We start from the raw sequence: 56,692 nt of genomic DNA, 5'->3' as shown, positions 1-56,692 counted from the left end.
CGAGGTTCATCGAGCAGGAGCGGGCGGAACGATGCTTGGATCTACTCACGGCACCCTCACCACCGACTTCCGCGCACGTGTCGAGGCCTGCGGGGAGTCCCCCAGAACGGCCGTCCACTCCTCTGCGCCGCCCTCCGCCGAGGACGCGGTCGCCCTGGACGTCAGCGGACGGCCCCTGCACTCCGACGTCCCCGACCTGGACCGGTTCTTCCGGCCCGAGTCGGTCGCCGTCATCGGCGCCTCGGACGCCGAGGGCAGAGCGAACACCGGCATCACCCGCCAGCTCATCGCCTGGGCGCAGCGCGTCGGCGCACGCGTCCACCCGGTGCACCCGACCCGCGAGAGCGTCTTCGGCCTGCCCTGCGTGGCCTCGGTCGCCGCCCTGCCCGAACAGGTGGACCTCGCCGTCCTCCTCGTCGCCGACCCGCTCCCCGTCATCGAGGAACTCGCCGAGACCAAGGTGAAGTTCGCCGTCGCCTTCGCCTCCGGCTTCGCCGAGACCGGGGAGGCGGGAGCCGCCGCCCAGGCCCGCCTGACGGCCGCCGTCGGCCGCTCGGGCCTGCGCCTGCTGGGGCCCAACACGAACCTCAACGCCTTCGAGGAGTTCCGCGAGGACCTCGACGGCCCGGCCATCGCGCTGATCACCCAGTCCGGCCACCAGGGGCGGCCCGTCTACACCCTCCAGGAGCTGGGCATCCGCCTCTCCCACTGGGCGCCGACCGGCAACGAGGCCGACCTGGAAACCTCCGACTTCATCTCCTACTTCGCCGAGCAGCCCGAGGTCGGTGCCATCGCCTGCTACGTGGAGGGCCTCAAGGACGGCCGGTCCTTCCTGCTCGCCGCCGACCGGGCGGCGCGCAACGGGGTACCGGTCGTCGCCGTCAAGGTCGGCCGCACCGAGACCGGCGCCCGGATGGCCGCCTCCCACACCGGGAAGCTGACCGGCGCGGACACCGTCGTGGACGCCGCCATGCGCCAATTCGGCGTCATACGGGTGGACGGGCTGGACGAGCTCCAGGACACCGCCGCCCTGCTCGCCCGGGCCCGCAGGCCCAAGGCCGACGGCGTCGTCGTGTACTCCATCTCCGGTGGCACCGGAGCCCACTTCTCCGACCTGGCGACGGAGGCCGGGCTCAGCCTGCCGGCCCTCTCCCGGGCCAAGCAGGACGAGCTCCACCAGTGGATCCCCGCGTACCTGAACGTCGCCAACCCCGTCGACAACGGCGGCCACCCGGTCGGCGACTGGCGCGGCCGAAAGATCATCGACGCGATCCTCGCCGACCCGTCGGTGGGGGTCCTGATCTGCCCGATCACCGGCCCCTTCCCCCCGATGAGCGACAAACTCGCCCAGGACCTGGTGGACGCGGCCGAGCAGAGCGACAAGCTGATCTGCGTGATCTGGGGCTCCCCGGTCGGCACGGAGGACGCGTACCGGAACGTTCTGCTGGGCTCCTCGCGCGTGGCCACCTTCCGCACCTTCGGCAACTGCATCACCGCCGTCCGCGCCTACCTCGGCCACCACCGCTTCACCACCGGCTACCGCTCCCCCTTCGACGAGGCCCCCCGCACGCCCTCGCCCTCGTACCGCAAGGCGCAGGCCCTGATGCGGCCCGGGCAGCAGCTCAGCGAGCACGCGGCGAAGCAGCTGCTGAGGGCGTACGGGATCCGGGTGCCGCGCGAGCAGCTCGTCACGAGCGCGGCGGCCGCCGTCCGCGCGGCGGGCCTGGTCGGCTATCCGGTGGTCATGAAGGCCTCGGGCCCGCAGCTGGGCCACAAGACGGAACTGGGCCTGGTCAAGATCGGCCTGACCTCGGCCAGCCAGATCCGCGACGCGTACCGCGAGCTCACCGACATAGCCCGCTACGAGAACGTCCCGCTGGACGGCATCCTGGTCTGCCAGATGGTCGAACGCGGCGTGGAAATGGTCGTCGGCGTCACCCAGGACGACCTCTTCGGGCCGACCGTCACGGTGGGGCTGGGCGGGGTCCTGGTGGAGGTCCTGCACGACGCGGCGGTGCGCGTGCCGCCCTTCGGGGAGAACCAGGCCCGCGCGATGCTCACCGAACTGCGGGGGGCCGCGCTGCTGGAGGGCGTACGGGGAGCACCCCCGGCCGACGTCGACGCGCTGGTGGAGGTCATCCTGCGGATCCAGCGGATGGCGCTGGAACTGGGCGACGAGCTGTCCGAGCTGGACATCAACCCCCTGATGGTCCTCCCGCGGGGGCAGGGGGCGGTGGCCCTGGACGCCCTGGCCATCTGCCGCTGACCGGGCGCGCCCCCGTTGTCAGGGCTCCGCCCCCGAACCCCCGCGCCTCAAACGCCGGCGAGGCTTGATTTCACCTGATGCCGCCCACCAGGTACGGCTGGCCACCAGGTACGGCTGGCCACCAGCCCGCCAAGGCACAGCCCAGCCCCGCCGGCGATTGAGGCGCGGGTCCGGGCAGAGCCCGGGAAGCGCGCCCGCACCCGACCATCCGCCCCCACCCCGAACGGGAGTTCGCCCATGACCGAGGCTTCGGACACGATCCTGCACCGCACGGACGGCGGCGTCTGCTGGATCACCCTCAACCGGCCCGAGGCCATGAACGCCGTCACCTGGGACCAGCGCGAACGCGTCATCGCGCTGCTCGAAGCCGCCTCCGCCGACCCGGACGTCCGTGCCGTCGTCATCACGGCCGCCGGCAAGGGCTTCTGCGCGGGCGCAGACCTCCGCGGCGCACCGGCCCGGGCCGACACCGAGCGCGTCGCAGGCGACGTCGCCCGCATGATCCGCCGCGGCGCGCAGCGCCTGGTCACCGCGGTCCTCGACTGCGAGAAGCCGGTCATCGCCGCAGTCAACGGCACCGCCGCCGGCATCGGCGCCCATCTCGCCCTCGCCTGCGACCTGGTGATCGCCGCCGAAGAGGCCCGGTTCATCGAGGTGTTCGTCCGCCGCGGCCTGGTCCCCGACGGCGGGGGCGCGTACCTGCTGCCCCGCCTGATCGGCCCGCAGAAGGCCAAGGAGCTGATCTTCTTCGGCGACGCCGTCCCCGCCGCCGAGGCCGAACGCCTCGGGCTGGTCAACAAGGTGGTCCCGGCCGAGGAGCTGCAGGCCGCCGCCCGCGACTGGGCGGAGCGCCTCGCCCAGGGCCCCACCCGGGCCCTCGCCCTGGCGAAGCAGCTGGTCAACGCCTCCCTGGACGGCGACCGGGCGGCTGCACTGGCCGCCGAGGCCACCGCCCAGGAGATCAACATGGGCACGGCCGACGCGAACGAGGGCGTGGCGAGCTTCGTGGAGCGCCGCACGCCCAAGTACACCGGCCGCTGACCGCCGGCCGGCGGCTACATCTGGGCGCTCGGCTTCAACAGCGCGAACACGGCACCCGCCGGGTCGGAGGCCCACGCGATCCGGCCGACGTCCGGCACGTCCGCCGCCGGCATCATCACCGCACCGCCGTTCCCCTCGACCTTCGAGACGGTGGCGTCCACGTCGGCCACGTGGAAGTACGGAACCCAGCGCGGCACCATGGCCGATCCACCGCCCGCGCCCTCGCCCTGTTCCGCGATCCCGCCGAAGGAGGTCTCCTTCTTGTCGCCGTCGGCGGTGCTCAGCACCCGGTACGTCATCCCGGGCGCCTCCATCTCCTCGTGCCGCCACCCGAACACCCTGTAGTAGAAGGCGACGGCCGCGACCGGGTCGGGTACGTGGAGCTCCACCCACAGCAGGGTGTTCTCGGCGGAGACCAGCCCCAGCCCGCCGGTCTTGCCCGGCTGCCAGGTCGCGAACTCCGCACCCTGCGGGTCGGTGAACTGCGCGAGCCAGCCCTCCCCCATGACGTCCATGGGCTCCATCCGCACCTGCCCGCCCCCGGCCCGGACGGCCTCGGCGGTGGCCTGGACGTCGGCGCTCTTGAAGTGGACCATCCAGGCGGACGTCGCCCCCTCCTCGGTGAGCGGGCCCAGCGCGGCGACGGTCTTCCCGCCGACCTGCCAGAAGCCGTACCCGCCCGCCTCGGGCCCGGCGGAGACGAAGTTCCAGCCGAAGACGGCACCGTAGAACGCGGCGGCCGCGTCGGTGTCGGGACTTCCGAGGTCGATCCAGTTGGGTGATCCGGTACGGAAGTCGGTGCCGAGCATCAAGTGCCTCCTACGGGTCCGGCGGTACGGGTCCGCCGGCCACGATGCCGAGCCCCCGCGCGCCGGCGGGCGTACGGACCCCCGGCGGGCGGGGGTTCCACCCGTACGGAGCAAAGGGGGGCCTGCCGGCCGCCTCAGATTCCGACGCGCTCCAGCGCCGGCAGGAACTGGTCGTAGAAGGCCGCCTTGATCTGGAGGGAGCGCTGCTCCATTTCCCTGAAGGAGTCGGCCGCCCCCTCGCCCCCGTTGCCGAGGAACGCCGACACCCGGGTGGCCAGGCGGTCGGCGTGGGACGTACCGAGCAGGTCCGCGGTCGCGAGCTTCTGGCTCTTCGCGTCGTGGAAGTGGTGCGGGTAGTAGAAGCTGGAGATGTTCTGCCCGTCCTGTGTGAGCAGGGGTTCCATGCGCTCCCACAGCCGCCCGTACTCGACGGAGACCAGGATCTCGCCCCAGAAGCGCAGGATGGCCAGCACCCGCAGGTCGGCGTCCTCGCGGGTGCCAGCGTCCGCGATCATGTCGAAGGTGGCGTCGATGGCCCGCTTCGTCGCCGGGGTCGGCCTCGTGTGGACGAGCGCCTCCCGGGAGACGCCGAGCCGGTACATGTCCGCCGTCATGTCCTCGCGGTGGGACCGCATCCCGTGGCTGTCCGGATACTCCTCGCGCAGGATGACCCGGGCGATCCGCAGCCCCTCCTCGTCGCGCAGGAGGTCGATCGCCAGGTCGTAGGCCGGGGTGAACGCGAGGGAGAGGAAGCGCCGCTGGAGGAGGACCCCGGCGAAGTCCTCGTCCGAGAGCAGCGCGATGTTCGCCAGTACCGGGTGGTGCCTGTACTGCGCGATCAGTTCGTCCTCGAACCGGTCCAGTTCTTGCACGGCGTTACCTCTAATTCATGGTGTCGATTGATCTTTGCCAGTCACGGAGATCGACATCGCGGCCGATGCCCCACAACTTGTCCATCTCCCCTTGGACTTCCCGGCCCATCGCCGTCTCGCACCCGTCGATCTCGAGCTGGGTGGACTGGATGGCGAGCCGGCCGTGCAGGAACGAGCTGACGAGGTACCGATCGTCGGCCTTGTACACGGCGATCGACGGGAGGGAGTTGTACACCCGCACCTGGAGCCTGTGCCGGAGCTCCGCCGGAACGTCGTCGTAGACGGACTTGAGGATGTCCAGGCTCCCCCTCACGTCCACCCCCCGGCCGGGCGCTCCCACCTGCAACGCCCGGTCACGCAGGTCCGCCACCAGGGACGACGGGTGCAGCAGCAGGATGCGCACCTCTGCCCGCCGTTCCGTGATGGCGCTCGTCAACTCGCTCTTCAGCTGCTCGAGGTTGGGTATCCAGGTCTGCAGGATGGACACCTCCCACCGGGCGTTCTGCAGCAGCTCGATGAAGGCCGCCTGGGGAAAGTTCGGGTGCACCCTGGTGACGCCGTCGTAGCGCTCGCGCCGCAACTGGCCCTCTATGCCGTCGATGTCGAGCCTGGAGACCTGCGCGTTCATGGTGTCGAGCACCTTCAGGCGGTCGAACTCCATGAGGAGGAAGAGGGTGACCGTGCTCAGGATGAGCAGCGTGATCTTCGGGAGCGTGCCCCCGGGGGCCATCTTGTCGAGCCATCCGAGGAGGTCGGCGAGCAGGACCCCGACGCCCGCCATCGCCATGGCACCCAGTGCGACCCGCTCGGCCCGGTTGCGAAAACCGTTCGCCATGCCCACTCCAGCCCGCGACGTCCTTGTCGTTGGCGAAGACTGTACACACGCGCCCGCGGACGCATGACGGAGGGTCATGTCTCCTTTGTCACAAGGGCGTTGACCAGCAGAGAAGGACCACGACGCGCCGACGGCCCCCACCGTCACCGGATCCCGGCAGGGCGATCCAGGCGCGTTCGGTCACCCGGGGGCACGTATCTCCCTTCCCATCTGACGAACCGTCAGGTTCAATCGTGCATGTGATGGGACACGCAGGGATGGCGGCCACCGTCGTCCGATACCTCAGGTCAGTCGGCTCCCCCACCTCCGCCGCGCCGGAGCCGGGGCCCGAGCCCGTCGACGCCCTGCCGCGCCCCGATCTGCGGGCCGTCGGCGAGGACGAGCGCGCGCCGGTGTCGCCCGCCGAATTCCGGGCCGTGCTCGGGAACTTCGCCAGCGGGGTCACCGTCGTCACCGCGCCGCCCGGCGAGGACGAGGAGGGCCCGGCCGGCTTCGCCTGCCAGTCCTTCGCCTCGCTGTCCCTCGACCCGCCCCTGGTCACCTTCATGGTGGCCCGTACGTCGACCACCTGGCCGCGGATCGCCCGCGCCGGGGTGTTCTGCGTGAACATCCTCGGGGCCGACCAGGGCGAGCTGTGCCGCTCCTTCGCCGTCAGCGGCGCGGACAAGTTCGCCGGGGTGACCCACACCCCGGCCCCCGTCACCGGGTCCCCGCAGCTCGGCGCCGTCCCCGCCTGGATCGACTGCCGGATCCACGCCGTCCACACCGGCGGCGACCACCTGATCGTGGTCGGGCGGGTCGTGGCCATGGGCGCGGCGGGCGAGGGCGACCCGCTCCTCTTCCACAAGGGCCGCTTCGGCCGCCCGCCCGCGTCCGTCAGAACGTGAGCACCCCGCGCGCCACCCGGCCGTGGTGGGCGTCGTCCGCGGCCTTGGCGAAGTCCTCCACCGGGTAGACCTCCGTCACCAGCTCGTCCAGCAGCAGCCGGCCCTGCCGGTAGAGCTCGGCGTACAGGGCGATGTCGCGCTGCGGACGCGAGGACCCGTACCGGCATCCCATGATCGTCTTGTCCAGGTACATGGACGAGACGAGGAACGAGGCCTCCTCCGCGAAACCGGGCACGCCGAGCAGGACGGCCTGACCGTGCCGGTCGAGGAGGTCGATGGCCTGGCGGATCAGCTTCACGCTGCCCACGCACTCGAAGGCGTGGTCCGCGCCGGCGGGCAGGACCTCCTTCACCGCCGCCGTGGAATCCGGGACCGCCGAGGCGTCGATGAAGTGGGTGGCCCCGAACTGCCGGGCCACCGCCTCCTTCGCCGGGTTCGCGTCGACCGCCACGATCGTCGTGGCCCCCGCGATCCTGGCCCCCTGGAGCACGTTCAGCCCGATCCCCCCGGTGCCGATCACGACCACCGACTCGCCGCGGTCGACCTTCGCCCGGTTCAGCACCGCGCCCACGCCCGTCAGCACCCCGCAGCCGATCAGGGCCGCCGAGGTCAGCGGGATGTCGGCGGGGATCTTCACCGCCTGCACGGCCTTGACGATCGTCCGCTCCGCGAAGGCCGAGTTGGAGGCGAACTGGAACAGAGGCTTCCCGCCCCGCGTGAACGGCTGCCCGGGCATCCCGATCGCCTTCCGGCACATCGTCGGCCGGCCCCGGTCGCAGTCCGCGCACGCCCCGCAGTTGGCGAGCGTGGACAGCGCCACGTGGTCGCCGGGCGCCACGTGCGCGACCCCCGCGCCGACCGCCTCGACCACCCCCGCGCCCTCGTGCCCGAGCACCACCGGCGGCGGGAACGGAATCGTCCCGTCGATCACCGACAGGTCACTGTGGCACAGCCCGGCCGCCCGTATCGCGACCAGTACCTCTCCCGGCCCCGGGTCGCGGATCTCCAGGTCGTCGACCACCTGGGCCTGCTTGCCGTCGAATACGACGCCTCTCACCTGGACTCCTTAGGCAGGCCGAGCACCCGCTCGGCGATGATGTTGCGCTGGATCTCGTCCGAGCCGCCGTAGATCGTGTCGGCGCGGGTGAACAGGAAGAGCCGCTGCGCCTCGTCGAGTCCGAGCTCGTACGGGAGCCCGGGCGCCCAGTCCTCCGGCCCGGCCGCGGCCAGCGCGCCCCGGACCTCCACCGCCAGCTCGCCGAGCCGCCGGTGCCATCCGCCCCACAGCAGCTTGGCCACGCTCGGGGCGCCGGCGTCACCGGCGTCGGCGGAGCCGAGCGTCCGCAGGGCGTTCCACCGCATCGTGCGCAGCTGCGCCCACTGCCGTACGAGGCGCTCCCGCACGACCGGGTCCGCAGCGCCCGACGCCGCGTACGCCGCCAGTACCCGCTCCAGTTCCGCCGCGAAGCCGATCTGCTGGACGAGGGTCGAGACCCCCCGCTCGAGGGCGAGCAGCCCCATGGCCACGGTCCAGCCGTCGCCCTCGGCGCCGACGACCTCGGCGGCCACCGCGCCGTCGAAGAAGACCTCGTTGAACTCCGAGGTCCCCGACATCTGCCGGATCGGCCGCACCTCGATCCGCCCCGGCTGGTCCATCCGTACGAGCAGGAACGACAGCCCCCGGTGGCGCCGGGAGCCCGGACCGGTGCGGGCCAGGACGAAGCACCAGTCGGCGTCCCGGGCCAGCGAGGTCCAGATCTTCTGCCCGGTGACCCGGAACAGCCCGTCGGCAGCGTCCCGTACGGCGGTCGTACGGATCCCCGCGAGGTCGGAGCCGGCGCCCGGCTCGCTGTACCCCTGGCACCACAGCTCCTCGCCGCGGGCGATGCCGGGCAGGAAGCGGTCCCGCTGCTCCCGGGTGCCGTACGCGAGGAGCGTCGGCGCGAGGAGGTTCTCCCCGATGTGGCCGACCCGGCCGGGCGCGCGCAGCGCCGCGTACTCCTCGGCCCACACCACCTGCCCGGTCAGGGAGAGCCGGCGGTTCCCGTACCCCTCGGCCTCCCAGCCCTGCCCGATCCAGCCTCCGCGGCCCAGCTCGCGCTCCCATGCCCGCCGTGCGCCGATCCCCTCGTGCTCGCTGCCCGGCCCGCCGAGTCCCCGGGCCTGCGCGTACGGGCCCACGAGGTGCTCCGCCAGCCACGCGCGGGCACGCCCGCGCAGCTCCTCGTCCTCGGCCCCGAAGTCGAAATCCACGCCGCTCCCCCTGTCCTGTCCCCGTAGGTCCCGGGCCCCGTACGGCTACGCGTTGGGGCGGTCCTTGGCGGCCGCCGCCCTGGCCATGGCCTCCAGCTGCGCGAGCATCGGCATCGGGTCCTTGCCGACCGTCCCGGGCAGGAAGTCGGCGATCTTCTCCGGGGTCCAGGAGCCCTCGGCGTACCCGGCGCGCAGTTCGCGCGGCTGCGCCCAGACGGCGATCTTCGGGCCGGCGATCGTGTAGACCTGCCCGGTGATGTCCTCCGCCTTGGCCCGGTCGCTGAGGAGGTAGGTGACGAGCGCCGCGACGTCCTCGGGCTCGCCGATCTCCTTGAGCTCCATGGGGACGCCCGCCGACATGCGGGTGCGGGCGACGGGCGCGACGGCGTTGGCCGTGACCCCGTACTTGGCCAGGCCGAGCGCGGCGGAGCGGACGAGGGAGATGATCCCGCCCTTGGCGGCGCTGTAGTTGGCCTGCGCGACGGAGCCCTGGTGGTTGCCGCTGGTGAAGCCGATGAGCGTGCCCGAGCCCTGGCGGCGCATGACGGCGGAGGCCGCGCGGAAGACGGTGAAGGTGCCCTTGAGGTGCGTGGCGACCACCGGGTCCCATTCCTCCTCGGACATGTTGAAGAGCATCCGCTCGCGCAGGATGCCCGCCACGCACACGACGCCGTCGACGCGCCCGTACCGGGCGAGCGCGGTGTCGACGATGCGCTGGCCGCCCGCCATGGTGGAGATGTCGTCGGCGACGGCGACGGCCTCGCCGCCGGCGGCGAGGATCTCCTTCACCACGGACTCGGCGATCTCGCTGGTGGGCTCCCCGCCCTCGATGCCCACTCCGTAGTCGTTGACGACGACCTTGGCGCCCTCGGCGGCCGCGGCGAGTGCCACGGCCCGCCCGATGCCCCGGCCGGCACCGGTGACGGCGACGACCTTGCCTGTCAAGAAGTTCCCCACGTCCGGCCCCTTCCCGCGTTTTCTGACGGACCGTTAGATTCTATGGGGAGTCAGACGCACCTGCACAAGCCCTCGTTGCCGTTTCCACACAAGGAGCTGTTGAGGCCCATGTCACTGCCCGCCGAGTTCCACGACATCGCCAAGCGCGTCAACAACTGGGGCCGCTGGGGGGCCGAGGACGAGATCGGCACCCTGAACCTGGTGACCGACGGGGTCGTCCGTGCGGCCGCGGCGGAGATCCGCACGGGCCGCCGCATCCCGCTGGCCCTCCCCCTCAAAGAGGACGGGGTGCAGGCGGGGATGATCCCGGGCCGGATCAACCCGCTGCACACGATGGTGCAGATCAACCAGGAGCTGTTCGGGCCGGGCACGGTGGCGTGCAGCGACGACGCCGTGACCATGGGCCTGCAGGCCGGCACCCACTGGGACGCACTGACGCACGTCTCGCACTCGGGGAAGATCTACAACGGCCGCCCGGCCTCCTCGATCACCGCCCACGCGCGGTCGGAGTTCAGCGGTATCGACAAGGCCGGGCCCATCGTCTCGCGGGGCGTCCTGCTGGACGTGGCGCGCGCCAAGGGCCTGGACCGGCTGCCCGGGGGCCACGCGGTGACCCCGGGGGACCTCGCCGAGGCGGAGGAGTTCGGCGGGGTCGCGGTCCGCTCCGGGGACATCGTCCTGGTCCGCACCGGCCAGATCCAGGTCTACCTGGCGGGCGACAAGCACGGCTACGGCTTCCCGTCCCCGGGGCTGTCCGTGCACACCCCGGAGTGGTTCCACGCGCGGGACGTGGCGGCTGTCGCGAACGACACGCTGACGTTCGAGATCTTCCCGCCGGAGATGGAGAACCTGTGGCTTCCGGTGCACGCCCTCGACCTGGTCGAGATGGGCATGCTCCAGGGCCAGAACTGGAATCTCGAAAAGTTGTCCACAGCCTGTGCGGAAGAGAACCGGTACGCCTTCCTCCTGTCGGCCATGCCGGAACCATTCGTCGGCGGCACGGGCACCCCGGTGGCCCCGGTGGCCGTCCTCTGACGCCGCTGACGCCCGTCCCGCTTCCCGCTACAGCGGGGCCCCGTCCCCCGCCGGGAACGGCCGACCGTGCCCCGGGACGATCACGTCGGCCGCCGCGAGGACCCGTACGCGCGAGCCGCGCAGGACGTCCCGGTCCGGCGCCACCGGGTCTTCGGCCGGGCCGTCCGGACGCCACCACAGGTCGCCGACGAAGGCGACCACGCCGTCAGCGGTGCCGGCGAGCAGGGTGATGTCCTCGGGGCTGTGGCCCGGGGTGCGGATCAGGCGCAGGGAGCCGGTGAGTTCATGGCCCTCGGCGTCCCGGTCGGTCCACTGGTCGTCGCGGTACTCCGCCTTGTGGTCGTGGACCCGCGCCCGGGCGAACAACCCGACGTTCATGGTGTTGTCGGGGTGGTGGTGGCTGAGTACGACGTCGGTGATGTCGTCGGGCCCCAGGCCCAGTTCGGCGAGCGGGCCGAGGATCCGGTCGCGGTGGGCCACCATGCCGGGGTCCACGATCACGTGCCGCTCGCCGTCGGTGACGTACGAGACGGTGGCGGCGACCCCCGGTCCGGTGGAGGTGGTGTAGCCGGTGGTCAGGACGGTGTACACGGCGCTGCGGCCGAGCGGCTGGTCTGTCATGCCCCTACCTTCGCGCCCCGCCCGCCACTGCCACGAGTGGCTCTTGTGCCGGTGATCGCGGGTTTCGTGCCAACTGGTCCTGACGGGGGCGCGAGGCCGGCAGCGGCCGCTGAACGGGCGGCCGCCCCACGGTCAATCGGTCCCCCGCCCCGTGGAACCATGAGGTGTCCATGACGCGTCACCGTTCGCGCGCCATTCCCCGGACCCGCACCCTCACCTCAGGAGGACCCATGGCCAACCCCTACGCGGTCACGCCGCCGCCCCCGCCGCAGCCCCCCAGGCGCCGGTCGAACGGAGGCCTCGCCGGCTTCCTGGCCGTCGCCCTGGTCATCGCCGGCATCTACGGCGCCTCGCAGTGGCTCGGCAAGGACGACGGCAAGCCCAAGGGATCGGCCTCCGCCACGGCATCCCCGTCCGCCAAGCCCTCGGACCCCGGGAACCCCGAGTCCTCCTCCGACACGTCCAGTTCGTGGAAGGTCGGCGACTGCGGCGGCCCCGACCCGGACAACAAGCCCGACGGCTACCGGCCCCAGAAGTGCACCGCCTCCGGCGCCACCTTCAAGGCCATCGACATCAAGGACGCGAGCATCCTCCCCGGCTCGATCCAGTGCCCGCCCGGCACCGACCTGATGATCGAGGTGAGCATCTCCTACGGCAGCGGCAAGAAGAGCGGCATCCCCACCAACACCGTCTGCGGCCGGAACCTGTCCGACGACCACCCCGGCGACCCGGGCGCGGGCGGCGGCCAGCTGGTGAAGGGCGACTGCGTGACCGACCAGGCCCAGGAAGTCGCCTGCGCCACGGGCGGTTCGAGCACCTACAAGGTCCTCGGCCTGGTCAAGACGAAGAGCGAGTGCCCGTCGGGCACCAGCGAGCCCATGGAACTGACCATGGCGGTGGGCCGCCCCTACGACGTGATCTGCGCCGACAACTAGGCGAAGCCGACTGCCCGCACCCCGGGCCGGCAGGAGGCCGGCGGCCGGCGCGCTCGCGGACGACCGCCGGCCACTGGCCACTGGCCACTGGCCTCCCGATCGTCAGTCCCAGGCGTTGAAGTTCTCCGGGTACGAGCGCTCGGCGAAATCCCCGGCCTCGCCGTTCGCCGCGCGGGCCGCGGCGTGCCGGGCGGCACGGCACAACCCCGGGTCGGCTCGACCCGCTCAGGCGCCCGCCGCGCCCGCCGCGCCCGCCGCGCCCGCCGCGCCCAGGATCTCCAAGTAGTGCGCGTTGTACATGACGCCCAGGATGTTGCCGAAGGGGTCGGTCACCGAAGCGGTGACGAACCCGGGGCCCCGCTCGACCGGGCCCTCGTACTCCTTCGCCCCCATGGACAGCAGCTTCTCGAAGACCGCCCGCACATCGTCCACGTGCCAGTACACGACGGCCCCGCCCGGACCGGCCGCGGCGCCGGCGGGAGCGTAGCGGCTGTCGATCAAGCCGAGCTCGTGCTGGTAGTCGCCCATCCGGAACTCGGCGTACCCAGGACGCTCGAAGTACGGCTCGACCCCCAGCAGTTCGGAGTACCAGCGCTTCGCCGCATCCAGATCGGCAGCCCAGAAACTGACCGTGGTGAGACCTCGCAACATGCCTGCCCCCTCCTTCGCCGTCACACATGTCGGATCCAGCCGCACACCCTCACGGCCGAACCCGACGATAGCCAGCAATTAGGCCAGAACATGACCTAGTCGGAGCACCTTTCCCCCGCGTGACCGATTCGGGGACGGGAAGACCTGCGGGTGGCGGCGGTGCGCATGCACGCCCCGAGCGCGGCACGGCAGCCGCCACCCCGCGACCCGCACTCGTCAAGGCGTGCCCTTGGCGTCCCCTCGCGTCGAATCGCTCCACACCAGGGTGATCAAGATGTGACGGAACGTCAACACCTCGTTAGAGGTACACGCGCGGTTCCCTCATCGAGGGGTGATTTTCCTGCGGGCCGTCCGTGGCGCCGTCCGACGCCGATTTCTCCGCGCGGTCGATCTCGCACCAGATCCGCTTGCCCGCGCCCTCCCGCTGCCAGCCCCAGCGGTCCGCCAGGCCGTCCACCAGTTCCAGGCCGCGTCCGCCCGTGTCGTCACCGGCCGCCTGCCGCCGGGCCGGCGCCCGGTCGCTCGCGTCCGCGACCTCGACCCGCACCCCAGGCCCCCCGAACAGCATCCGCAGCACCGCCGGACAGCCGGTGTGCACGACCGCGTTCGTGACCAGCTCGGAGATCAGCAGGATCAGCGTCTCCGCGAGCGGCTCGTCGTCCCCTATCCCCGACCCCGCCAGCCGCGACCGGGCCCACCGGCGCGCCCGGCCGACCTCGGCGGGGTCCGGTCCTACCTCCAGCTGAACCTGAAGCACCTGCACCGCTCACACCATCCGAACCGGCGGACACTTCGCCTCGCGACAGGATGGGATCACCCACTGTGATCCCCTTGCGGAGCAGCATGGTTGACGTACAGTCACCACAACAAGCGCTTCGGGCATATTCCCGCGCGAAGGAGTGGGCGTGGTGCATACTGTGCGACGCCTGCGCCGCTCAACCGCTCGCATTCGTGGGAGCGTACCGGAGCGACCCCCCGACTCCGGTCCGTACGCAGGCGGGCGAAGGACACAAACCGATATCAACTCTCTGTAATCGGACATGCGTCCCGCGCCTTCCCTCCCGTACCCCCCGTACCCCCCGTACCCTCCCGTCACGGTCAGTCGGCTACGGCGCCGCCTCCAGCAGTTCCGCCGCCAGCAGCTCCTCCGACTCCGCCGCCGTCCGCCACTGCTCGGCCCGCACCCACGCCCGCTTCAGGTGCAGATGGACGTCCGCCTCCCACGTGAAGCCCATCCCGCCGTGCACCTGCAGGCAGTCCCGGGCGTTGGTCACCGCGGCCTCGTCCGCGAGGAGCTTGGCCGCCGCGATCTCCGTGTCGTCCGCCGTCACCGCCGCCGCGTAGACCGCCGTACGGGCCACCTCCGCCCGCACCAGCATCCGGGCGCACAGGTGCTTGACCGCCTGGAACGCCCCGATCGGCTGCCCGAACTGCTCGCGCTCCCCCGCGTACCGCACCGCCAGCTCCACCGTCCGCCCCGCGCTCCCGACCTGGAGGGCAGCCGTCAGCAGCGCCCCCGGGGAGACGTACGAGGAGAGGTACGAGGAGTCGTACGGCGGGACGTACGGCGAGACGCGGTGCAGCGGGGTCAGCGGGTCCGCCGAGCGGACCCGGGAGCCGGAGGGGAGCTCGGGGGCGCCCAGCACCGCGTCCGCCTCCCCCAGGTGGGAGACCAGGCCCCCGCCCAGGTCGAAGGCGGTGACCACCGCCGTCCCGGCCGCCGCCCCCGGAACCACCCCGGCCGCCAGGTGCGTGGCCACCAGCGGCCCCGGCAGCAGCGCCCGCCCGGCCTCCTCGAAGACGAGCACCGCCTCCGCCAGCCCGAGCCCGACCCCGCCGTCCGCCTCGGGCAGCCGCAGCGCGAAGAAGCCCGCCTCCCCCAGCTCCCGCCACAGCCCCCGGTCCACACAGACCCCCGTGTCCACCGACGCCCGCAGGGCCTCGCGCCCGTACCGGCCCGCCAGGAGGTCCCGTACGCCTGCCTTCAGGTCCCGCTGGTCCTCGGTCGGCTGGAAGTCCATGCCCCTCACCGGCCCTTCGGGAGGCCGAGGATCCGCTCGGCGACGATGTTCCGCTGGATCTGCGAGGTGCCCGCCGCGATCGTGTACGAGAGGGACGAGAGGCGGTCCAGCGTCCACTCCTCCTCCAGGGAGAGGGACAGGGGGCCCAGCACCTGCGCCGCCACCTCGTACAGCTCCTGCCGCGCGTGCGAGTAGGCGAGCTTGAAGACGGACCCGCCGATGCCGGGGACGCCTCCCGTGCTCTGCGACTCGCTCACGTTCCACTGCGTGAGCCGCCACAGGGCGCCGAACTCCCCGTACAGCCGCCCCAGCCTGCGCCGTACCACCGGGTCGTCCCAGCGTCCGTTCGCCTTCGCCGTACGGGCCAGCTCGCCCAGGGTCCGGCGGCAGGCGACGACCTCCCCCACGAAGGCCGTGCCCCGCTCGAAGGACAGGGTGACCATGGTGACCCGCCAGCCGTCGTTCTCGGCCCCGACCCGGTGGGCGACCGGCACCCGTACCTCGTCCAGGAACACCTCCGCGAACTCCGTGGAGCCGGCGAGCGTGCGCAGCGGCCGGACCGTGACGCCCGGCGCGTCCATGGGCATGGCCAGCCAGGAGATCCCGCGGTGCTTGGGGGCCTGCACGTCCGTCCGTACGAGCAGTTCGCACCAGTCGGCGACCTCCGCGTGCGAGGTCCAGATCTTCGACCCGGTGATCACGTACTCGTCGCCGTCGCGGACCGCGCGCGTACGCAGCGAGGCCAGGTCGGAGCCGGCGTCCGGCTCGCTGAACCCCTGGCACCACACCTCGTCGCCGCGCAGGACGGGCGGCAGCCAGCGCGCCCGCTGCTCGGCCGTCCCCTCGGCGGCGATGGTCGGGCCCGCGTGCAGCAGCCCTACGAAGTTGGCTCCGACGTACGGGGCCCCCGCGCGCTCGGTCTCCTCCAGGAAGATCAGGTGCTGGGTCGGGGTGGCCCCGCGGCCGCCCGCGTCCAGCGGCCAGTGCAGGCCCGCGTACCCGGCCTCGTACAGCCTGCGCTGCCAGCCGAGGTCGTACGCCCGCCGCCCGGGCCAGTCGTCGGGCGACGGCTTGGCCGGCAGCCCGGGGAGGACCTTGGCGAGCCATGCGCGCAGCCGGGCCCGGAACTCCTGCTCCTCCTCCGTGTAGGTCAGGTCCATCAGCGGCCCTTGCGGTCCTGGTCGAGGGGCAGGCCGAGCATGCGGATGGCGTTGCCGCGCATCAGCTTGTAGACCGTCTCCTCGTCCAGACCGCGCACGTGGTCCAGGGCGACCTCCTTGGTGTGCGGGAAGGTCGAGTCCACGTGCGGGTAGTCGGTCTCGAACGTCGCGTTGTCGCGGCCCACCACGTCCAGCGAGGCGATGCCGTGCTTGTCGCGGAAGAAGCAGCAGAACATCTGCCGGTAGTAGTACGTGGACGGCGGCTCGGGGATCAGGTCGCGGACCCCGCCCCAGGCGCGGTGCTCCTGCCAGACGTCGTCGGCGCGCTCCAGGGCGTACGGGATCCAGCCCATCTGCCCCTCGCTGTAGGCCAGCTTCAGCGTCGGGAACTTCACCAGCACCCCGCTGAACAGGAAGTCCATCATCGAGGCCATCGCGTTGTTGAAGCTGAGCGAGGCCTGGACGGCGGGCGGCGCGTCGGGTGAGGCGGCGGGCATCTGGGAGCTGGACCCGATGTGCATGTTGACCACCGTGCCGGTCTCCTGGCAGACGGCGAAGAAGGGGTCCCAGTAGCCGGAGTGGATCGACGGCAGACCCAGGTACGTCGGGATCTCGGAGAAGGTCACCGCCCGTACGCCCCGGGCGGCGTTGCGGCGGATCTCCGCGACCGCGAGGTCGATGTCCCACAGCGGGATGATGCACAGCGGGATCAGCCGGCCGCCGCTGTCTCCGCACCACTCCTCGACCATCCAGTCGTTGTAGGCGCGGACACACGCGACCGCCACTTCCTTGTCCCGGGCCTCGGCGAAGGTCTGCCCGCAGAAGCGGGGGAACGTCGGGAAGCACAGCGAGGCCTCGACGTGGTTGAGGTCCATGTCGGCGAGGCGCGCCTTGGGGTCCCAGCAGCCCCGGCGCATCTCCTCCCGCGTGATCCCCTCCAGCGTCATGTCGTCGCGGTCGAAGCCGACGGCGGCGATGTTGCGCTTGTACGGGAACTTCAGGTCCTCGTAGATCCACCAGTCGGTCGGCGGGCCGTCGGGGTCCATGGTGATCACGTACTTGCCGCCGGTGTACTCCAGCTCGCCGATGCCCGCGGTGAGCGCCTTGGGGCCGCGGTCCCGGTACTTGGCGGGAAGCCAGACGTCGAAGAGGTGCGCGGGCTCGATCACGTGGTCGTCGACGCTGATGATCCGTGGCAGTTCCAGTCCCATGCCGTCCAGTTCCATGCCGTCCAGTCCCATGCCATCTCCCCAATCTGATGGATCGTCAGAAACAAGCTAGCCCCGCCACCCCTGGACCGACAAGCGCCGGAGCCCTACGCTCTCCGCTTGATCTGACTATCCGTCAGTTAGCTAGCCAGTCGGCTATGGGGAGGCCTGGGATGACGGACGCGACGACCCGCACCGCGAGGGAACTGAGCCGGTCCGCGACCCTGTGGGAACTGATCGCCCGCCGCGCCGCCCTGACCCCGGACGCCACCGTCCTCATCGAAGCCGCCGAACGCCCCGCCGACGACCGCCGCCTGACCTTCGGGGAGCTCCGCGACCGCTCCGAGCGAGCCGCCGCCGGCCTGTACGCCATGGGCGTGCGCCCGGGCACGGTCGTCGCCTGGCAGCTCCCCACCCGCATCGAGACCGTCCTGCTCTCGGCCGCCCTCGCCCGGATCGGAGCCGTCCAGTCCCCCGTCATCCCCTTCTACCGGGACCGGGAGGTCGGCTTCGCGCTCCGCGAGTCCAAGGCCGAGTTCTTCGCCGTCCCGGGCGTCTGGCGGGGCTTCGACCACACGGCGATGGCCGGACGGCTCGGCGCGCGCGGCGTCTTCGAGGCGTACTGCGGCCTCCCGGACGGCGACCCCTCCGTACTGCCCCCGCCGCCCGCCTCCGGCACGGACGTGCGGTGGATCTACTGGACCTCCGGCACCACATCCGACCCCAAGGGCGTGCTGCACACCGACCGCTCCCTGATCGCGGGCGGCTCCTGCCTCGCGCACGCCCTGCGGCTGACCCCGGCCGACGTCGGCTCGATGGCCTTCCCCTTCGCGCACATAGCCGGGCCGGACTACACCGTGATGCTGCTGCTGTACGGCTTCCCCGCGGTCCTCTTCGAGAAGTTCGCGATGCCGGACGCGCTGGCCGGCTACCGCCGCCACGGGGTCACCGTGGCCGGCGGCTCCACGGCCTTCTACTCCATGTTCCTCGCCGAACAGCGCAAGGCCCCGGGCGTCCCGCTGATCCCCTCGCTGCGGCTCCTGGCGGGCGGCGGCGCCCCCAAGCCGCCGGAGATCTACCACGCCGTCGTACGGGAGATGGGCTGCCGGCTGACCCACGGCTACGGCATGACCGAGGTCCCGATGATCACCATGGGCGACCCGGAGGACACGGCGGAACACCTGGCCGCCACCGAGGGCCGGCCCCCGGCCGGGATGTCCATCCGCATCACGGACCCGGACGGAGCGCCGCTGGCGGCGGGGGTGGACGGGGAGGTGCGGCTGCGCGGGGAGGCGGTGTGCCAGGGGTATCTGAACCGGGAGCGGTCGGCGGATTCGGCGGATTCGGCGGAGGTGTTCGACCGGGACGGCTACTTCGTCACGGGCGACCTGGGGCACCTCACGGAGGACGGGTACCTGGTGCTGACCGGGCGCAGCAAGGACGTCATCATCCGCAAGGGCGAGAACATCTCGGCGAAGGAGATCGAGGACCTGCTGCACGAGTTGCCGGGGGTCGCCGATGTGGCGGTGATCGGGCTGCCGGACGAGGAGCGGGGGGAGCGGGTGTGTGCGGTGGTCGAGCCCGCGGGGGGTTCGGCTGCGGCGACGCTGACGCTGGCGCAGGTGACGGCCCACCTGCGGGCCGCGGGCCTGGCCACGCACAAGCTGCCGGAGCAGCTGGAGGTCCTGGACGCGCTCCCGCGCAACGAGGCCCTCCGCAAGGTCCTGAAGTACCGCCTCCGCGAACGCTTCGCCTGACCCGGGCCGCTGGTGCGGGGGCCGCTGCGCGAGGCGGTTCCCCCCTCCCCCCTCCGCCCCTTCCCGCGGTGCCCGTGTGCGGCTCCGCCGCGTGGGGCTCCGCCCGGACCGGCCCGGAGCCCCGGCAGCGGCGGGAGCGGGGCTACATGCGGCTCAGGGACGCGGCGGCGAAGAGGACGTCGCGGATGGCCTCGCGGTCGCCGTGCTGGCCCGCGGCCGCCTCCTCCGGGGAGATGTGCCCGGCAGCCAGCTGGCAGAACTCGACGCGGTCCAGCGCGATCTCCGCCACCGTCCGGTCAGCCGACGGCACGGCCCCCGGCGAGTCCAGCGCGATGTCCCACCCGCCCCCGCCCGCACCCTCGATCTCCAGGTGCAGCGTCCGCCCCGGCGCACCCGCCGCGACCAGCCCCCGCGCCGGAGCGGCGAGGCCCGCGCGGCGGCGCTGTGCCAGCGCCCCGGGGAGCAGCCGCGCCGCCAGGTCGATCATCCGGTGCAAGTGCGGCCCGGCCGGCGGGTCGTACGGGTAGTCCACCGCCTCCGCGATGTCCCACGCGTGCACCCAGCACTCGAAGGCCCGCTCCAGGAACGCGTCCCCGAGAGGGAGCGCGAAATCCCCGTAGTCCACCGAGAGTTCCGCCACGCCCCGGCCCGCGAAGGAGACCGTACGCACCAGCGTGTGCCCCTGCTCCCGCCACGGCTCGCGGACCTGCCGCGTGGCCGGGTACGCCGACGCCTGCCAGAAGTGCTCCGTCCGCCCGGCCGGACCGGCGCCCGCGGGCGCCTCCTTGCCCAGCGGATCGTCCAGCCCCAGCGCGGTGGCCACCAGCCCGTCCACCGCCAGCAGATGCCCGATCACCCCCGCCACCGTCGTCCGGCGCGACGTGCGCCGCTCCTCCTCGAACCACTTCAGCCGGACCGGGGTGTGCCACTCCGAGTCCCCGAAGTCCTGCAGCAGCGCGTCGAGCCGCGCGGTCTCGGTGTCGTACGGGTTCGCCCACACCGGCACCGGGATCCGGGCCGGCCGCTTGCCCAGGCAGTCCTCCAGGACCCGCGAGCGCAGCAGCGGCTTGAGGTCCAGGTTCTCCTCCGGGTGCAGCAGCCCCACCGCGTCGCGCAGCCGCAGCGCCTCCTCCGCGCAGGGCGCGCACTCGGTGAGGTGGTCCTCCACCGCCTGCGTCTCCTCGGCGGAGCACGCGGCCAGCGCCCACGCGCCCAGCAGCGACTTCAGTACGGCGTGGGAGGGCGGGACCGCGGGCAGCGGCTGCAACTGCGGAGCCCGTGGTGCCCGCGGCGCCTGCCGCGGATCGAGGTCGTCCGCGGCGCCGCGCGGACCCGGTATCCGCGCCGGGCCACCGGGGCGCTCGTATCCGTCCTCGGGCCACTCGGCGGGGCCGTTCATCGCGACGTTCCATATCCGGACTGGGCGGTGTCCTCCTGAGGGAGGGCGTTGGCGGTCGACAGCAGTTGGAGGCCCAGCCGCAGCCGGCGCCGCGCCTCGTCCTCGCTGATCTGGAGGTCGGCGGCGGCCTGCCGGTAGTCGCGCCGTTTGAAGTACGCGAGTTCGAGCGCGGCACGCAGCGGCGCGGGCATGGAGGTCACGATGTAGTCCGCGCGGGCGGCGGCGTTGGCGCTGCGCACCTTCTGCTCGAGCTCCTCGCGGGAGCCGCGGCCCAGTTCGGCCTGGCGCAGCCGGGCCACTGCCTGGCCCTGGGTGATCCGGGCGACCCAGGAGCGCATGGAGCCCTGCTTGGGGTCGTAGGCGTCCGGGTTCTCCCAGATGTAGCCGAAGACCTCGCGGGTGATCCGGTCCGCGGCCTTCTCGTCGCCCAGTACCCGGTGCGCCAGGCTGTGCACGAGCGAGGCGAAGCGGTCGTACAGCTCCCCGAGCGCGGCGGCCTCGCCGCGGGCGAGGCGTTGCTGCATGCGGCGGTCCCAGCGCGGTGGTACGTCCTTCGGCATACTGCCCCCAGCCGTGTGTCGACGCATCGAATGTAATGGGCACCTGGCCGATCGCGCCCGTTTTGCGCGAAGGTCACCCTGGAAGTGAGCCCTCCGTGATAGGGCCGTGGCGGTGTGTGAACCGTGGTATGGGCGGCGGCACATGGGGACAGGTGTACGCGCCCCGTCGCGCTTCCCGTGCGCGGGTTCGATGCGTTCGCGTCCTTGACCCGTTCGCTTAACGCACAGGCCACTGAGGCCTTACGCTCCTGCCTTGTCTTGATCTGAACCCACCGCACACGTGAAGGCGGAACGCCGAACATGGACAGCGCAGAGTACGAGCGCAAGATCGCCGCCCGATTCGCCACCTTCGACCAGGACGGGTCCGGGTATATCGACCGGGAGGACTTCAGCGCGGCCGCGAAGGCCGTCCTGGCCGAATTCGGCGTCACGGCCCGGTCGGACAGGGGCCAGGCCGTCTTCGCCGGTGCGGAGGCGTTCTGGCAGGGCATGGCCGGAATCGCGGACGTCGACGGGGACCAGCGGGTGTCCCGCGAGGAGTTCATCACCGGGGCGGCGAAGCGGCTGCGGGACAGCCCGGACCGGTTCGCGGAGATCGCGCGGCCGTTCCTGCGGGCCGTGATCGCGGTGGCGGACGAGGACGGCGCGGGCGCGACGCCGGCGGCCGCGGCCCGGGTCCTGCGCGTGCTGGGCACGGCGCCGGAGCGGGCCGCGGGTGTGGCCGCGGCGCTGGACGCGGACGGGGACGGGCGGATCTCGGAGGACGAGATCCTGGTGGCGTTCGCGTCGTACTGCGGCGTGGAGGCCCCTGACGCCTGACCCCTGCCGGGACTTCGCGGGGGACCGGGGCCGGGGCCTCGTCCTGTGCCGGGGCCGCGACCGGGCCCACCCCGCCCCGCCCCCGGCCGACGGCCCGCGCCCCACCTGGGGACGGGCTACGCGAAGACCACCGTGCGGGAGCCGTTCAGCAGGACGCGGTGCTCGCTGTGCCACTTCACCGCGCGGGCGAGCGCCTGGCATTCGACGTCGCGCCCGACGGCGACGAGCTGGTCCGGGGTCACCTCGTGGCCCACCCGCTCGACCTCCTGCTCGATGATCGGCCCCTCGTCGAGGTCGGCCGTCACGTAGTGCGCGGTCGCGCCGATCAGCTTCACGCCCCGCGCGTGCGCCTGGTGGTACGGCTTCGCGCCCTTGAAGCTCGGCAGGAACGAGTGGTGGATGTTGATGATCCGTCCGCTCAGCTCCTTGCACAGGGTGTCGGACAGGACCTGCATGTACCGGGCGAGGACGACCAGCTCGACGTTCTCGGAGCGGACGAGTTCCAGCAGCTGCGCCTCTGCCGCCGCCTTCGTCTCCTTGGTCACCGGGATGTGCACGAACGGAATGTCGTACGAGCCCACCAGCTCGGCGAAGTCCGTGTGGTTGGAGACGACGGCCGCGATCTCGACCGGCAGGGCCCCGATGCTCGAGCGGAACAGCAGGTCGTTGAGGCAGTGGCCGAACTTCGACACCATCAGGATGATCCGCATGCGCTCGTCGGAGCGGTGGATCTGCCAGTCCATCTTGAACGAGTCGCCGATCGCGGCGAAGCTCGCGCGCAGCTTCTCCACTGTCACGGCCGGCTCGGCCTCGAAGTGCACCCGCATGAAGAAGAGCCCGGTCTCCCGGTCTCCGAACTGCTGGCTGTCCACGATGTTGCAGCCGGTCATGAAGAGGTAACTCGACACGGCGTGCACAATGCCCTGCTTGTCGGGGCAGGACATGGTCAGGACGTACTGCGGGGGCTGGGGCTGGGGCTGTGCCTCGGGCTGCGGGTCGCTCATGACCGCATAGCCTTTCACACCGCGCGAGTGAGGATCCTCAACGCTTCCAGCGACCGCGGCCGCACGTCCGGGTCGTCGCCGTCGGCCGCGGCCAGCCGTACGTGGGCCTCGCGCGCCGCGCGGACCGCCTCGGGCCAGGCGTGGTGTTCCAGGTAGGCGGAGACGGCCGCGTCGGGACCGACCTGGTGCATGATGCGGAGCACCCGCAGCACGGCCAGGTCGACCAGGGCCGCCTCCTGTGAGTCGCGGAAGATCGTGCCGACGTACTTCTCGGCCGACCAGCTGTCGAGCCAGGTGTCCTCGACGAGCCGGTACACGGCGTCGGTGACGTCCCCGAAGCCTTCGGCGCCGGCGAGCCAGGTGTCCTCGTGGAAGGCCGGATCGGAAAGCATGTGCAGCGCCGAGCGCACGTTGCTGCGCCAGCGCCACCACGGCATGTCGTTCAGGGGCATGCCGCCCATGGTGGAGGAGCGGCCACCGCGACGGGAAGAGTTCTTCGAACCTTGGGCGAATGTCACGCCGCCGATCGTACGTTCCCGCGCTCCGCGATCTTCAGGCGCCCGTGAACAAACGGAGGTGACCATTCCCCCCGGCAATTCACCTGTACGTCACCGGATGTTGTGGACCCCTCACTCTTCAGTTACCCGTGGGGCGGAATGGTGCATGGACATGACCGATTGGCGACACACAGCAACCCTCTCCCGCACCTTCCTGGCCACGGCGATCGGTGCGTGTCTCGTCGCCGGGTGCGGGGTGGTCCCCGGCGGCCCGGGGGGTTCCGGACAGACCCTCACCGTCATGACGTTCGCCCCCGAGGACACCAAGGCGACCAACATGCCCGGAATGCCCGGCATGGCCAAGGCATATGAGCGCTGGGTCAACTCCAAGGGCGGCATCAACGGCCGCAAGCTGCGCGTGCTGACCTGCAACGAGAAGAACACGCCCAGCGGCGCCGCCGACTGCGCCCGCAAGGCCATCGACGAGAAGGCCGTCGCCGTCGTCGGCTCCTACAGCCAGCACGGACGCGCCTTCATGGCCCCCCTCGAGGCCGAGGGCATCCCGTTCATCGGCGGCTACGGGGTCTCCTCCGAGGAGTTCCAGTCGGTCCTCTCGTACCCCGTCAACGGCGGCCAGCCCGTCCTCCTCGCCGGCGCCGGCCACCAGCTGGGCCGCGCCTGCGGCCAGGTCGCCCTGGTCCGCCCCGACACCCTCGCGGGCGACTCGATGCCGGTCCTGCTGAACGCCGGCCTCAAGGCCAACAAGATCGCCGACGCCTCCGACATCCGGGCGGCCGAGGACTCCGCGGACTTCTCGGCGCAGGCCCGCGAGGCCCTCGCCGACACCACCGCGAGCGCCGCCGCCGGCAGCAAGGACAAGGAGAAGGCCAAGGCGTGCGTGACCGCCGTCCTCGGCGAGCGCACCGAGACGTTCTTCGACGCCTTCCGCCGCGCCGACGGGCAGAACAAGAAGCCGCAGATCTCCTCGGTCCTCGGCAGTGTCAGCCAGTCCGTGGTGGACCGCACCGGCGGCAAGGAGAGCCCCCTCGAGGGCGCGTTCCTGACCAGCTGGTACCCGGTGGCCGCCGATCCCCTCTGGGACCCGATGCGCAAGGTGATCGCCGACTTCGCCTTCGGCGACGACGGCGTCGACCCCGACGACAGCGGGACCCAGACCACGTGGATCGCGTACACCGTGCTGAGCGAGATCGTGAAGCGCTTCAAGCCGGACGAGGACATCACGGCCCGCAAGGTCGCGCGGGTGCTCAACCAGACGGAGGCCGTCGGCACCGGCGGCCTCACCCCGGAACTGAGCTGGCGCTACCAGGACATGCGCGCCGTCGCCGGCTTCCCCCGCATCGTCAACGGCCGGGTCACCTTCCAGGTCGTCCAGGCGGGCCGGCTCGTCGCCCAGGAGGGCGAGCAGACGATGGACATGACCGCGACGCTGGAGCGGGCCCCCCGCGCGGCCTGACGGCTCAGCTCCCGGAGGTCTCGTACATCCCGCTGGGCCGCCGGTGGCCGCCCGGGACCTCGGTGCCGTCGGGGAAGGTGACGGTGGCGAAGCACGAGCAGGCCCAGATCTGGATCTGGCCGGGCATGTGCGCCAGCTCGAAGGGGCGGTCGTGCCAGGTGCCGTACGAGGTGACGGTGACGCTCTCGCCGGGCTGTAGCCAGTAGTCCTGCCCGAACGGCTCCAGCCACAGCTCCAGGAGCTCCGTCCCGCTGTTCTCCACCAGCATCGGGACGGGGTTCCCCAGCTTCTGGATTCCCTCCACGCTGAAGTCGCCGTCGATGGCGGCCATGTTCTCGGTCAGCGGCGCCGTGACCCGGGCGAAGGTCAGCGGCTCCGCCCCGGGCGGCGTCTCGCGCGCCGTGGCGGCCTCCGCCGCGGGGCGCTCGCCGCCGAACAGCTGCCGCCACAGGGACGCCCGGCTCACAGCTGCGACTTGTCGCGCTTGGTGAGGCCGTACTTGGCCGCGATGGTGTTCCACAGGGCCGCGGCCGACTCCTTGGCCTTCGTCGCCTCGCCGCTCGCCTTGTTGCCGGCGGCGGCGTTCTCGGTGCCCTTGGCCTTGCCGTCCTTGCACTTGTCGTCGTCCACGTCGTCCGCCCAGGCCGCGTAGTAGTTGTCGGCGGCCGCGGAGGACTTCCAAGCCTTGGTGAGGGCGGCGGTCAGCTTCGCGTGGTCGGGGAGCTGGTCCACCTTCAGCTCCTGGAGGCGGGTGACGAGCTCCTCGCGCTGGCGGGCCGCGTCGCGCAGGTCGGCGGCCGCCTGGTCGAGGTTGCTGCAGCTCTTGATGTCGTCCACGGCCTTGATCACCGCGGCCCGGCTGTCGTTGCTGTCCGCGAGGAGCTTGTCCAGCTGGACGGCCTGCGGGCGGCCCGGGTCGACGGGGGCCTCGCCGGCGGGCGCCGCCGAGCCGCCGCTCGCGGTCGCCGTGGGGGCGACCGCGCCCGGGTCGTTGTTCTGCGGCTTGCCGTCGCCGAGCAGCGAGCCGACGCCCAGCCCGACCACGGCCAGGCCGATGACCACCGCGGCGATGATCGCGGGCGAGACCTTGCGGGGTGCCTCCGGCGGTGGGGGCGGGGGCGGCGCGAACTGCGGGTTCTGTTGCGGGTGCGCGTTCTGGTGCGGGCGTGGCTGGTTGTACTGCTGTGGCGGTACGGGGCCCTGCGCGCGCGGCGGATAGGAGCGCGGCGGGACCGGGGGCAGGTGCTGGGTCTGCCCGGCGGCGGCGTCACCGCGGAACAGCCCGTCGAACGGCTCGAGCCCGGAGGCGGCGGGGACCGGGGGGATGTACTGCGTCGCCGCCTCGTCGTGCGCGGGGGCGGCGGGGACCGGCGGGATGTACTGCGTCGCGGCCTCGTCGTGCGCGGGGGCGGCCGGGACCGGCGGAATGTACTGCGTCGCCGCCTCGTCGTGCGCGGAGGCGGCCGGGACCGGCGGAATGTACTGCGTCGCCGCCTCGTCGTGCGCGGAGGCGGCGGGGGCCGCGGGGGCCGCCGGTACGGGCGGGATGTACTGGGTGACCGCCTCCGGCAGCGGCGGGTAGCCGTAGCCGTGCGGATCGCCCGGACCCTCGTACCCGGGGCCCACCACGTGCCCGGGGTCCGCCGGCGGCTGAGGCTGCGACGGCTGCTGCGGGTGCTGCGGGTAGCCGTACGCGGGCTCCGGACCCCACGGGGCACCCGGCTGGGGGGCGCTCCCCTGTCCGTTCTCCGTCACCGGGTCTCCTTCTCCGACTCGCCCGAACCTACGGAACCGTCGGTCACGCTACCTGGTCACACACCGCGACCGGGAGGCCACCCGGCAACCCCGCCCGGCCCGTCGGGCCTGCCCGGCAACCCCTGCGCGCCGCCCGGCCACTGCGCTAGGCGACCCTGGCTTCCAGCCGGGCGGTGAACTCGCGGACCGCCGCCTCCTGCGCGTACGGCTCCAGACGGCCCCGGAACTCGTCCAGGTACTCCGCGCCCCGGGTCGAGCGCAGGCCCGACAGCAGGTCCGCCGCCTGGGTGGCCGTCTGGCAGGCCTGTTCCACCTCCCGCTGCTGGACCTGCGCCGCCGCCAGCAGGAACAGCCCGATGGCCCGGCGGCGCGCCTTGCCCGCCGGGAGGCCCCGCAGCGCCTCCGCCGCCTGCCGGGCCGCCGCGTCCGCCTGGCCCAGGTCCCGGTGGCAGTGGGCCAGTTCGTCCGCGAGGTACGCCTGGTCGAAGTGGCGGATCCACACCGGGTCGTCACCCGATTCCGGCTCCGCCCGCTCCAGCGCCGTGACGGCCCGCGACGACAGCACCGCCGTCGCCCGGTTGTCGCCGAGCAGCGCGTGCCCGCGCGCCTCGGCGGCGTAGAACATGGCCTCCACGCGCGGGGTGACCTGCCCCCGCGTCCCCTCCTGGGCGGCCCGGGCGAGCTGCGCGATCTCCCGCGGGTTGCCCAGCTCGGCGGCCAGGTGGCTCATCGACGCCGCGAGCACGTACCCCCCGTACCCGCGGTCGCCGGCCGCCTGCGCGAGCCGCAGCGCCTGGATGTAGTAGCGCTGGGCCAGGCCCGGCTGGCCCGTGTCCACCGCCATGTAGCCCGCGAGCTCCGTCAGCCGGGCCACCGCCCCGAACAGCGCCCGCCCGACGGGCTCCCGGTACGAGCCGCCGATCAGCCCGGACACCACGGAGTTGAGGTAGTGCACGACCACCGGCCGCACGTGCCCGCTGCCGAAGCGGTGATCGAGCTCCTTGAGGGCCTCGGTGGTGGCCCGTACCGCGTCCACGTCGGACATGCCGACGCGCGATCCTCCGGTACGTGCCACATGCGGGTCGGCGCCGGTGATCAGCCAGTCGCGGCTCGGCTCGACGAGCGCGGACGCGGCCACGCTGGAGCCCGCCAGGAAGTCGCGGCGTCCCACGTCGCTGCGCCACAGCTCGCAGACCTGCTCGATGGCGCCGACGACGGTCGGGGAGAACTGCAGGCCTACACCAGAGGCGAGATTTTTGCCGTTGGACATGCCGATCTCGTCGATGGTGACGGTCCGGCCGAGTTTGCGGCCGAGCGCCTCGGCGATGATTCCGGGTGCCCGGCCGCGCGGCTGCTGGCCGCGCAGCCAGCGGGCCACGGAGGTCTTGTCGTAGCGGAGGTCGAGGCCGTGTTCCGCCCCGCACATGTTGACCCGCCGGGCGAGCCCGGCATTGGAGCACCCGGCTTCCTGGATGAGCGCCTGCAGCCGTTCGTTCGGCTGGCGGGCGACGAGAGGCCTGGCTGCCATGAAAACCCCCTGAGGCCGCGGGTGATCGTTGGATTGATCACTTCCCGCCTGAAGTGCGGAGAATCTTCCGCTCTGCGTCGTGTCGCTACCCAACTCCGGCGCCCCGAGCTCCTACGCGCCCCCGCGCGTGCATCGGTGCGCCCCGCATGCAGGATCGATGCTCCGCCCACCGGCCGGTTTACGCCCGTAACCCCGGGTGACCCGCGGAGTTGTGATGGGCGTGGAAGAGACCATGGGAGTCACGGAGACCGCACCCATCCCCAAGCAGCGCGGCGAGCAGCTGCTGGACCATGCCGTGCGGTACGCGGAAGAACGGCACTGGGACGTCTTCGCCGGCACCTGGCTGGAGGCGGGAGACGGACGCGAGTTGTGCTCCTGCGGGGCGGCGGACTGCCCCGCTCCGGGCGCGCACCCGACGGTGAAGGACTGGGCGGCGCAGGCCACCGGCAGCGCGGTGCGGGTCCGGCAGATCTGGGGGCGGCACCCCGGGGCCTCGATCCTGATGCCGACGGGCCGGACCTTCGACGCGCTCGACGTGCCCGACGCGGCCGGGTTCCTGGCCCTGGCGCGGCTGGAGCGGATGGAGCGCACGCTCGGGCCGGTCACCCTCACGCCCGACCACCGGATGCTGTTCTTCGTCCTGCCGGGCGCCGGGGCCAAGGTCGCGGACCTCGTGCGCAAGCTGGGCTGGACGCCGTCGGCGATCGACCTCGTCGCCCGGGGCGAGGGCGAGTACGTGGCCGCCCCGCCCACCCGCTTCGGCGGCCGGGGCTCGGTCCAGTGGGCGCGGCGGCCCACGCCGGCGAACCGGTGGCTGCCGGACACGGAGGAGCTGATCGACGCGCTGGCGTACGCGTGCGGGAGCGAGGCCGCGGCCGAACGCAAGCGGCGCCAGGGCTGATCCCTCGGCCGGGGTCCGGCAGGCCGCCCGCCTGGGACATTACTGACCGGAAACTCATGACATAAGTAACTGCTCAGGCCTCTCCCCCTCCTCCTATGGTGAGGAAAGAACGACCAACGGGGACGTGTGACGAGAGGCAGGCGCATGCCGGACCAGGGTGATGCGACGGGCGGGGCGTACGGGACGGGTGGCGCGCGATCCGCGCCGTCCGCCGTGCGGGTGGAAGGTCTGTGGAAGCGCTTCGGCGAGCAGGTGGCCGTCGCCGGGATCGACCTGGAGCTGCCCGCGGGCCAGTTCATCGGGCTGGTCGGCCCGAACGGCGCGGGAAAGACGACGACGCTGTCGATGGTGACCGGGCTGCTGCGCCCGGACATGGGGCGGGTCTTCGTCGCCGGGCACGACGTGTGGGCGGACCCGGTCCAGGTGAAGTCGCGGATCGGCGTACTGCCCGAGGGCCTGCGGCTCTTCGAGCGGCTCTCGGGGCGCGAACTGCTCGGCTACATGGGCCGGCTGCGGGGGCTGCCGGGCGAGGAGACCGACAAGCGGGCCACACAGCTGCTGGATGTCCTGGACCTGGCCGGCTCGCAGCACAAGCTGGTCGTGGACTACTCGACGGGCATGCGCAAGAAGATCGGCCTGGCGGCCGCACTGCTGCACAACCCCGAAGTGCTGTTCCTGGACGAGCCCTTCGAGGGCGTGGACCCGGTGTCGGCCCAGACCATCCGCGGGGTGCTGGAACGTTACACCGCGTCCGGGGCCACCGTCGTCTTCTCCTCCCACGTGATGGAGCTCGTCGAGTCGCTGTGCGACTGGGTGGCCGTCATGGCCGCCGGGCGCATCCGCGCCGCAGGCCCGCTGGCCGACGTACGGGGCTCCGCGCCCTCCCTCCAGGCCGCCTTCCTCGAACTGGTCGGCGCGCACGGGCGCGACGCCGCCGGCGACTCCCTGGACTGGCTGGGCGGCGGCTCCGGAACGGCGGCCGCACGATGACCGCGGTCACGTCCTCCGGCGTTGCCGCGCCTTCCACCGCTCCCGCCGCTCCCGCCTCACTGACCCCGGTCTTCATCCGGCTGAAGCTGTCGCTGCTGCGCAACGGGCTGAAGGGCTCCTCCAAGCGCAAGGCCGCCTGGATCACCTCGCTGGTCTTCGCCCTGGTCGTCGGCTTCTTCGTCACGCTCGGCCTGGCCATGCTGCACGGCAACGCCCGCGCGGGCACCGTCGTCGTACTGCTGGCCGCGATCCTGGCGCTGGGCTGGACCTTCATGCCCTTGTTCTTCCCCACCGGGGACGAGACCCTCGACCCGAGCCGGCTGGTCATGCTGCCGCTGCGCCCGCGTCCTCTGGTACGGGCCCTGCTGGCCTCCTCGCTGATCGGCATCGGGCCGCTGTTCACCCTGTGCCTGGCGATCGGCTCGGTGATCGCCGTCGCGCGCGGCGGCGCCGGGGTGGCGGCCGCGGTGGTGGCCGTCCCGCTGCTGCTCCTGGGCTGCGTGGCCCTCGCGCGGGCGGTGGCCACGGCCAACGTACGGCTGCTGACCAGCCGCAAGGGCCGGGACCTGGCACTGCTCAGCGGCCTGCTGATCGCGGTGGGCGCGCAGCTGGCCAACTTCGCCAGCCAGCGCCTGTTCCAGGCGGGCGGACTGTCCCAGCTGGAGCCGGCCGAGGCGGTGGTGCGGTGGCTGCCGCCGGCGACCGCCGTCGGCATGGTGGACTCCGCGAGCAAGGGCTCGTACGGTCAGGCGGCCGCCCAACTGGCCCTCACGCTCCTCGCCCTGGCCCTGCTGCTGTGGTTCTGGGAGCGCAGCCTGACCAAGCTGATGGTCACACCGGACGGCTCGACCATCGCGGCCGCCGCACCGGAGAAGGACCGCGGCCAGGGCGGCCTCTGGTCGCTGCTGCCGACGGGCCGCACGGGCGCCGTCATGCAGCGGACGCTGCGCTACGCCGTCCGCGACCCGAAGACGAAGTCGGCGTGGGTGACGGCGCTGGCGATCGGCCTGATCGTCCCGGTCTTCAACGCCCTCCAGGGCACGGGCTCGCTCTACCTCGCCTGCTTCGGCGCCGGGATGCTCGGCGTGCAGATGTACAACCAGTTCGGGCAGGACACGTCGGCGTTCTGGATGGTCGCGCAGACCCTCTCCACACCGCGGGACGCGTACGTGGAACTGCGCGCGCGGGCCGGTGCGCTGGCCCTGGTCACCGTCCCGTACACGGTCTTCGTGACGGTGGTGACGGCCGCCCTGGTCGGCGACTGGTCCGGCTTCCCGGCGGCGCTGGGACTGGCGCTGGCCCTGCTGGGCGCGATGCTCTGCACGGGCGCGGTGGCCTCGGCCCGGTACCCGTACTCGATCCCGACGGACGGCGCGTTCAAGAACGTCGCCCCGGGGCAGGCCGGCCTGGCCTGGATGGGCATCTTCGGGGGAATGCTCGCGTCGGCACTGCTGTGCGCCCCGCTGATCGCCCTGACGATCTGGCTCAACGTGGCGGACCTCCAGGACGTGTCCTGGCTGCTGCTCCCCCTGGGCGTGGCCTGGGGCACCCTGGCCACCTGGTCGGGCCTGCGCCTGGCGGCCCCGGTGGTGGCCCGGAGGCTGCCGGAGATTCTGGCGGCGGTGAGCAAGGGGTAGGGGGCGGGGCGGGGGCGGGGGCGGGGGCGGGGGCTTCGGGGGGCCTGATACCCACACTCCTCATCAGGGAGGGTTTGGGGGTTTCCCGCCAGTCCCACTGTCTCTCCGGGCCGGGCCGCCCTGTCAAGGGCGCTCCTTCGTCGCGTCGCTTCGCGATGGCCTTCGGCCACCCTTGACAGACCGACCCGCCCCGGAAAGACAAGGACCGGCGGGAAGCCCCCAAAAGAACGGTCCACTGGTTCCGAGGACAGCCACTGGGCATCAGGGACCGGATCCTTGGTCACCGGGGCCATGGCCTGCGCCCGGGCCCGTAGAGAAGTGATCCGGGGTCGGCGGGCGCACCAAATCGCTACGCGCTCCTCATATCTCGGCGTCCGACGGCCGTCCGGGGCTCAACCCGCACCAGACAGCGATGAGAAGCGCCTGGCGGACCGGTAGGCGCGTCAGATCGCTACGCGCTCCTCATCGACGGCGACTGACGGCCGTCCGGGGCCCAACCCGCACCAGACAGCGATGAGAAGCGCCTGGCGGACCGGTGGGCGCACCAGATCGCTACGCGCTCCTCATTGACGGCGACTGACGGCCGTCCGGGGCTGATAAGCCACGTGATGCCGGTCAGTCACGAGGTCACCCCTCCTGCTGCAGCGACGCAATCGGCGAACGAGTGACGAGGTGCCCGCGCGGGGCTGCCGCACGTCCAGTGCGCGTTCTCCAAAGAGCGCGGGTGGCCTCTTACCAGCCCCGGACGGCCCGGAGACGCCATCCAACGGCAGCGCGTAGCGATCTGACGCGTCGACTGGCTCGGCAGGGGCTGGTAGGCGCTGTCTGGTGCGGGTTGGGCCCCGGACGGGCGGCGGACGCCGAGATATGAGGAGCGCGTAGCGATCTGGCGCGCACCCGCCGACCCCCGGATGACCTCTCTACGGGCCCGGGCGCAGGCCATGGCCCCGGGAACCAAGGATCCGGTCCCTGATGCCCATCTGACCGTAATCGTGAACCAGTGGACCGTTCTTTTGGGGGCTTCCCGCCGGTCCTTGTCTTTCCGGGGCGGGGCGGTCTGTCAAGGGTGGCCGAAGGCCATCGCGAAGCGACGCGACGACGAAGGAGGAGCGCCCTTGACAGGCCGGCCCGCCCCGGAGAGACAGTGGGACTGGCGGGAAACCCCCAAACCCTCCCTGATGAGGAGTGCGCGGAATCAGGCCCCCCGAAGCCCCCGACCCGCCGGACGGTCCGCCCTGACGCCCTCCAGGAACGGCTCCAGGACTGCGCGCAGGGCTGTCGGCTGGTCGTAGTGGAGGTAGTGGCCCGCGTCGGGGATTTCGGCGTACTGGCCGGCCGGGAGGACGCGGACCATCTCCTGGGCTTCGGCGCGGCCGAGTTCGCCGTCCAGGCCGCGGACGACCAGGGTGGGGCAGCGGACCTGCGCCAGTTCCTCCCAGTGGGCGTCGTGCACCCAGGTCTCGCGGGCCGTCAGCATCTGGCGGCGGGAGAAGAGCGGGCGCCAGCCGTCCGGGGCCTCGTGCATGACCTCGGCGAAGAAGGCTCCGCGGCCGGGGTCGGGGCGCTCCACGCGGGGATCGTCCTCGCCGAACCAGCGGCGGGCGGCGTCCTGCGTGGGGAAGGGCAGCGGCCAACGGTGGAACCAGTCCTCCCAGTCCTGCTGCGAGGCTTCGCCGAGGGCCGAGGCGCGCATGTCGCAGATGACCACGGCTTCGACCAGGTCGGGGCGGCGGGCCGCGAGCTGCCAGGCGGTGAGGGCGCCCATGGAGTGGCCGATCAGGGTCACGGGGGCGAGACCGAGTTGCTCGACGACGGCCTCCGCGTCCGCCACGAACGCCTCGCGCCCCAGGGAACTGTGGAGGGCGGGGCCGTTCGGCGGGCGGTCGCTCTGGCCGTGGCCGCGCTGGTCCACGGCGATGACCCGGCGGTGCTCGCCGAGCCAGCGGGCGGTGCCGGACCAGTGGAAGGCACGCCCCATGAGCCCGTGGAGTAAGAGCACCGCCGGGCGCGGGTCGGGCGCGGCCGCGGGGGCCGCTTCGCGGAACTCCCAGGCGGCCAGGCGCACGCCATCGGCCCCTGTCACATCGATGCGCTGTACCACCGCAGATGCACCCCCTTCGCTCTCGGCCAGACTATCGAACCCGTATTCGAAAACGGGCGTCTCGCCGACAACACCGCTCTTTCGAGTGACCTTGCTCAAGGATTGGCCGCCACTGCCGATGGAGATCCTTTCAACAGGGAGGCGGGCCGCTCGGGGAAGACGGTCCGAAGGGGACGACCTTGAGAGCTCGGGGCTCCAGGTCACCAGGGGAGGACCGGTCCCGGCGCCGCAAGGCGCCGGGACCGCCCACATCCACACCACAATCGACTACAGCACGACGTCTACACCACGAACGTCTACACCACGAACGTCTCCAGCACGTACGTCTCGCCACTCACCGACCAGGACTACATCACCGATCGCCCGGGCGGTCGGGATCCTGCCGGGATTCACGCCCAGGCGTCAGCGCTTCGCCACGAACACGTGCGAGGCGACCACCGAGTCCAGCTCGGCGGCCTCACCGCCGCTGCCGACCAGCACACCGCCCGGGGACTCGGTCACGCTGACCACCGAGCCGGGCTGCACGCCCGCCCGCCGCAGCGTGTACATCAGCTGGGCGTCCGTCTGGATCGGCTCGCCGATCCGCCGCACGACCACGGTCTTGCCGTCGACGCCCGGGTCCAGCTCGTTGAGGCTGACCATGCCGTCCTCCAGGAACGGGTCCGCCTCGGCCTTCTCCCCCAGCTCCTCCAGACCCGGGATCGGATTCCCGTACGGCGACTCGGTCGGGTGGCGCAGCAGCTCCAGCACACGCCGCTCCACCGCCTCGCTCATCACGTGCTCCCAGCGGCAGGCCTCGGCGTGCACCTGCTCCCACTCCAGGCCGATCACGTCGACGAGCAGACACTCGGCGAGCCGGTGCTTGCGCATCACGCGCGTCGCCAGCCGCCGCCCCTCCTCCGTCAGCTCCAGGTGCCGGTCGCTGGCGACGGCCACCAGGCCGTCCCGCTCCATCCGCGCCACCGTCTGGCTCACCGTCGGACCGCTCTGGTCGAGCCGTTCGGCGATACGGGCGCGCATGGGGACCACACCTTCCTCTTCCAGCTCAAGGATGGTGCGGAGATACATCTCCGTGGTGTCGATCAGTCCGGACATTCGTGCCCCTCGGATTGCGTGCGCTGGCCCTGCCCCCAATTCTGACGCATCAGGCGGACAACCGTCCCGTACCGAGCGTCAAGCCCTCTCCCGGACATCTCCCCGGCCTCCCGCCGGAGATCTTCCCCGGGATTGACGTTCGTATTGACACGCCCTTGGTCCAGACCGCACGGTGAGCGGCGGACACGGACCCACCCCGCCACTCCACCCCGACACCGGAAGGCCATCGGCGTATGAGCGAGAGCAAGCTGGCCGGTCAGTTCTTCGACGCCGCCATCGGCCTGCTGGAGCGGGTACGGGACGAGGAGGCCGCGCGGATCGCCGAGGCCGGCACCCTCGTCGCCGACGCCGTGGCCGACGGGAACCGGCTCTTCGCCTTCGGCGCCGGGCACTCCTCGCTGCCCGCCCAGGACGTGGTCTACCGGGCCGGCGGGCTGGCGCTGATGAACTTCCTCGCCGTACCGGGCACCGCCGGCGTCGACGTCATGCCCGCGACGCTGGGCAGCGCGCTGGAGCGGGTCGACGGCCTCGCCGGCGCCGTTCTGGACAGCAGCCCCGCCTCCGAGGGCGACGTCCTCGTGATCATCTCCCTCTCCGGGCGCAACGCCCTGCCGGTCGAGATGGCCATGAACGCCCGCGCCATCGGCCTCAAGGTGATCGGCGTGACCTCGGTGGCGTACGCGACCGGGACCAAGTCGCGGCACGTCTCCGGCACTTTCCTGAAGGACCACTGCGACGTCGTCCTCGACAGCAAGATCGCGGTCGGCGACGCCGAGCTGAGCCTCGACGGCATCGACGCGCCCTTCGCGCCCGCCTCCACCGTCGTGACCAGCGCGATCATGCAGGCGGTCATGGCCGCGGCGGCCGGCGAGCTCGCCGGCCGCGGGATCGAGCCCCCGCTGTTGCGCTCGGGCAACGTCGACGGCGGCCACGAGTGGAACGGCCGCGTGATGAAGGAGTACGGCGACCGGATCTTCTTCCGCCACTAGCCTCCGGCCGCCCCGCCCGGGGGCAGCGCCCGGGCCCTGCCCCCGGGCGGGGCGGCATTCAACCACGCGCGCCCGTCCCCGCCGCCAGGTCCAGGTCGGCGGCGATGCGGCCCGCGACCTCCTCCGCGTACGCCGCGTCCGGCCCCTCGAAGGCGGCCCGCGAGGGCCCGCGTACGAACGTCACGGCGCCCAGGGTCCGCCCCCGGCTGCGCAGCACCGTGCACAGCACGTGCGCCGCGCCCTCGGGCCAGTGCCGGGCCCGCGCCCACTCCGGGTCCGCCGCCCCGCTCGGAGCGCTCGTCCGCACCGAGCCGATCCGGTCCAGCGCCTGGAGCACCGGGTGCCCGGCCTCGTACCGCACCGGGATCGCCCCGGGCCCCGGCAGCGCGGGCGGCGAGACGGCGGAGCGCACGAGCCGGCGCCGCTCGGGACCGGCCGAGGGGTCCAGTACGTCCAGCAGCGCGTGCTCGGCGAAGCCCGCGAGGGCGAAGTCGAGGCGTACGGCCGCCGCCTCCGCCGGGTCCTCGCACTCCGCGGCGGCCCGGCCCGCGCGGTGCAGCTGGTGGGAGCGGAACCGCAGCTGCGCGGTGTCCAGCTGGGCCTGCCGGGCCTCGGTGACGTCCTGGAACAGCCAGCCGACCCCGAGCGGCACCGGCTCCTCCGCGAGCGGCGAGGCCAGCCGCAGGAACCCGCACCGCAGGCACCTGCGCCGCACCCCCTCCGACGTCCGCACGGACACCCACAGCTCCACCGGGGCGGGCGGCGCCCCCTCGGCGAGCACGTGGTGCAGGGCGCCCTCCAGCTCCTCGACGCCCTGGACGAGCAGCTCCCCGAGCGGACGGCCCAGCAGCGCGGTCCGCCCCGCCCCGAGGGCCCGCGCGGCGTGCGCGTTGACCACGGCGGGCCGCAGGTCGACGTCGACGAGGACGACGCCCCACGCCGCGTCCTCCAGCAGGGCCTCGCTCAGTGCGATGGACCGCTCCAGGTCTATCTGCGCGTGCACCTCGCTGAAGGCGCAGTACACCCCGGCCGGCTTCCCGTCGGCGCCCGGCACCCCGGCGGACTGGGTGCGGACCAGGACGCGCCCGCCGTCCTTGGTCAGCAGCGCGAACTCGTGCACCTGCCGGCCCGGCACGTCCTGGGCGGCCATGAGCCGGTCGTGCACGTCCTGCGCGTCGGCGGCCCGTACCGCCCATCCCTCGAAGCCCTTGCGCCCCACGGCCTCGGTGGCGGACCAGCCCAGGATCCGCTCGGCCTCGCGGTTCCAGTGGGTGATCACCCCGTCGGAGTCGAACGCGCACAAGGCGGCGTCCATCCCGTCCAGCAGCGCTGCGAGCAGATCGTCGTCGGTGGTCTCGTCACGTCCGGAAGCAGTCACCTGGCACCCCCAGCAGGTGTTCGCGTGTGCGGCACGTCAGATCATTGAACTGGAACGTGACGCAGCCCACACCGCATTCGCGGAAATCGACGTGTACCCGCGCGCCTCGGGGCAGCGCGCCTGTGGCGACCACACGTTCGAGTGAGCCCGCCCGATCCATCCGCACTGAACGATCCGCGGTGCGTAGCGTCAGGAGAACACGAGACGGGAGGTCACTCGCTCCCTCACACCGAGTGACCAGCCCCAGTCATCACGATCCCCGGATCAGACGAGGTGCCTCGATGACTACGTTCCCTGCAGGTGAGCAGACCCACCAGGCTGTGCTTCCTCAGCAGCCTGCTCTGGAATCCGCGAGCGCAGACACCCCTGGGAGCAGGGACGAAACGGCTAGCGGGCTCCCGGCCACCGAGCCGGGCACCGGTAGGGAACATGGGCGAGGGGAGACCGGCGGAGTCCGCACCGGGACGCGTCGGCGACACGCCCGATCCGCTGCTTCAGCAGCGGCAACGGCAGAAATCGGGAGCGGTAACGCTCTCCGCCTGGCAGCAAGCCGGGTGTTCGTGTTGGCGAAGGGGGGCGAACCGCTCGTGCCCTGCCATCCGGCCCGTGCCCGCGAGTTACTGGACAGTGGACGTGCCGTCGTAGCACGGCGGGCTCCTTTCACCATTCGGCTCAAGCACCGGACCCGTGCGGGCTCGGCCGTCGGGGGCGTACAGCTGCGCCTCGATCCCGGCTCCAAGGCGACAGGGATCGCCATCACCGATGAACACCGCCAAGTCGTCCAGGAAGGACGAACAGCCATCGCCCGCCGGGGGCTGGTCACGATCGAACTCCGGCACCGGGGACAACAAATCCACGGCGGCATGATGCGGCGAGCGGGTTACCGCCGCCGCAGGCGCTCGGCGAATCTCCGGTACCGGGCACCTCGACACGACAACCGATCCCGGCCGACCGGCTGGCTTCCGCCATCCCTGCGCCATCGCATCGACTCCACCATGTCCCTCGTCGCGCGACTGTGCCGATACGCACCGGTGGTTGAGATCCACGTGGAGCACGTCGCGTTCGACACGACTGCGATCGCAGGAGCCGTGGCGTGCCGCGCACAGGAAAGCAAGGAGTCGACCACGCCGGATCCGAGATCCGAGCGTTCCTTTTGGCCAAATGGAATAGATCTTGCGCCTACTGCGGCGCCACGGGTGTGCCTCTCGACATCGAACACGTGCATCCGCGAAGCCGTGGGGGATCGGACCGGGTAACGAACCTCGTCCTCGCCTGCGCTCCCTGCAATCAGGCGAAGGGGACGGCACGCATCGAAGAGTTCCTCTCAGACCGGCCCGCGCGGCTGGAAAAGGTAATCACCCAACTGCGGAGACCGCTCCAAGACGTAGCTGCCATGAACTCCACCAGGCTCCAGCTCGTGGAGACTCTCGCAATCCAGGCTGTGCCCGTGCATACGTGGTCGGGCGGGCGAACCCGCTGGAACAAGGTCGCGATGGGATTACCGAAGAGCCACACGCTCGATGCACTGGCCACTGGGGTCATCGACCACGAACGAGGGGACGCCATCGTCCGTATACCCGCACAGGTCCTCGTGGTGACGTCGACAGGGCGCGGATCGTACGCCAGGACCACCCCGGACCGCTTCGGGTTCCCCCGATTGCAACGGCCGCGCCGCAAGGTGCACCACGGGTACGCGACCGGGGACCTGGTAGCGGCCGTCGTTCCCCGGGGGAAGTGGGTCGGCAGGTGGGTGGGACGCATCGCGGTCCGAACCAGTGGCCAGCATCGCATCACGACGCTGACCAGCCGTTTTGATGTCTCCCACCGGAATGTGCAGCTACTCCAGAGAGCCGATGGCTACACCTATCGATTCGCCGGAGAAATTCGGTTGAGCGAACAGCACAGGCCTGCTTAGAGTGGTCGCACACTGAAAGGAGGTGATCCCGGAAATGTATGAAATCCGGACGCGTGAGGTGGCTGCGGGCTAAAGCGCCCGTCGTCGCACGCACCCAGTGCGGTGCCCGGCGGGAACGCCAGGCGCCAATCCCAAGCAGTCACCCGACCCGCGGGCTCGCCGGTACGTCCGGCCGGCTTCTCTCACTGCAGGAGAGGAACCCGAGCCCGCGGGTCGTCTGCTTTTCCGGTGTTTCCGGCCCCGGACGTACGGAACCCGCGCGCCTACGGGCAGAGGCGCTCGATGCGCCACTTCTCCCCGTCGCGTACGTACCGCAGGCGGTCGTGGAGGCGGTTCTCGTGGCCCTGCCAGAACTCCATCTCCTCCGGGACGACCCGGAAGCCGCCCCACTCCGGCGGGACCGGGACCTGTTCGCCCTCCGGGTAGCGCTGCTCCAGCTCCGCGTAGCGGCGGTCCAGCTCGGCCCGCGAGGCGATCACCCGGGACTGGTCGCTCGCCCAGGCGCCCAGCTGCGAGCCGTGCGGCCGGGTGCGGAAGTACGCCGCCGTCTCGTCGCGGCCGACCCGCGTGGCCGTGCCGGCGACGACGACCTGGCGGGCGATGGGGTGCCAGGGGAACAGCAGGGCGATGTGCGGGTTCTCGGCGAGTTCCCGGCCCTTGCGGGAGCCGTAATGGGTGTAGAAGACAAATCCCCGCGCATCGAACTGCTTCAGCAGCACCGTGCGGGAACTCGGGCGCCCGTCGGCGGTGGCGGTCGAGACGATCATGGCGTTGGGCTCGAAGACGTGGGCGACGGCAGCCTGCTGGAACCACCGCGCGAACTGGTCCATGGGATCGGCCGCGAGGCTCTCCTCGGGCACGATCTCGGAGCGGTACTGCCTGCGCATGAGGGCGGGATCAAGGTCCTGATGGGTCACGCCGGTCATCCTGCCGCAGCGCGACGGCCCGGGGTGTGCCGTATGTCACGCTTCCGCAGTCCATCCGGAACGGACAAAATCTTGGGGCCGGTCCGAGGGTCCCCGCACGGATGACCATCGGCCGAGCCGGGCATCAACGGGGATGACCGCGCCGGACCGCGAATCACGCCGGGAGCCGCGCGTGTTCGCACTATCTGAGGAGCCGCCTGATGTCCGATTTCGTACCCGGGCTCGAAGGGGTCGTCGCGTTCGAGACGGAGATCGCCGAACCCGATAAGGAAGGCGGTGCGCTCCGCTACCGCGGGGTCGACATCGAAGACCTGGTCGGGCACGTTTCCTTCGGGAACGTGTGGGGCCTGCTGGTCGACGGTGCGTTCAACCCCGGGCTGCCCGCCGCCGAGCCCTTCCCGATCCCGGTCCACTCCGGTGACATCCGGGTCGACGTGCAGTCCGCGCTCGCCATGCTCGCGCCCGTGTGGGGCCTGAAACCGCTCTTGGACATCGACGAGCAGACCGCCCGCGACGATCTCGCGCGCGCGGCCGTCATGGCCCTGTCGTACGTCGCCCAGTCCGCCCGCGGCCAGGGCCTGCCGATGGTCCCGCAGCGGGAGATCGACAAGGCGGAGTCCGTCGTCGAGCGGTTCATGATCCGCTGGCGGGGCGAGCCGGACCCGAAGCACGTCAAGGCCGTCGACGCGTACTGGACCTCGGCCGCCGAGCACGGGATGAACGCTTCCACCTTCACCGCGCGCGTCATCGCCTCCACCGGCGCGGACGTGGCGGCCGCCCTGTCGGGTGCCGTCGGCGCGATGTCCGGGCCGCTGCACGGCGGGGCGCCCTCCCGGGTGCTCGGCATGATCGAGGAGATCGAGCGCACCGGCGACGCCGTGGCGTACGTGAAGAAGGCCCTGGACAAGGGCGAGCGGCTGATGGGCTTCGGGCACCGCGTCTACCGCGCCGAGGACCCGCGTGCGCGCGTGCTGCGGCGCACGGCCAAGGAGCTGGACGCGCCGCGCTACGAGGTGGCCGCCGCGCTGGAGAAGGCGGCGCTGGAGGAGCTGCACGCGCGCCGCCCCGACCGGGTGCTGGCGACCAACGTGGAGTTCTGGGCCGCGATCATGCTGGACTTCGCGGAGGTCCCGGCGCACATGTTCACCTCCATGTTCAGCTGCGCCCGTACCGCCGGCTGGTCGGCGCACATCCTGGAGCAGAAGCGCACGGGCCGCCTGGTGCGCCCGTCGGCCCGCTACATCGGGCCGGGGCGGCGTGACCCGCGGGACATCGAGGGGTACGCCGACATCGCCGAGACGGCCTGATACGGCCTGATACGGCGCGTAGGCGCGGGCGCAGGGCGCCGTACCCCGGGGCGGGGTGCGGCGCCCCGCGCGTTGCCGGGCTCAGCCCAGGGTCGCGTCCAGGATGCGGGCCCACTGGGCGACCACGCGGTCGCGGCGGGCCGTGTCGTCGGTCAGGACGTTGGCCAGGCCGAGGCCGCGGGCCATGTCGAGCAGGCCCTGCACGGTCTCCCGTACGCCCGGCACGGACTCGTCCGCGCCCAGCAGTTCCACGGCGATGCGATGGGTTTCCCGGCCGACGCGTGCCTCCAGTTCGGTGACCCGGGGGCGCAGCTGTTCCTCGTTGGAGGCGGCCACCCACAGCTGGAGCGCGGCCCGGAACAGGACGCCCGTGTACAGGTCGACGAGTGCCTCGACGACGGCGGGGCGGGCGGCCGGTCCGGCGTGGAAGAGCTCGCGCAGGGCGGTGGAGCGCTCCTCGGCGACGTACTCGACGGCGGCGGTGAACAGGTCCTCGCGGGTGCGGAAGTGGTGCTGGGCCGCGCCGCGGGAGACGCCGGCCCGTTCGGCGACGACGGCGACGGTGGAGCCCGCCCAGCCGTGTTCGGCCAGGCAGGAGACGGCTGCCTCGAGGAGGTGGCGGCGGGTGACGCGGCTGCGGGCCTGCTTGGGGCCGGCCGCGCCGGCCGCCGGGGTGGTCACAGGGACCACGACGGGTCCCGGCGCTCGAAGCGGGCGGTGATGCCTTCGCGGGCTTCGGCGGAGGCGAAGAGGTCTGCGGAGAGCTCGGTCAGGCGGGGGCCGTCGCGGTCCAGGGCCTCGCGTACGGCGGCGGCGGTCAGCGCCTTGGTGGCGGCCAGGCCCTGCGGGGAGGCCTTGCGCAGGCCGGCGAGGACCGGCTCCAGGGCCTTGTCCACGTCGTCCGCGTGCAGGGTGAGCAGGCCGATGCGGGTGGCTTCGGCGGCGTCGAAGGCCTCGGCGGTGAGGAAGTAGCGGGCGGCGGCGCGCGGGTCGAGGCGCGGGAGCAGCGGCATGGAGATCACGGCGGGGGCCAGGCCCAGGTGGGTTTCGGTGAACGCGTACGAGGACTGCGGCCCGGCGGCGGTGATGTCGCAGGCGCCGAGGAGGCCGAGGCCGCCGGCCCGGACGTGGCCGGTGACGCGGGCGAGGACGGGCTTGGGCAGTTCGGCGATCGCGCGGAGCAGGGCCAGGAAGTCGGCCGGGGCGCAGGGGGTCTTGAGGTCGGCGCCGGCGCAGAAGGTGGTGCCGGTGTGGGTGAGGAGGACGGCGCGGGTCGCCGGATCCGCGGCGCTCTCGGCGAGGGCGGCGCGGAGCGCTGCGACGAGGTCGGCGGAGAGGGCGTTGCGGTTGGCCGGGGAGTCGAGGGTGAGGGTGGTGATGCCGGTCGCTCGCGCGGCGTGGACGGGTGGGGCCATGTCTCCTCCGGAGGGGTGGGCGAGTCGGCTGCGCCGGGCTGTGTGAGGGGCCGGGGCCGGGATGGCATTGTCCCGGACTAGTACGACTTGGGGAGGCCCAGGGTCTGGTGGGAGACGAAGTTGAGGATCATCTCGCGGCTGACCGGGGCGATGCGGGCCACGCGGGAGGCGGTGATGAGGGAGGCCAGGCCGTATTCGCGGGTGAGGCCGTTGCCGCCGAGGGTGTGGACGGACTGGTCCACGGCCCGGACGCAGGCCTCCGCGGCGGCGTACTTGGCCATGTTCGCGGCCTCGCCCGCGCCCAGGTCGTCGCCCGCGTCGTAGAGGTGGGCCGCCTTCTGCATCATGAGGCGGGCCAGTTCCAGTTCGATGTGGGCCGCGGCGAGGGGGTGGGCCAGGGCCTGGTGGGCGCCGATGGGGTCCTTCCACACCTGGCGGGTCTTGGCGTAGTCGACGGCCTTGGCGAGCGCGTAGCGGCCCATGCCGATGGCGAAGGCGGCGGTCATGATGCGTTCGGGGTTGAGGCCGGCGAAGAGCTGGAGGAGGCCTGCGTCCTCGTCGCCGACGAGGGCGGAGGAGGGCAGGCGTACGTCGTCCAGGGTCAGTTCGAACTGCTTCTCCGCGGCCTGGAGTTCCATGTCGATCAGCGAGCGGGAGAAGCCGGGGGCGTCTCGGGGCACGATGAACAGGCAGGGCTTGAGGCGGCCGGAGCGGGCGTCTTCGGTGCGGCCGACGATGAGGGTGGCGTCGGCGATGTCCACGCCGGAGATGAAGACCTTGCGGCCGGTGAGGATCCACTCTCCCCCACTCTCGGCTCCGCTCGAGCGGGAGGTGCCCCCATCGTCGCGGCGGGCCGTGGTGGTGATGCGGTGGGAGTTGGATCCGGCGTCGGGTTCGGTGATGCCGAAGGCCATGGTGCGGCTGCCGTCGGCGAGGCCGGGGAGCCAGGCTTGCTTCTGGGCCTCGGTGCCGAAGCGGGCGATGACCGTGCCGCAGATGGCGGGTGAGACCACCATCATCAGGAGGGGGCAGCCGGCGGCGCCGAGTTCTTCGAGGACGATGGACAGTTCGGCGATGCCGCCGCCCCCGCCGCCGTACTCCTCGGGCAGGTTGACGCCGAGGTAGCCGAGCTTGGCGGCGTCGGCCCACAGTTCGTCGGGGTGGCCGCCCTCGCGGGCGACGCGGGCGAGGTACTCGCGGCCGTATTTCTGCCCCAGGGCGGCGACCGCCGTGCGCAGGGCCTTGTGCTCGGGCGTTTCGATGGTGGCGGAGCTCATGACGTCGTTTCCTCCTGGACTACGGCGAGCAGGGCGCCGAACTCGACCTGTCGGCCCGTGGCGGCGTGGAGCGCGGTGAGCGTGCCGGAGGCGGGAGCGAGGATGCGGTGCTCCATCTTCATGGCCTCCAGCCAGAGCAGGGGCTGCCCGGCGGTGACGGTGGCGCCGGGGGCGAGGCCCTCGGCGATGCGGACGACGGTGCCGGGCATGGGGGCGAGGAGGGAGCCCGGTTCGGTGCGGTCCTGGGGGTCCGCGAACCGGGGGACGGGGGTGAGGGTGTGGGCGCCGGTGAGCGTCGAGTCGACGTAGACCTCCGGCTTGTTCGAATTTTGTTTCACGTGGAACAGGCGGCGGATTCCGTCGACTTCGAGTGTGACGAGGGTGGGGGTGGCGGACAGGACCCGGACTCCGGGGTGGTCCACCGGGTGATAGCTCACTTCGTACTCGGCTCCCGCCGCCGTGTAGCGGCGGGTGTGCGGCTGGGAGCGGACGTTGCGCCAGCCGCCGAGGCGGGCGGCGAGGGGGGCGTCCGGGGCCGGGGCGGCTTCGGCGAGGGCCGCGGCCAGGGCGGCCAGGGTGGCGTCCGGGGCGCCTTCGGTGAGGGCCGGGAGGTGGCGCTCGTAGAAGCCGGTGTCGAGCCGGCCGGCGGTGAAGTCGGGGTGGCGCAGGGAGCGTACGAGGAGTTCGCGGTTGGTGGTGAGCCCGTGGATGCGGGCTCCGGCCAGGGCGTGGGCGAGGGCGCGTACGGCCTCGGCGCGGGTCGGGGCGTGGGCGACGACCTTGGCGAGCATGGGGTCGTAGTGGATGCCGACGTCGTCCCCGTCGGCGAAGCCGGTGTCGACGCGGACCGCGCCGGGGACGTCGAGGGTGTGCAGGGTCCCGGTCTGGGGGCGCCAGTCCTGGGCGGGGTCCTCGGCGTACAGGCGGGCCTCGACGGCGTGGCCGGCGGACGGTGGCGGGGTGGGGGGCAGGGCCGTGCCCTCGGCGATGCGCAGCTGGAGGGCGACGAGGTCCAGGCCGAAGACGGCTTCGGTGACGGGGTGTTCGACCTGGAGGCGGGTGTTCATTTCCAGGAAGTACGGGCGTCCGTCGGCGGTGACGAGGAACTCGACGGTGCCGGCGCCCTGGTAGGAGACGGCGCGGGCGGCGGCGACGGCGGCCTCGTGGAGGCTCTCGCGCAGGGTTTCCGGCAGGCCGGGGGCCGGGGCCTCCTCGATGACCTTCTGGTGGCGCCGCTGGAGGGAGCAGTCGCGGGTGCCCAGCGCCCAGACGGTGCCGTGGGCGTCGGCGAGGATCTGCACCTCGACGTGGCGGGCGCGCTCCACGTAGGGCTCGGCGAAGACCTCGCCGTCGCCGAAGGCCGAGCGGGCCTCGGCGCAGGCCGTGTCGAGGGCCTCCTTGAGGGCGTCGAGGTCGCGGACCACGCGCATCCCGCGGCCGCCGCCCCCGGCAGCGGCTTTGAGGAGCAGGGGCAGGTCGGCGGCGGTGGCGGCGGCCGGGTCGACGGGGTCGAGGAGCGGGACGCCGGCGGCGCGCATCAGCTCCTTGGCGCGGGTCTTGGAGGCCATCGCCTCGATGGCCTCGGGCGGCGGGCCGATCCAGGTCAGCCCGGCGGCCCGGACCTCGCGGGCGAAGCCGGCGTTCTCGGAGAGGAAGCCGTAGCCGGGGTGGACGGCGTCGGCCCCGGCGGCGAGCGCGGCCTTGATGATCAGGTCGCCGCGCAGGTAGGTGTCGGCGGGGGAAGCGCCGGGCAGGCGTACGGCCGCGTCGGCGGCGCGTACGTGCAGGGCGTGCTCGTCGGGGTCGGAGTGGACGGCGACGGTGGCCAGGCCCAGGGCGCGGGCGGTGCGGAAGACGCGGACGGCGATCTCGCCGCGGTTGGCCACGAGGAGGGCCGAAAGGGGTGTGCGGGGCATGGTCATGTGCGGGCTCACATCCGGAAGACGCCGAAGCCGCCGCGGGCGCCCTCGACGGGGGCGTTGTGGACGGCTGACAGGCACAGGCCGAGGACGGTTCGGGTGTCGCGCGGGTCGATGACCCCGTCGTCGTAGAGCCGCCCGGACAGGAACATCGGCAGGGACTCGGACTCGATCTGCGCCTCGACGAAGGCGCGCATTCCGGCGTCCTGTTCCTCGTCGTACGGGAGGCCCTTCGCGGCGGCGGACTGCCGGGACACGATCGACAGGACGCCCGCGAGCTGGGTGGGGCCCATGACGGCGGACTTGGCGCTGGGCCAGGCGAAGAGGAAGCGCGGCTCGTAGGCGCGGCCGCACATGCCGTAGTGGCCGGCGCCGTAGCTCGCGCCGATGAGCACGGACAGGTGGGGGACGCGGGAGTTGGAGACCGCGTTGATCATCATCGAGCCGTGCTTGATGATGCCGCCCTGCTCGTACTCCTTGCCGACCATGTAGCCGGTGGTGTTGTGGAGGAAGAGCAGGGGGATGTCGCGCTGGTTGGCGAGCTGGATGAACTGGGCGGCCTTCTGCGACTCGGCGCTGAACAGCACGCCCTGGGCGTTGGCGAGGATGCCGACCGGGTAGCCGTGGAGGGTGGCCCAGCCGGTGACGAGGCTGGTGCCGTAGAGGGGCTTGAACTCGTCGAAGTCGGACGCGTCGACGATGCGGGCGATGACCTCGCGGGGGTCGAAGGGCGTCTTCAGGTCGGGCGGGACGATCCCGAGGAGCTCTTCGGGGTCGTACTTGGGCTCCTCGGCCCGCGGGGGCTCCGCGTGCGCCGGTCGGTGGTTCAGGCGGGCGACGACGCGGCGGGCCTGGCGGATGGCGTCGTGCTCGTCGAGGGCGTAGTGGTCGGCGAGGCCGGAGGCGCGGGCGTGCATGTCCGCTCCGCCGAGGGACTCGTCGTCGCTCTCCTCGCCGGTGGCCATCTTGACCAGCGGCGGACCGCCGAGGAACACCTTGGAGCGGTCCTTGATCATGATGGTGTGGTCGGACATCCCGGGGATGTACGCGCCGCCGGCGGTGGAGTTGCCGAAGACGACGGCGACGGTCGGGATCCCCTCGGCCGAAAGCCGGGTCAGGTCGCGGAAGATGGCGCCGCCCGGGATGAAGATCTCCTTCTGGGAGGGCAGGTCGGCGCCGCCGGACTCCACGAGGCTGATGACGGGCAGGCGGTTCTGCCGGGCGATCTCGTTGGCGCGGAGGGCCTTCTTCAGGGTCCAGGGGTTGCTGGCGCCGCCGCGGACGGTGGGGTCGTTGGCGGTGACCAGGCAGGGGACGCCCTCGACCGTGCCGATGCCGGTGACCATGGAGGCGCCGACGGGGTAGTCGCTGCCCCAGGCGGCGAGCGGGGACAGCTCCAGGAACGGGGTGTCCGGGTCGAGGAGCAGCTCCACCCGCTCGCGGGCCAGGAGCTTGCCGCGCTGCTTGTGGCGGGCCGTGTACTTCTCGCCGCCGCCGGCGAGGGCCTTGGCGTGCTCGGCGTCGAGCGCGGCGAGTCGTTCCAGCGCGGCGGTACGGGCCTGCGCGTGCTCGGGGGCGTGCGGGTCGACGGTGGTACCGAGGCGGGTCATGAGCCGGTCCCCTCCGGGGCGGTGGCGGGCGGCCGTTCGGGCAGCAGCCGGGTCGGGATGTCGAGGTGGCGGGCGCGGAGCCATTCGCCGAGGGCCTTGGCCTGGGGGTCGAAGCGGTGGCCGGAGGCGACGCCGTCGCCGAGGATTCCGGGGAGGGTGAAGTTCAGGGCGCGGAGGTTCGGGAGCGGGTGGCGGGTCACGGGCAGGGCCCGGGCTTCGGGGAGCAGGTCCTGCAGCAGCTCGACGGTGAGGGTGTGCTCGAGCCAGTGCCAGGCGGCTTCGGTGTCCGCCCAGACGCCGATGTTCGCGTCGCCGCCCTTGTCTCCGCTGCGGGCCCCGACCAGCAGGCCAAGGGGTGCGCGGGTGGTGGGCCCCGCGGGGCTATCTCCCGCCCCGCCCCTTCCCGAACCGGGGCTCCGCCCCAGGCCCCTCCCCCGGACTCCGTCCGGGGCGGAGCCTCCGGTTTCGGGAGGGCGCGGGGTGGGGGAAAGGCCGCGCGCGGCGGGCACCGGCAGGCGGGTGCCGTCGGGGAGGACCGCTTCGTGGGGGACCGAGTCCGCCGGGACCAGGGTCGAGGTGAAGACCCCGTACGGCTGGGCCGGGCCGGGCGGGGAGGTCACGTGGAAGCCGGGGTAGCTGGCGAGGGCGAGCTCGATCGCCGCCGAGGTCAGGTCCCGGCCCACCCGGTCGGCTGACGGATCGCGGGCCACCAGGCGCAGCAGCGCACTGGCCGTCTCCTCCGTCGGGGCGTCCTCGTGGTCGGTGCGGGCGAGGGTCCAGGCGGCGTCGGCCACGCCGTCCAGGGCCTCGGCGAGCTGGGCGCGGACGAGGTCCGCCTTCGCCTCGATGTCCAGGCCGGTCAGGACGAAGACCACCTCGTTGCGCCAGCCGCCGATGCGGGTGACGCCCACCTTGAGGGAGTCCGGCGGCGGTTCGCCGAGTACGCCGGAGACGCGGACGCGGTCGGGGCCCTCCTCGGTCAGCCGGACCGTGTCCAGGCGGGCCGTCACGTCCGGGCCGAGGTAGCGGACGCCCTGGGTTTCGTAGAGGAGTTGGGCGGTGACCGTGCCGGGCGAGACGACTCCGCCGGTGCCCGGGTGCTTGGTGATCACCGCGGAGCCGTCCTCGGAGATCTCCGCGAGGGGGAAGCCCGGGCGGCGGACGTCGTGGGCGGTGAAGAAGGCGTAGTTCCCGCCCGTGGCCTGCGTGCCGCACTCCAGGACGTGGCCCGCGACCACCGCCCCCGCCAGCCGGTCGTAGTCGTCCGGCGCCCAGTCGAACCACCAGGCCGCCGGGCCGCTGACCAGTGCCGCGTCCGTGACCCGGCCGGTCACCACCACGTCCGCGCCCGCCCGCAGGCACGCCGTGATCCCCGCGCCCCCGAGGTAGGCGTTGGCGGTCAGTGCCCCTTCCCCGTACGGCATGAGGTCGTCGCCCTCGACGTGTGCGACGGTGACGGGAAGCCCCGCCTTGGCCGCCAGCGCCCGCACCGCATCGGCCAGTCCGGCCGGGTTCAGGCCGCCCGCGTTCGCGACGATCCGCACGCCCCGCTCGTGCGCGAGGCCGAGCCCTTCCTCGAGCTGGCGCAGGAAGGTCTTCGCGTACCCGAGGTCCGGGTTCTTCAGGCGGTCGCGGCCGAGGATGAGCATGGTCAGCTCGGCCAGGTAGTCCCCGGTCACCACGTCCAGCGGGCCGCCGGTCAGCATCTCGCGCAGGGCGTCGAAACGGTCCCCGTAGAAGCCGGAGGCGTTGCCGATGCGCAGGGGGCGCCGCGGAAGCCGGGTCATCGGGAGCCCTCCGGAGCGCGGCCCGGGCCGGCCGGGCCCGCGAAGGCCTGCGCGATGCCGAGCCAGCGGTCCGCGTCGGGGCCGGTGGCGGCCAGGGCCAGGTCGGCGCGGTGGGCCCGCTGGGTCACCAGGAGGCAGAAGTCGAGCGCCGGGCCCGTGATCCGCTGCGGGGCGTCCGGGGGCCCGTACGTCCACACCCCGGAGCCGTCGGGCGCTGTCAGCTCGACCCGGAACTCCTCGGCGGGGGCGGGCAGTCCGCGTACGGCGTAGGCGTAGTCGCGGGCCCGTACGCCGATGCGGGCCACGTGCCGCAGCCGTGCGGTCGGGGTGCGGCGTACGCCGAGCGCGTCGGCGACGTCCTGGCCGTGCGCCCAGGTCTCCATCAGCCGGGCGCTCGCCATCGAGGCGGCCTTCATCGGCGGGCCGTACCAGGGGAAGCGGGTGGCGGGCGAGGCGGCGGCGAGGGCCCGGTCGAGGTCGGTGCGCCCGGAGCGCCAGCGGGCGAGCAGCTCGGCGGGCGGCAGCTTCGCGCCCTCCGCAGCGCCCTCGTCGACGAAGGAGTCGGGGGCTTCGAGGGCCTCCTCGACCATGCGGCCGAAGGCGGTGGCGTCGGTGAGGGAGAGCAGGGCGGCCCGGTCGGTCCAGTGCAGGTGGGCGATCTGGTGGGCGACGCTCCAGCCGGGAGCGGGGGTCGGCCGGGCCCAGTCGGGTCCGGGCAACTCGCCTACCAGGGCGTCGAGTTCTCGCCCCTCCTCACGCAGGTCGGCGAATACGGCGGCAGAGGCGGCAGAAGCGGCAGTGGCGGCAGCAGTGGCAGCGGCGGCATCGACGGCGGACGGATCGGGCACGGCAGGTGCTCCCCTCTCGGCGTGAGGGGAAGACTGGCAGCCGCCACCAAAACAATCAAGCATGCTTGCATGGTTTTCTCGGCGGGTGGCGCGTTCCCGCCTCCCACGCCAACCGGCCGCAGGACAAGGGAAGTTGCGGAGCCTTCCTGGCAGGCGCCGGTTCCCCGCCGGCACGGTCGCCGGACGCGCGGGGGGCGATTCAGGCCGTAAGCCGGAAACTCGCGATACGTCACCGGATGTCCCGTCGATACTGGACGTTCCGCTCCGGGCCCGGGCGGGCGCAGCACGTTCATGTCACTCGACGCAGACGACGACGAAGAGGATGAACTGACGTGACTCCAGCCGCCCGCATCCCGCGACCTTCCCAGACCCCCTTCTCGCTCTACCCCGAACTCGACGCGAACGCCCTGAACGCCTTCGTCACCGCCCTGGAGCTCGGTGACGTCACCGGCCTCTCCCCCGCCCGCGCCGCCGAGGTCGCCGAGGTCCGGTCCATCGCCGTCTTCACCCGCGGCAAGGTGACCGGCGCCGACGGGGACCTCCTCGACGCCGCGCTCTGGCGCCACAACGGCAACCAGCCGCGCCCGCTGATCGTGATGCCCTCGCCGTGGACCAGCCTGGGCTGGCTCGTGTACGCCGTCCAGGCCACCCTCTTCGCGGCCCGCGGCTACAACGTCCTCGCCTACACCACCCGCGGTTTCCCCGGCTCCGAGGGCAAGGTGGAGGTGGCGGGCCCGCTCGACGTCGCCGACGGCAGCCGGGCCCTGGACCACCTCATCGAGCGCACCGCCGGACCGGTTGCGGGGATCGGCTTCCTCGGGGACTCGTACGGCTCGGGCATCAGCCAGCTGGTCGCCGCGCACGACACCCGCGTCGACGCCGTGGTCGCGCTCAGCACCTGGGGCGACCTCGGGGAGGCGTTCTACGAGAACTCCACCCGGCACGTCGCGGCCGTACGGGCCCTGCTCGAGGCAGCCGGGAAGGCGCGGCTGAGCCCGCAGACGCAGAGCGTCTTCGACAACGTGCTCGCCAACCGCGACATCCAGGGCACCCTGGCCTGGGCGGAGCCGCGCTCGCCCTTCACGCACATCAAGGAGCTCAACCGCCGCCAGGTGCCGGTGCTGTACGCGCACGCCTGGCACGAGACGCTCTTCCCGGCCAACCAGACGCTGAAGATGTTCAACGAGCTGACCGGCCCCAAGCGGATGGTCCTGTCCATAGGCGACCACTCCGGCCCCGAGTCCTCGGGCATGTTCGGCCTGCCGAACCGGATCTGGACGGACGCGCACCGCTGGTTCGACCACCACCTCAAGGGGATCGAGAACGGCATCGGCGACGAGGGCCAGGTACTGAGCGAGGTCATGTGGAACAAGACCCTCGAACCCCGCCCGACCTGGCCCTCCCTCACCGAGCACATCCACCGGCTGCACCTGGCGGGCAGCGGGGACCTGGCCGAGGCGCCGGAGGCGGGCTGGACGGCGACCGTGCTGTGCGGGGTGGACACCCCGGCGACCGTCGCCGACGCGGTGGTCCTGTCCGGCTACGCGGAGATGGCCGGCCGGCCCAAGGTCTATCCGACGGGCGAGATCGACCGGTCCGTCGCCGCCGTGTGGACCTCGGCCCCGGTGGAGGAGGCCACCCGGCTGCGGGGCACTCCGAAACTGCGGGTCACCTACCGGGCGCCCAACCCGGGCTCCGCCTTCGTCGCCTACCTCCTCGACACCGCGCCCGACGGCACGGCGCACATCGTCACGCACGCCCCGTACACCGACCTCGATTCCCCGCCCGACAGCCTGATCAGCGCGGACATCGAGCTGCAGGCCACGGCGTACGACGTCCCGCGCGGCCACCGGCTGATGCTGGTGATCGACGCCCGCGACCCCTTCTACGGTGACGCCAACCTGCCGCGCGCGACGCTGGCCTTCACCTCACCGGAGGCGACGCCTTCGTACCTGGACCTGCCGCTCGGATAACGGGTACGCCCGCCCCCGCCGGTCCCCCGTGGCCGGCGGGGGCGGGCGTACGGTCTCAGGAGCGGCGGCTGAAGTCCATCGTCCAGTTGTGGATCCAGGTGGCGCCCTCGTCGAGCGAGAAGAACTGCTCCCAGCGCGGCGACTCCCCCGCCGCCGTCCCCGACCACACGAACCGCACGCGGACCGCCTTCCCGTCGTGCGTGTCCTCCCCCTCGAAGACCCCGCGGCCGCCGTCGAACCGGCCGACGACGGGCGGGAACAGGACGCCGGTGCGGCGGCTCGACCAGTACAGCGACCACTCCTCGCGCTCCCGGTCGAAGAGGCGCAGCGTCAGACCCCCGAAGCCCTTCGTCGGGAAGTCGATCTCGTCGAAGCTGGCGCCGCCGTCGAAGTGGCGGGAGACGCGGGACACGGCCGGGAACTCCTCCCACGCGCTGTCCGCGTCGAGGAAGTCGGCGCGCCAGCGGTTGGCCACGTCCCAGGTGCCGATGAGGAAGTCGAAATCGTTCATGCGTGGACCGTAGGAGCACTTCACTGACATCCTCTGTCAGTGAAGTCGAGCCGCTTGCTGTCGATCCTGCTCCTGCTCCAGACCCGGGGCCGGATGACCGCCGCCGAGCTCGCGGGCGAGCTGGAGGTGTCGGTCCGTACGGTCTACCGCGACGCGGAGGCGCTGGCCGCGGCGGGCGTCCCGCTGTACGGGGACGCCGGGCACAGCGGCGGCTACCAGCTGCTCGCCGGCTACCGGACCCGGCTGACGGGGCTCAGTACGGGCGAGGCGGAGGCCCTGTTCCTGACCGGAATGCCGGGACCGGCGGCCGAACTGGGGCTCGGCCGCGCCCTGTCGGCGGCCCAGCTGAAGCTGCGGGCCGCGCTGCCGCCGGAGTTGCGCGCCCAGGCCGACCGGATGCGGGCGCGGTTCCACCTGGACGCGCCGGGCTGGTACGCGGAGCACGAGGAGACCCCGTACCTCGCGCAGGTCGCCGACGCCGTGTGGCAGGGCCGGGTCGTCGAGGTGCTGTACCGGCGCTGGAAGGAGCCCAGGGAGGTGAAACGTCTGCTCGCCCCGTACGGACTGGTCCTGAAGGCGGGCCGCTGGTACCTGGTGGCGGGCCCGGACGGCGCCCGGACGTACCGGGTGGACCAGATCCTTTCGGTGACGGAGACGACGGAGACCGCGGACCTCCCGGAGGGCTTCGACCTGGCGGCGCACTGGCACCGGACCCAGGAGGACTTCCACGCGCGGCTCTACCCGGAGGAGGCGGAGGTACGCCTGTCCGCGCGCGCCGCGGAGCGGCTGACGGGCGCGCAGGCCCGCGCCCTGGCGGCCACGGGCAGCCCGGACCCGGACCTGCCGGGTTGGACCCGCGCGACCCTCCCGATCGAGTCGGCGGACCACGCCGAGGCCCAGTTCCTGGCCCTGGGGACGGAAGCCGAAGTCCTCTCCCCGCCGGCCCTGCGCACCCGCATCCGGACCACCCTGGCGTCGATGACGACCCGCTACGCCCAGGTGTACTGACCCGCAGGGTTGTTTACCCGGCGAGGTGGGCGGCGGCGTCCGTCAGGCGGCCTGCTTCCGGGTCTGGGAGCGGACCGCGCCCATGCTGGCCGCGATCACGAGGGCGATGGCCAGGGCGTCCAGCGCGGACATGGCCTGGTTCAGGACGAGGAAGCCCGCGGTGGCCGCGATGGCCGGCTCCAGGCTCATCAGGATCGCGAAGGTCGGGGCCGGGAGCCGTCGCAGGGCGAGCAGTTCCAGGGTGTACGGCAGTACGGACGACAGGACGGCCACGCCCAGGCCCAGCGCGAGGGTGCTCGGCACCAGCAGGTCGGAGCCGGCTTCGAGGATGCCCAGCGGCAGTGACAGCACCGCGGCCACGGCCATCGCCAGGGCCAGGCCGTCCGCCTGCGGGAAGCGGCGGCCCGTACGCGCGCTGAACACGATGTACGCCGCCCACATCGCGCCCGCGCCGACCGCGTAGGCCGCGCCCACGAGGTCGAGGCCGCCGAAGCCGGCCCCGCCATGGCCGGCCAGCAGTGCGACGCCGGCCAGGGCCAGGCCCGCCCAGAGCAGGTTCACCAGGCGCCGGGAGACGATCACGGACAGGGCCAGCGGGCCGAGCACCTCGAGGGTGACGGCCGGGCCGAGCGGGATGCGGTCGATGGCCTGGTAGAAGAGCCCGTTCATGCCCGCCATGGCCACGCCGAAGGCGACCACCGTGCCCCAGTCGGCGCGGAGGTAGCCGCGCACCTTGGGGCGGCACAGGAGCAGCAGCACGATCGCGGCGGCCGCGAGGCGCAGCGTGACCACGCCGGCCGCCCCGGCCCTCGGCATGATCATGACCGCGAGGGCCGCGCCGAACTGCACCGAGATCCCGGCCGAGACCACCAGCGCGACCGGGCCGAAGCGGGATCCGTCGGCGGAGGGCGCGGAGGCGGGGGCGGAGGCGGCGGTGGCCGTCGCCGTCGGGGAAGCGGAGGGTGCGGGCATTTATCCAGATTAGTGGGTCGTAAGGAGTGTCGCCGCATGGCTTGCCTTACATATCGGGTCCGGCTCGCCCGCCGTCCAGTCCTTCGGCCAGGAGTTCCGCCAGGTGGCGGGCCCGGACTCCGCCGCCCAGCTGGGCGATCTGGGTGCGGCAGGAGAAGCCGTCGGCCTGGACGACGGCGTCGCGCGGAGCCGCGCGGAGGGACGGCAGGAGCTGCTCCTCCGCGCAGGCCACCGACACCTCGTGGTGGCCCGGCTCGAAGCCGAAGTTCCCGGCCAGGCCGCAGCAGCCGCCGCTGAGCTCGCCGGTGAGCCCGGCCCGCTCGCGCAGCCGCCGGTCTGCGGCGTCTCCGAGCACCGCGTGCTGATGGCAGTGGGTCTGGCCCGCCACCGGCCGGTCGAGGCGGGGCGGCTTCCAGTGCGGGGCGTGCTCCTCGAGGGTCTCGGCGAAGGTGCGGACGGCTGCCGCCAGTCGCTGGGCGCGGGGGTCGTCGGGGAGGAGGGCGGGGAGGTCGGTGCGGAGGGCTGCGGCGCAGCTGGGTTCCAGGACGAGGACCGGGCCGTGGCTGTCGCCGAGGGCGGCCAGGGTGCGGCGCAGGACCGTGCGGGCGCGGTCGAGCCGGCCGGTGGAGATGTACGTGAGGCCGCAGCACAGCCGGCCGGCGGGGACGGATACGCGCAGGCCGGCGGCGTCGAGGACGCGGACCGCCGCGTGGCCGACCTGTGGCGTGAGGTATTCCGTGAACGTGTCCGGCCACAGGGTGACGGCCGCGGCATCGTGCCCGGGCGGGGCCGCGGTGTGCCCGCGCCTGAACGGTTCGCGGGCCAGTGCCGGCAAGGCCCGTTCGCGGGCCAGGCCCGGAACCCGGACCAGGCGGGCCAGGGCGTTCGCGGCGCGTGCGCCCCGCAGGCGGGCGATCAGCCGGAGCCAGGCCGGGAGGCCGCCCAGGGTGTAGTGGGCGAGCGGGCGGATGCGGCCCGCCCAGTGGTGGTGCAGGAACTCCGCCTTGTAGGAGGCCATGTCCACGCCCACCGGGCAGTCGCTGAGGCACCCCTTGCAGCCCAGGCACAGGTCCAGCGCCTCGGCGACCTCCGCCGAGCGCCAGCCGTCCCGTACGACCTCTCCCGCCAGCATCTCGTGCAGCAGCCGGGCCCGGCCCCGCGTGGAGTGCCGCTCCTCCCCCGTGGCCCGGTACGAGGGGCACATCACCCCCGGCCCGCCCGCGTCGGCCGACCGGCACTTCGCGACGCCGACGCACCGGGCGACCTCACCCGCGAAGGGGGTCTGCGGCAGCACGGCGAAGCGGAGGTTCTCGTCGAGGCGCCCCGGCCGGACCAGCATCCCCGGGTTCATGCCGCCCGCCGGGTCCCACACGTCCTTGTACGCGCCGAAGAGCCGGACCACGTCCTGCCCGTACATCCTCGGCAGCAGCTCGGCCCGCGCCTGCCCGTCCCCGTGCTCCCCCGACAGCGAGCCCCCGTGGGCGACGACCAGATCCGCCAGGTCGCAGGAGAACGCCCGGAAGCGGGCCACGCCCTCCGCCGAGACCAGGTCGAAGTCGATCCGCACGTGGACGCAGCCCTCGCCGAAGTGCCCGTACGGGGATCCGCGCAGCCCGTGCTGCGCCAGCAGGGCGCGGAACTCCCGCAGGTACGCCCCCAGCCGGACCGGCGGCACCGCGCAGTCCTCCCATCCCGGCCAGGCCATGCCCCCTCCCGGCATCCGCGTCGCCGTGCCCGCCGCGTCGTCCCGGATCCGCCACAGCGCCCGCTGCCCCGCCGGGTCGGTGAC

General features: G+C 72.6%; 50 protein-coding genes (1 of these 50 cut by a window edge). 17 read left to right on the top strand and 33 right to left on the bottom strand.

The genetic code is table 11. The features are described from left to right. Positions 1–31: 31 nt before the first annotated feature. Together ACIPUC_RS25995 and ACIPUC_RS25990 are read left to right on the top strand one after the other, a co-directional pair. Positions 32–2,266: an acetate--CoA ligase family protein gene (locus tag ACIPUC_RS25995; RefSeq protein ID WP_446592537.1), complete on the top strand. Its 2,235-nt coding sequence runs from the start codon at positions 32–34 to the stop codon at positions 2,264–2,266. 237 nt (positions 2,267–2,503) lie between these two features. Further along, positions 2,504–3,307 carry an enoyl-CoA hydratase/isomerase family protein gene (locus tag ACIPUC_RS25990; protein WP_446592535.1) on the top strand — a complete coding sequence of 268 codons (804 nt, stop codon included), beginning with the start codon at positions 2,504–2,506 and terminating at the stop codon, positions 3,305–3,307. Positions 3,308–3,321: 14 nt separating this feature from the next. Here the strand turns inward: ACIPUC_RS25990 and ACIPUC_RS25985 are convergent, their stop codons facing one another. From ACIPUC_RS25985 to ACIPUC_RS25975, 3 genes are all read right to left on the bottom strand, one after another. Beyond that, positions 3,322–4,116 (bottom strand): VOC family protein, encoded by a 795-nt coding sequence (locus tag ACIPUC_RS25985; RefSeq protein WP_446592533.1) that lies wholly within the window; start codon positions 4,114–4,116, stop codon positions 3,322–3,324. 134 nt (positions 4,117–4,250) lie between these two features. Beyond that, entirely contained in the window at positions 4,251–4,988 is a 738-nt protein-coding gene (locus ACIPUC_RS25980; protein ID WP_446592532.1) for a hypothetical protein, read from the bottom strand. A 10-nt stretch (positions 4,989–4,998) separates the two neighbouring features. Beyond that, complete coding sequence (locus ACIPUC_RS25975) at positions 4,999–5,823, bottom strand: hypothetical protein (RefSeq protein ID WP_446592531.1); 825 nt, start codon at positions 5,821–5,823, stop codon at positions 4,999–5,001. 257 nt (positions 5,824–6,080) lie between these two features. Here ACIPUC_RS25975 and ACIPUC_RS25970 point away from each other — a divergent pair, with 257 nt between their 5' ends. Next, positions 6,081–6,710, top strand: a complete 630-nt coding sequence (locus ACIPUC_RS25970; RefSeq protein WP_446592672.1) for a flavin reductase family protein — start codon at positions 6,081–6,083, stop codon at positions 6,708–6,710. On the opposite strand, the gene ACIPUC_RS25965 is transcribed toward ACIPUC_RS25970, so the two are convergent. The 3 genes from ACIPUC_RS25965 to ACIPUC_RS25955 are packed head-to-tail and all read right to left on the bottom strand — an operon-like array spanning position 6,700 to position 9,920. Further along, positions 6,700–7,767, bottom strand: coding sequence for a Zn-dependent alcohol dehydrogenase (locus tag ACIPUC_RS25965; RefSeq protein ID WP_446592529.1), 1,068 nt, complete (start codon positions 7,765–7,767; stop codon positions 6,700–6,702). The two genes, ACIPUC_RS25970 and ACIPUC_RS25965, sit on opposite strands and share 11 nt — an antisense overlap. Continuing rightward, complete coding sequence (locus ACIPUC_RS25960) at positions 7,764–8,963, bottom strand: acyl-CoA dehydrogenase family protein (protein WP_446592528.1); 1,200 nt, start codon at positions 8,961–8,963, stop codon at positions 7,764–7,766. The genes ACIPUC_RS25965 and ACIPUC_RS25960 overlap by 4 nt, the downstream gene beginning before the upstream one ends. A 45-nt stretch (positions 8,964–9,008) precedes the next feature. Continuing rightward, positions 9,009–9,920: an SDR family NAD(P)-dependent oxidoreductase gene (locus tag ACIPUC_RS25955; RefSeq protein ID WP_446592527.1), complete on the bottom strand. Its 912-nt coding sequence runs from the start codon at positions 9,918–9,920 to the stop codon at positions 9,009–9,011. Between the two features lie 108 nt (positions 9,921–10,028). On the opposite strand from ACIPUC_RS25955, the gene ACIPUC_RS25950 reads away from it, so the two are divergent. Further along, on the top strand, positions 10,029–10,955 hold the full coding sequence (locus ACIPUC_RS25950; RefSeq protein ID WP_446592526.1) for a cyclase family protein: 927 nt from the start codon (positions 10,029–10,031) through the stop codon (positions 10,953–10,955). A gap of 27 nt (positions 10,956–10,982) precedes the next feature. Here ACIPUC_RS25950 and ACIPUC_RS25945 read toward each other — a convergent pair whose 3' ends face one another. Then, positions 10,983–11,576 carry an MBL fold metallo-hydrolase gene (locus ACIPUC_RS25945; protein ID WP_446592525.1) on the bottom strand — a complete coding sequence of 198 codons (594 nt, stop codon included), beginning with the start codon at positions 11,574–11,576 and terminating at the stop codon, positions 10,983–10,985. A 230-nt stretch (positions 11,577–11,806) separates the two neighbouring features. Between ACIPUC_RS25945 and ACIPUC_RS25940 the strand changes: the two genes are divergently transcribed. Continuing rightward, positions 11,807–12,511, top strand: coding sequence for a hypothetical protein (locus ACIPUC_RS25940; protein WP_446592524.1), 705 nt, complete (start codon positions 11,807–11,809; stop codon positions 12,509–12,511). Positions 12,512–12,736: 225 nt separating this feature from the next. Here ACIPUC_RS25940 and ACIPUC_RS25935 read toward each other — a convergent pair whose 3' ends face one another. The 5 genes from ACIPUC_RS25935 to ACIPUC_RS25915 form a co-directional block, all read right to left on the bottom strand. After that, positions 12,737–13,162, bottom strand: a complete 426-nt coding sequence (locus ACIPUC_RS25935; protein WP_446592523.1) for a VOC family protein — start codon at positions 13,160–13,162, stop codon at positions 12,737–12,739. 298 nt (positions 13,163–13,460) lie between these two features. Next, complete coding sequence (locus ACIPUC_RS25930; RefSeq protein WP_446592522.1) at positions 13,461–13,925, bottom strand: ATP-binding protein; 465 nt, start codon at positions 13,923–13,925, stop codon at positions 13,461–13,463. A gap of 343 nt (positions 13,926–14,268) precedes the next feature. Beyond that, positions 14,269–15,183: an acyl-CoA dehydrogenase family protein gene (locus tag ACIPUC_RS25925; protein ID WP_446592520.1), complete on the bottom strand. Its 915-nt coding sequence runs from the start codon at positions 15,181–15,183 to the stop codon at positions 14,269–14,271. 5 nt (positions 15,184–15,188) lie between these two features. After that, a complete protein-coding gene (locus tag ACIPUC_RS25920; RefSeq protein WP_446592519.1) occupies positions 15,189–16,343 on the bottom strand; it encodes an acyl-CoA dehydrogenase in 1,155 nt (384 codons plus the stop codon). Continuing rightward, positions 16,343–17,554, bottom strand: coding sequence for an amidohydrolase family protein (locus ACIPUC_RS25915; protein WP_446592671.1), 1,212 nt, complete (start codon positions 17,552–17,554; stop codon positions 16,343–16,345). Before ACIPUC_RS25915 ends, ACIPUC_RS25920 begins: the two co-directional genes overlap by 1 nt. Before the next feature lie 170 nt (positions 17,555–17,724). On the opposite strand from ACIPUC_RS25915, the gene ACIPUC_RS25910 reads away from it, so the two are divergent. After that, the gene (locus ACIPUC_RS25910) at positions 17,725–19,308 is read left to right on the top strand and encodes a class I adenylate-forming enzyme family protein (RefSeq protein WP_446592518.1); all 1,584 of its coding nucleotides are present in this window, start codon (positions 17,725–17,727) and stop codon (positions 19,306–19,308) included. Positions 19,309–19,450: 142 nt separating this feature from the next. On the opposite strand, the gene ACIPUC_RS25905 is transcribed toward ACIPUC_RS25910, so the two are convergent. After that, entirely contained in the window at positions 19,451–20,707 is a 1,257-nt protein-coding gene (locus ACIPUC_RS25905; protein WP_446592517.1) for a maleylpyruvate isomerase N-terminal domain-containing protein, read from the bottom strand. After that, on the bottom strand, positions 20,704–21,267 hold the full coding sequence (locus tag ACIPUC_RS25900; protein ID WP_446592516.1) for a sigma-70 family RNA polymerase sigma factor: 564 nt from the start codon (positions 21,265–21,267) through the stop codon (positions 20,704–20,706). The genes ACIPUC_RS25905 and ACIPUC_RS25900 overlap by 4 nt, the downstream gene beginning before the upstream one ends. A 300-nt stretch (positions 21,268–21,567) precedes the next feature. On the opposite strand from ACIPUC_RS25900, the gene ACIPUC_RS25895 reads away from it, so the two are divergent. Further along, positions 21,568–22,086, top strand: coding sequence for an EF-hand domain-containing protein (locus ACIPUC_RS25895; RefSeq protein WP_446592515.1), 519 nt, complete (start codon positions 21,568–21,570; stop codon positions 22,084–22,086). 116 nt (positions 22,087–22,202) lie between these two features. Here the strand turns inward: ACIPUC_RS25895 and purU are convergent, their stop codons facing one another. Together purU and ACIPUC_RS25885 are read right to left on the bottom strand one after the other, a co-directional pair. Continuing rightward, a complete protein-coding gene (gene purU, locus ACIPUC_RS25890) occupies positions 22,203–23,090 on the bottom strand; it encodes a formyltetrahydrofolate deformylase (protein ID WP_446592514.1) in 888 nt (295 codons plus the stop codon). Positions 23,091–23,104: 14 nt separating this feature from the next. Further along, positions 23,105–23,551 (bottom strand): SCO4402 family protein, encoded by a 447-nt coding sequence (locus ACIPUC_RS25885; protein ID WP_446592669.1) that lies wholly within the window; start codon positions 23,549–23,551, stop codon positions 23,105–23,107. 208 nt (positions 23,552–23,759) lie between these two features. Here ACIPUC_RS25885 and ACIPUC_RS25880 point away from each other — a divergent pair, with 208 nt between their 5' ends. Further along, entirely contained in the window at positions 23,760–25,061 is a 1,302-nt protein-coding gene (locus tag ACIPUC_RS25880) for an ABC transporter substrate-binding protein (protein WP_446592513.1), read from the top strand. Positions 25,062–25,065: 4 nt separating this feature from the next. On the opposite strand, the gene ACIPUC_RS25875 is transcribed toward ACIPUC_RS25880, so the two are convergent. From ACIPUC_RS25875 to ACIPUC_RS25865, 3 genes are all read right to left on the bottom strand, one after another. Continuing rightward, positions 25,066–25,527, bottom strand: a complete 462-nt coding sequence (locus ACIPUC_RS25875; RefSeq protein WP_446592511.1) for a hypothetical protein — start codon at positions 25,525–25,527, stop codon at positions 25,066–25,068. Further along, positions 25,524–26,816, bottom strand: a complete 1,293-nt coding sequence (locus ACIPUC_RS25870; RefSeq protein WP_446592510.1) for a hypothetical protein — start codon at positions 26,814–26,816, stop codon at positions 25,524–25,526. The genes ACIPUC_RS25875 and ACIPUC_RS25870 overlap by 4 nt, the downstream gene beginning before the upstream one ends. Positions 26,817–26,961: 145 nt before the next feature. Further along, on the bottom strand, positions 26,962–28,344 hold the full coding sequence (locus ACIPUC_RS25865; protein WP_446592509.1) for a transcriptional regulator: 1,383 nt from the start codon (positions 28,342–28,344) through the stop codon (positions 26,962–26,964). Positions 28,345–28,576: 232 nt separating this feature from the next. Here ACIPUC_RS25865 and ACIPUC_RS25860 point away from each other — a divergent pair, with 232 nt between their 5' ends. The 3 genes from ACIPUC_RS25860 (at position 28,577) to ACIPUC_RS25850 (ending at position 31,872) form a co-directional block, all read left to right on the top strand. Next, positions 28,577–29,245: a bifunctional DNA primase/polymerase gene (locus ACIPUC_RS25860; protein ID WP_446592508.1), complete on the top strand. Its 669-nt coding sequence runs from the start codon at positions 28,577–28,579 to the stop codon at positions 29,243–29,245. A gap of 144 nt (positions 29,246–29,389) precedes the next feature. After that, complete coding sequence (locus ACIPUC_RS25855; RefSeq protein WP_446592507.1) at positions 29,390–30,235, top strand: ABC transporter ATP-binding protein; 846 nt, start codon at positions 29,390–29,392, stop codon at positions 30,233–30,235. Next, on the top strand, positions 30,232–31,872 hold the full coding sequence (locus ACIPUC_RS25850; protein ID WP_446592506.1) for a transporter: 1,641 nt from the start codon (positions 30,232–30,234) through the stop codon (positions 31,870–31,872). The genes ACIPUC_RS25855 and ACIPUC_RS25850 overlap by 4 nt, the downstream gene beginning before the upstream one ends. 1,195 nt (positions 31,873–33,067) lie before the next feature. Here ACIPUC_RS25850 and ACIPUC_RS25845 read toward each other — a convergent pair. Both ACIPUC_RS25845 and ACIPUC_RS25840 read right to left on the bottom strand, forming a co-directional pair. Further along, positions 33,068–33,973 (bottom strand): alpha/beta fold hydrolase, encoded by a 906-nt coding sequence (locus ACIPUC_RS25845; protein WP_446592505.1) that lies wholly within the window; start codon positions 33,971–33,973, stop codon positions 33,068–33,070. 402 nt (positions 33,974–34,375) lie between these two features. After that, the gene (locus ACIPUC_RS25840) at positions 34,376–35,068 is read right to left on the bottom strand and encodes a metal-dependent transcriptional regulator (protein ID WP_446592503.1); all 693 of its coding nucleotides are present in this window, start codon (positions 35,066–35,068) and stop codon (positions 34,376–34,378) included. 233 nt (positions 35,069–35,301) lie between these two features. On the opposite strand from ACIPUC_RS25840, the gene ACIPUC_RS25835 reads away from it, so the two are divergent. Next, positions 35,302–36,057, top strand: a complete 756-nt coding sequence (locus ACIPUC_RS25835) for an SIS domain-containing protein (RefSeq protein WP_446592502.1) — start codon at positions 35,302–35,304, stop codon at positions 36,055–36,057. A gap of 58 nt (positions 36,058–36,115) precedes the next feature. Here ACIPUC_RS25835 and ACIPUC_RS25830 read toward each other — a convergent pair whose 3' ends face one another. Continuing rightward, positions 36,116–37,435, bottom strand: a complete 1,320-nt coding sequence (locus ACIPUC_RS25830) for a PAS domain-containing protein (RefSeq protein WP_446592501.1) — start codon at positions 37,433–37,435, stop codon at positions 36,116–36,118. Positions 37,436–37,716: 281 nt separating this feature from the next. On the opposite strand from ACIPUC_RS25830, the gene iscB reads away from it, so the two are divergent. After that, the gene (iscB, locus tag ACIPUC_RS25825; RefSeq protein WP_446592500.1) at positions 37,717–38,691 is read left to right on the top strand and encodes an RNA-guided endonuclease IscB; all 975 of its coding nucleotides are present in this window, start codon (positions 37,717–37,719) and stop codon (positions 38,689–38,691) included. Continuing rightward, positions 38,634–39,350 (top strand): HNH endonuclease, encoded by a 717-nt coding sequence (locus ACIPUC_RS25820; RefSeq protein WP_446592498.1) that lies wholly within the window; start codon positions 38,634–38,636, stop codon positions 39,348–39,350. Before iscB ends, ACIPUC_RS25820 begins: the two co-directional genes overlap by 58 nt. Before the next feature lie 263 nt (positions 39,351–39,613). Here ACIPUC_RS25820 and pdxH read toward each other — a convergent pair whose 3' ends face one another. Beyond that, entirely contained in the window at positions 39,614–40,276 is a 663-nt protein-coding gene (gene pdxH, locus ACIPUC_RS25815) for a pyridoxamine 5'-phosphate oxidase (protein ID WP_446592497.1), read from the bottom strand. A gap of 200 nt (positions 40,277–40,476) precedes the next feature. Between pdxH and ACIPUC_RS25810 the strand changes: the two genes are divergently transcribed. Next, a complete protein-coding gene (locus tag ACIPUC_RS25810; protein ID WP_446592496.1) occupies positions 40,477–41,583 on the top strand; it encodes a citrate synthase 2 in 1,107 nt (368 codons plus the stop codon). Between the two features lie 81 nt (positions 41,584–41,664). On the opposite strand, the gene ACIPUC_RS25805 is transcribed toward ACIPUC_RS25810, so the two are convergent. From ACIPUC_RS25805 to ACIPUC_RS25775, 7 genes are all read right to left on the bottom strand, one after another. Next, on the bottom strand, positions 41,665–42,273 hold the full coding sequence (locus ACIPUC_RS25805) for a TetR/AcrR family transcriptional regulator (protein WP_446592495.1): 609 nt from the start codon (positions 42,271–42,273) through the stop codon (positions 41,665–41,667). Further along, complete coding sequence (locus ACIPUC_RS25800; protein WP_446592494.1) at positions 42,261–42,998, bottom strand: enoyl-CoA hydratase family protein; 738 nt, start codon at positions 42,996–42,998, stop codon at positions 42,261–42,263. Before ACIPUC_RS25800 ends, ACIPUC_RS25805 begins: the two co-directional genes overlap by 13 nt. 77 nt (positions 42,999–43,075) lie before the next feature. Next, on the bottom strand, positions 43,076–44,275 hold the full coding sequence (locus ACIPUC_RS25795; protein WP_446592493.1) for an acyl-CoA dehydrogenase family protein: 1,200 nt from the start codon (positions 44,273–44,275) through the stop codon (positions 43,076–43,078). Beyond that, a complete protein-coding gene (locus tag ACIPUC_RS25790) occupies positions 44,272–46,197 on the bottom strand; it encodes an acetyl/propionyl/methylcrotonyl-CoA carboxylase subunit alpha (protein ID WP_446592492.1) in 1,926 nt (641 codons plus the stop codon). The genes ACIPUC_RS25795 and ACIPUC_RS25790 overlap by 4 nt, the downstream gene beginning before the upstream one ends. Positions 46,198–46,205: 8 nt before the next feature. Continuing rightward, positions 46,206–47,804: an acyl-CoA carboxylase subunit beta gene (locus tag ACIPUC_RS25785; RefSeq protein ID WP_446592490.1), complete on the bottom strand. Its 1,599-nt coding sequence runs from the start codon at positions 47,802–47,804 to the stop codon at positions 46,206–46,208. Beyond that, positions 47,801–49,591, bottom strand: a complete 1,791-nt coding sequence (locus tag ACIPUC_RS25780) for an acyclic terpene utilization AtuA family protein (protein WP_446592489.1) — start codon at positions 49,589–49,591, stop codon at positions 47,801–47,803. The genes ACIPUC_RS25785 and ACIPUC_RS25780 overlap by 4 nt, the downstream gene beginning before the upstream one ends. Continuing rightward, positions 49,588–50,352: a TIGR03084 family metal-binding protein gene (locus ACIPUC_RS25775; protein ID WP_446592668.1), complete on the bottom strand. Its 765-nt coding sequence runs from the start codon at positions 50,350–50,352 to the stop codon at positions 49,588–49,590. The genes ACIPUC_RS25780 and ACIPUC_RS25775 overlap by 4 nt, the downstream gene beginning before the upstream one ends. Positions 50,353–50,771: 419 nt before the next feature. On the opposite strand from ACIPUC_RS25775, the gene ACIPUC_RS25770 reads away from it, so the two are divergent. After that, entirely contained in the window at positions 50,772–52,412 is a 1,641-nt protein-coding gene (locus ACIPUC_RS25770) for a CocE/NonD family hydrolase (protein ID WP_446592488.1), read from the top strand. A gap of 55 nt (positions 52,413–52,467) precedes the next feature. Here ACIPUC_RS25770 and ACIPUC_RS25765 read toward each other — a convergent pair whose 3' ends face one another. Further along, the gene (locus ACIPUC_RS25765; protein ID WP_446592486.1) at positions 52,468–52,923 is read right to left on the bottom strand and encodes a hypothetical protein; all 456 of its coding nucleotides are present in this window, start codon (positions 52,921–52,923) and stop codon (positions 52,468–52,470) included. A 39-nt stretch (positions 52,924–52,962) separates the two neighbouring features. Here ACIPUC_RS25765 and ACIPUC_RS25760 point away from each other — a divergent pair, with 39 nt between their 5' ends. Next, positions 52,963–53,931, top strand: a complete 969-nt coding sequence (locus tag ACIPUC_RS25760; RefSeq protein WP_446592485.1) for a helix-turn-helix transcriptional regulator — start codon at positions 52,963–52,965, stop codon at positions 53,929–53,931. 42 nt (positions 53,932–53,973) lie between these two features. On the opposite strand, the gene ACIPUC_RS25755 is transcribed toward ACIPUC_RS25760, so the two are convergent. Both ACIPUC_RS25755 and ACIPUC_RS25750 read right to left on the bottom strand, forming a co-directional pair. Next, positions 53,974–54,903, bottom strand: coding sequence for an EamA family transporter (locus tag ACIPUC_RS25755; RefSeq protein WP_446592484.1), 930 nt, complete (start codon positions 54,901–54,903; stop codon positions 53,974–53,976). A 46-nt stretch (positions 54,904–54,949) separates the two neighbouring features. Further along, positions 54,950–56,692, bottom strand: partial view of an FAD-binding and (Fe-S)-binding domain-containing protein gene (locus ACIPUC_RS25750; protein ID WP_446592483.1) — the 3' portion only. Its footprint extends 987 nt past the window's final position; only the last 1,743 of its 2,730 coding nucleotides appear in the window; its start codon lies beyond the right edge, outside the window — the gene reads right to left on this strand; the stop codon is at positions 54,950–54,952.

The organism is Streptomyces sp. LARHCF249 (assembly GCF_052871255.1).
This window is presented reverse-complemented; position numbering and strand designations above follow the sequence as displayed.

Coding starts and splice junctions, on each gene's coding strand:
- ACIPUC_RS25985 (WP_446592533.1), bottom strand. CDS start 4,116: ATGCTCGGCACCGACTTCCGTACCGGATCACCCAACTGGATCGACCTC.
- ACIPUC_RS25920 (WP_446592519.1), bottom strand. CDS start 16,343: ATGGACCTGACCTACACGGAGGAGGAGCAGGAGTTCCGGGCCCGGCTG.
- ACIPUC_RS25900 (WP_446592516.1), bottom strand. CDS start 21,267: ATGCCGAAGGACGTACCACCGCGCTGGGACCGCCGCATGCAGCAACGC.
- ACIPUC_RS25810 (WP_446592496.1), top strand. CDS start 40,477: ATGTCCGATTTCGTACCCGGGCTCGAAGGGGTCGTCGCGTTCGAGACG.
- ACIPUC_RS25790 (WP_446592492.1), bottom strand. CDS start 46,197: ATGACCATGCCCCGCACACCCCTTTCGGCCCTCCTCGTGGCCAACCGC.
- iscB (WP_446592500.1), top strand. CDS start 37,717: ATGACTACGTTCCCTGCAGGTGAGCAGACCCACCAGGCTGTGCTTCCT.
- ACIPUC_RS25840 (WP_446592503.1), bottom strand. CDS start 35,068: ATGTCCGGACTGATCGACACCACGGAGATGTATCTCCGCACCATCCTT.
- ACIPUC_RS25895 (WP_446592515.1), top strand. CDS start 21,568: ATGGACAGCGCAGAGTACGAGCGCAAGATCGCCGCCCGATTCGCCACC.
- ACIPUC_RS25855 (WP_446592507.1), top strand. CDS start 29,390: ATGCCGGACCAGGGTGATGCGACGGGCGGGGCGTACGGGACGGGTGGC.
- ACIPUC_RS25885 (WP_446592669.1), bottom strand. CDS start 23,551: ATGGGCGGCATGCCCCTGAACGACATGCCGTGGTGGCGCTGGCGCAGC.
- ACIPUC_RS25800 (WP_446592494.1), bottom strand. CDS start 42,998: ATGGCCCCACCCGTCCACGCCGCGCGAGCGACCGGCATCACCACCCTC.
- ACIPUC_RS25950 (WP_446592526.1), top strand. CDS start 10,029: ATGTCACTGCCCGCCGAGTTCCACGACATCGCCAAGCGCGTCAACAAC.
- purU (WP_446592514.1), bottom strand. CDS start 23,090: ATGAGCGACCCGCAGCCCGAGGCACAGCCCCAGCCCCAGCCCCCGCAG.
- ACIPUC_RS25995 (WP_446592537.1), top strand. CDS start 32: ATGCTTGGATCTACTCACGGCACCCTCACCACCGACTTCCGCGCACGT.
- ACIPUC_RS25935 (WP_446592523.1), bottom strand. CDS start 13,162: ATGTTGCGAGGTCTCACCACGGTCAGTTTCTGGGCTGCCGATCTGGAT.
- ACIPUC_RS25925 (WP_446592520.1), bottom strand. CDS start 15,183: ATGGACTTCCAGCCGACCGAGGACCAGCGGGACCTGAAGGCAGGCGTA.
- ACIPUC_RS25915 (WP_446592671.1), bottom strand. CDS start 17,554: ATGGGACTGGAACTGCCACGGATCATCAGCGTCGACGACCACGTGATC.
- ACIPUC_RS25865 (WP_446592509.1), bottom strand. CDS start 28,344: ATGGCAGCCAGGCCTCTCGTCGCCCGCCAGCCGAACGAACGGCTGCAG.
- ACIPUC_RS25940 (WP_446592524.1), top strand. CDS start 11,807: ATGGCCAACCCCTACGCGGTCACGCCGCCGCCCCCGCCGCAGCCCCCC.
- ACIPUC_RS25970 (WP_446592672.1), top strand. CDS start 6,081: ATGGCGGCCACCGTCGTCCGATACCTCAGGTCAGTCGGCTCCCCCACC.
- ACIPUC_RS25795 (WP_446592493.1), bottom strand. CDS start 44,275: ATGAGCTCCGCCACCATCGAAACGCCCGAGCACAAGGCCCTGCGCACG.
- ACIPUC_RS25780 (WP_446592489.1), bottom strand. CDS start 49,591: ATGACCCGGCTTCCGCGGCGCCCCCTGCGCATCGGCAACGCCTCCGGC.
- ACIPUC_RS25990 (WP_446592535.1), top strand. CDS start 2,504: ATGACCGAGGCTTCGGACACGATCCTGCACCGCACGGACGGCGGCGTC.
- ACIPUC_RS25755 (WP_446592484.1), bottom strand. CDS start 54,903: ATGCCCGCACCCTCCGCTTCCCCGACGGCGACGGCCACCGCCGCCTCC.
- ACIPUC_RS25905 (WP_446592517.1), bottom strand. CDS start 20,707: ATGAACGGCCCCGCCGAGTGGCCCGAGGACGGATACGAGCGCCCCGGT.
- ACIPUC_RS25850 (WP_446592506.1), top strand. CDS start 30,232: ATGACCGCGGTCACGTCCTCCGGCGTTGCCGCGCCTTCCACCGCTCCC.
- ACIPUC_RS25975 (WP_446592531.1), bottom strand. CDS start 5,823: ATGGCGAACGGTTTTCGCAACCGGGCCGAGCGGGTCGCACTGGGTGCC.
- ACIPUC_RS25785 (WP_446592490.1), bottom strand. CDS start 47,804: ATGACCCGCCTCGGTACCACCGTCGACCCGCACGCCCCCGAGCACGCG.
- ACIPUC_RS25835 (WP_446592502.1), top strand. CDS start 35,302: ATGAGCGAGAGCAAGCTGGCCGGTCAGTTCTTCGACGCCGCCATCGGC.
- ACIPUC_RS25880 (WP_446592513.1), top strand. CDS start 23,760: ATGACCGATTGGCGACACACAGCAACCCTCTCCCGCACCTTCCTGGCC.
- ACIPUC_RS25910 (WP_446592518.1), top strand. CDS start 17,725: ATGACGGACGCGACGACCCGCACCGCGAGGGAACTGAGCCGGTCCGCG.
- ACIPUC_RS25765 (WP_446592486.1), bottom strand. CDS start 52,923: ATGAACGATTTCGACTTCCTCATCGGCACCTGGGACGTGGCCAACCGC.
- ACIPUC_RS25860 (WP_446592508.1), top strand. CDS start 28,577: ATGGGAGTCACGGAGACCGCACCCATCCCCAAGCAGCGCGGCGAGCAG.
- pdxH (WP_446592497.1), bottom strand. CDS start 40,276: ATGACCGGCGTGACCCATCAGGACCTTGATCCCGCCCTCATGCGCAGG.
- ACIPUC_RS25945 (WP_446592525.1), bottom strand. CDS start 11,576: ATGACAGACCAGCCGCTCGGCCGCAGCGCCGTGTACACCGTCCTGACC.